Source organism: Methylocapsa sp. S129, assembly GCF_009765995.1.
In the GTDB taxonomy this organism is placed as follows: domain Bacteria; phylum Pseudomonadota; class Alphaproteobacteria; order Rhizobiales; family Beijerinckiaceae; genus Roseiarcus.
The window spans coordinates 334,863-380,618 of sequence record NZ_LMUI01000048.1 but is presented as its reverse complement, the minus strand read 5'-3'; the positions used below and the strand labels follow the sequence as shown (position 1 = coordinate 380,618).

Here is a 45,756-nt window from a genome sequence, read left to right as displayed (position 1 = left end):
TTGGGGGGGGGGGTCGCGCCGCCCTCTCAAAATCTTCGTCTACTCCCACCAATCCGTGAGGTCGGCGCGACCCCCCACCCCGGCCCTCCCCCACAAGGGGGGAGGGGGTTCGTTCCGTCGATGGCCATGAATGGATTAACCTGCCCATCGTCACGCCGCGAACACGATGCGCCGCGCCTTGCGTCTGCGCTGCAACCAGCCGATCAAAGCCCCACGCCACCGCGCGATCCGCAAGTCCCAAGCGCTCGGATTATGAATGATGTCGGCGCGATAGAAGGACGGGCAGAGAACCGCCGCCTCCGCGACCTCGCCGCAATTGCCGCAGCCGACGCAGGAATTGTCGACCGCCGCGACCGGATCGTCCTTCAAGGGATCGTCTGTATGCTTGACCGACAGCGACGGGCAGCCGGAAAGGCGAATGCAGGCATGATCGCCGGTGCAGACATCCGCATCGACGCCGAAGCGCTCTTTGATCATGCGCTTGCCGTCCTTGACGGCCTTTGCGAACAAGGGCTTCACGCGGCGCTGCTTGTTGAGCGAACATTCCGACGAGGCGACGATGATTTTGGGTCCCTCGTCGGTCGTCGTCAGCGCCTCGCGCAAGACATCGCGCATCTTGCCGACATCGTACGTTCGGTCGATCTGCCGCACCCATTTGGCGCCGACGCCCTTCACCGCATCGACAATGCTGTTGTTGGTTTCGCGCCTGCCGTTGAACGCGCGCGACGACAGAATGTCCTGGCCGCCGGTCGCGGCGGAATAATAATTGTCGACGACGAGAATGACGCCGTCCTGCTTGTTGAACACGGCGTTGCCGACGGAAGAGGCGAGGCCGTTGTGCCAGAAGCCGCCATCGCCCATGATCGAAATCGCGCGCTTGTCGGAAGCGACATTGAACGCCGAGGCCGAAGCGGGACCCAGGCCATAACCCATCGTCGTCGCGCCGATATTGAACGGCGGCAGGATCGAGAACAGGTGGCAGCCGATATCGGCCGCCACGTGATGCTGTCCGAGCTCCTTCTCCACCAATTTCATCGCCGCGAAGATCGGCCGCTCGGGGCAACCCGTGCAAAAGCCGGGCGGGCGGGCAGGCACCACTTCGTTGAGCGCCTTGACCTTGGGATCGGCGAGGATCGCGCTGGGATCGGGCAGCGGCGGCTGGTTGCCGAGCATCGGCCGCGCAAACAGGTCGATGAATTTGCGGATGCTGGAGGCCATCACCGGCGCGGTATATTCGCCGGCCTGCGGAAACACATCCTTGCCGGAAATCCTTGTTTGCAGATCGCGGCGACGCAGGATCGTATTGAGCGATTGCTCGATATATTCGGGTTGGCCTTCCTCGACCATCAGCACCGCCTTCTTGCCTTCGCAGAAAGCGACGATCTCGTCGTCAACGATGGGATAAGTGACGTTCATCACATAGAGCGGAATAGCGCTGCGGCCATAGACATCGGCGAGGCCGAGCTGCTGCAGCGCGCGCATCACGCCATTATACATCCCCCCTTGCAGGATGATTCCAACTTCGCCGCCTTCGGGTCCGAAGCGCTCGTTGAGCTTGCGCTCCTTGATGAATTTTACGGCGGCGGGCCAGCGCTTCTCGATCTTCTCCTTCTCATGCGTGAAGGAGGCGGGCGGCAGCACGATGCGGCCGGTGTCGCGCACGGGGCTCTCCAGCGCCTCGCGCAGCGTATAGGACGGGCGCTTATTGTCCTTGGCGATGAAAGAGCCATGGACATGGCAGGTGCGGATGCGCACCTCGACCATAACAGGCGTGTTTGAGACTTCCGACAGTTCAAAGGCGGTCTCGACCGCATGAACCACCGAGGGCAGATTGGGGCGCGGATCCATCAGCCAGATCTGCGACTTCATCGCATAGGCATGGCTGCGCTCCTGCATGATCGAGGAGCCTTCGCCATAATCTTCGCCGATGATAATGACGGCGCCGCCGGTGACGCCGCCGGACGCAAGGTTCGACAACGCGTCCGAGGCGACATTGGTGCCCGCCGTCGACTTCCACGCCACCGCGCCGCGGATCGGATACATCACGGAAGCCGACAGCATCGCGGCGGCGGTCGCTTCCGAAGCCGACGTTTCGAAATGAACGCCGAGCTCTTCCATCAGACCGGCCGCGTCGGACAGGACGTCCATCATATGCGAGATCGGCGCGCCCTGATAACCGCCGACATAGGAGACGCCCGATTGCAGCAGCGCCTTGGTGATGGCGAGAATGCCCTCGCCCTTGAATTCCTCGCCGGCGCCGAGACGGAGGTCTTCGACCTCGCGTGCGAAAGACCGTTCCGCCATGCTGGAAAATCCTCCGGAGGACGCTGCTTCGCGCACTAAACACGCAGCGCAACGATAGTTGCAAAATCATATTTCGATGAATCTAAACTGTCAATTGATACCGGGCCGCAACCGGCCATCCAGCGCCACGTCAAACACGGCGAACGATGCATGTGAATACTCCGTCATTGCGAGCGGAGCGAAGCAATCCAGAAATCGTGACGCTTGCTAGTTCGTGCGCGACGTTTGACTGTGCAAATCGACGAGCGCGCTGCATGAAGGTCTCTATTCCGAGAGGTTACGACCTCTGGATTGCTTCGCTCCGCTCGCAATGACAGAGAGCGTGCGCACACGCGTCACCCCGCCTCCAGCCATCCCGGATCGATCTCCGGCAACGGGATCGCGGCGAGCAATTGGCGGGTGTAGGGATGTTCGGGAGCGTCGAACAAGGCGGCTGTGTCGCGGTTCTCGACGATCTCGCCGCCTCGCATCACAATGACGCGGTTGCACAGGCGGCGGACCACCGAGAGATCGTGGCTGATGAAGGCGAGCGTTAGCTTCAACTCGTCTTTCAGCCGCGCGAGCAGATCGAGGATTTGCGCCTGGCTCGACACGTCAAGGCCGGAGACAATCTCATCGGCGAGCACGAAGCGCGGCGACAGAGCGATGGCGCGCGCGATGCCGACACGCTGGCGCTGACCGCCGGAAAGCTCGTGCGGGTAGCGCGAAGCGAAGGCGCGCGGCAGGCCGACGGCGCCGAGCGCCGCCGCAACGCGCGCGCGGCTGTCGGCGCCGCTTGTCGCAACGCGATGGAACAGCAGCGGCGCCGCGATAATGGCGCCGACGGATTTTCGCGGATTGAGCGAGGAAAAAGGATCCTGAAAGATCACCTGCAAGTCGCGACGGAGCGGTCGCAGAGCCGCATCGGAGAGATGAGTAATGTCCTGGCCGTCGAACCCGATCGCCCCGCCCGTCGGCTCATAGAGGCGCACCAAAGCGCGGCCGAGCGTCGACTTGCCCGACCCCGATTCGCCGACAATGCCGATCGTCGAACCGGCGGCGATATCGAACGTTAGGCCTTTGAGGATTTCGATGCGCGGCGCCGGCCCGAACAAAGGCTTGCGCGTCATATCGGGGAGCGACAGGCGCAGATTGTCGATCCTGAACAGAGGTTCGGTCATGCCCGGCGCCCCGCCGCCGCCAGACGCGCCTCCGCCCAGATATTGTCGGTCTGTGCGATCTCTTGGCTCAGGGCTTCGATCACTTCGGGCCGCACGGGGGCGAGCGATTCCTCGGGCCGGTCGTAGCGCGGCGTCGCCGCCATCAGCGCCCGCGTATAGGCATGCGCGGGCGCGTTGAACAAGGTCGCAACATCGGTCTGCTCAACGATCTTGCCAGCATAGAGCACGCTGACGCGCTGACAGATTTTGGCGACGACGCCGAGATTATGGGTGACGAACAACAAGGCCGTGCCGTGGCGGCGCTGCATTTCGGCGATGAGTTTCAGAATCTGCTTCTGCACGGTGACGTCGAGCGCCGTCGTCGGTTCATCGGCGACGATCAGCCTCGGCTCGGCGGCGAAGGCCGAGGCGATCAGCACGCGCTGGCGCATGCCGCCCGACAATTCATGCGGATAGCTCCGGAAGACGCGCGCCGGCTCGCGGATCTGCACTTCCTCCAGCAGGCCGAGCGCCCGCGCCTTGGCTTCCGCCGCCGACAGGCCGAGAATCCGGGTCAGCCGGTCGGTCATCTGCGCCTCGATCCGTTTGGACGGATTGAGCGCGGTCAGCGGGTCTTGCGGGATCAAAGCGGCGTTGACGCCGACCAGTCGCCGACGCTCGCGGTCCGACAGTGTGAAGAGATCCGTCCCGCCAAGCCTGACCGCGCCCTCGATCACTTCGACGGCGCGCGGCAGGATGCCGAAGATCGCGCGGCCGATCATGCTCTTGCCTGCGCCGCTCTCGCCAACCAGCCCATGCACTTCGCCCGGCGCTACCGCGATCGAGGCCTGGCGCAGCAGCCGACCCTCGCCGCCGCGCCGCAGCCTGACGCTCAGGCGATCGATCTTCAGGAACGGCGCGCTCATCGCATCACCGGATCAAAACGTTCCTTCAGGCCCTCGCCGAACTGGCTGAAGGCGAGCACGGTGAGGAACAGGCAGGTCAGCGGAAACACCAGCACCCACCAGGCCTGGTGCACGATGCCGCGCCCTTCGGCGATCATCGAGCCCCAGGTCGGATCGTCGGTCGAGATCGACAGATTGACGAAAGACAAGATCGCCTCGACGATCACCGCAATGCCCATTTCGAGCGAGAACAGCACGACGATCGCGGGCAGCACATTGGGCAGCACTTCGCGCGCCATGATGCGCAGCGTCCCATAGCCCGCGACTTTGGCGCTGTCGACATAATCCATCCGCCGCTGCTGCATCGCCTCGGCGCGCACCACCCGGCAGAACCGCGTCCAATCGATCACCGCAATCGCAATGATCACGGAAGACAAAGCCGGGCCGAGCACGGCGACGAGCAGGATCGACAGAAGGACGGGCGGAAACGCCATCCAGATATCGACGAGGCGCGAGATGATCCGATCGGCCCAGCCGCCGAAAAAGCCCGCGACGAGCCCGAGCAGCGAGCCGAACAGACAGGCCGCCGTGCTGGCGACGATCGCGACGATCAATGCCGGCCGCGTCGCATAGATGATGCGCGAGAGAATATCGCGGCCGAGACTGTCGGTGCCGAGGTAATAGCCGGGCTCGGCGCCCGGCAGCCAGGCCGGCGGCAAGGTCTGCAGCATCAGGTCCTGCGCGAGCCGGTCATGGGGCGACAGCGCGCCGGCGAAAACCGCCGCGAAAAACAACAGCGCGATCCAGGCCGCGCCGAGCCAGAGGCGGATGCTGCGACGGCGATGCAGAGGGCGTGGCTCAACCATGCCGGAGCTTCGGGTTGAGCGCGACATAACAGAGATCGACGGCCAGATTGACGCCGACGAAAATGACCGCGAACAGCAGCACGATGCCCTGGATCAACGGCAGGTCGCGATTGATGACGGCATCGATCGCCAGATTGCCGAGGCCCTCATAGGAGAACAATCGCTCGACGATCACCGTGCCGCCGATCAGGAAGGTGAATTGCACGCCGATCACGGTCAGCGACGGCGTCACCGCATTGCGCAAGGCTTCATGCAGGAGAACATAAGTCTCGGAGAAGCCCTTGGTGCGGGCGATCAAGGCGTAGTCCTGATGCATCACTTCTTTCAGCGATGTTTTCAGAATCTGCGAAATGACGGCGGCGAGCGGCAAGGCCAACGCCATCGCCGGCATCAGCATATGACCGAGAAGATCGAGCGTCAGATCGAAGCGCAGCCGCACGATGCTTTCGATCAGGAAGAAATTGGTGACGAACGGCAGTTCGAGCGTTGGCGTCACGCGGCCGGAAATATCGAAGATCGGGATCGCGACGCCAAACAGCAGGATGAAGGTCAAGCCCCAGAGAAAGTCGGGAACGGAAAGCGCGATTCCGTTGAACAGGTCGACGCCCGCCTCCGTCGCCGTGCCGCGCCAGCGCGCCGCCAGGATCGCCATGAAGCCGCCGATCACGACAGCGATGGCCAGCGCAAGAAAGGCGAGCTCGAGGGTCGCCGGCAACCGGCCGAACACGACTTCGGTGACGCTTTCACGCAGCGAGATCGACGTGCCGAAATCGCCGCGTACGACATGGCCGAGCCAGATCAGGAATTGCAGCGGGATCGATTTGTCGAGCCCGTAAAGCGCGCGCAGGTCTGCAATGTCCTGCGGGCTGGCGCCCGGGCCGATCATCATCGCGATCGGATCGCCGGGCGCCACGCGCACAAGCACGAACACCACCACCGCGACCCCGAAGAAGGTCACAACCAGGGAAATCAGGCGGATGATGAGCGCGGATAGGCGCATGGAGGGACCGGATTTTCCCTTCCCCCCTTGTGGGGGAAGGTGGCCGAAGGCCGGATGGGGGGTCGCGCCGCCCTATCAAGGTCAGCGTGAAGCTCGCCTTGATAGGGCGGCGCGACCCCCCTCCCTAACCCTCCCCCACAAGGGGGGGAGGGAATCGACGACCGGCGAGTCCGTCTTGGCGACGGTGGGGTGTTATTTCCTATGCCGGACGAACCAGTTGCGGCAACATCGCGCCTGACAGGTTCGGCGTGACCTTGACGCTGGAGGCGTAGAGGATCGGCTGCACATATTGGAACAGCGGAATCACATAGCCTTCCTCGGCGATATATTTGTCGACCGCCTTATAGCCGGCGATGCGCTTGGCCTCGTCCGCCTCGCCCCAGAGCGGGCCGATCTTGGCGATCAGATCGTCCGATTTCCACGCGCAATGCGGGCTCGGGCCGAACATCGCAAAGCCGGTCGAGGTCGAGGGATCGCCGATCGAATTGCCCCAATTATAGAAGGCCGCCGGCGCGAGCTTGTGGCCGAAGCGCAATTCGAAATGCTTGGCGATGTCATAGACCTCGATATTGGCCTCGATGCCGACCTTGCGCCACATGCCGACGATCGCCTGGATGATCTCGAAATCCTTCGGCTTGAAGCCCTTGGTCGTCTGGATCGTGAACTTGGCGGGCTTCTCTGGGCTGTAGCCGCTCGCCGCCAAATGTTTCTTGGCGAGCTCAGGATCGTAGCTGACCTTGATGCTGGGATCGAACGCCGCATATTCGGGCGCCTGCAACGTGTCGATCGGCACGCCATAGCCCTTGAGCAGCCGGTCAACCAGGAGCTTCTTGTCGATGGCGTGGATGGCGCCGAGGCGGACGTTCTTGTCGAGCATGACCGGGTCGACATTGGTCAGGAAGATCATCGCAATGTCGGAGACGGGCGTGGTGACGCCGGTCAGCCCCTTCTTGCCCTTCAGGCGATCATATTCCTCGTAGGGGATGTCGAAAGTCACCTGCGACTTGCCCGATTCGATTTCGGCGACGCGGCTGGCGGCGTCGGGCACGAATTTGATGATGACGGTTTCGAAGGCCGGCTTGCCGCCCCAATAATTCGGGTTGGCTTTCAGCCGCACGAAAGCGTTGCGCTCGTATTTCTCAACGATATAGGGGCCGGTGCCGATCGGCGCGGCCTCAAAGCCCTCGGCGCCGACCTTGGTGTAATAGGCTTTCGGCAGTACATAGCCGGTCAGGAACGCCATCCATTTGAACAAAGTCGGATCGAATTCCTTGACGTCGCCGGTGATGACGTCGTCGGCGACCTGGAGATTGCCGATCTTCGACCAGACGAAATTGATCGGGTTACCGGTCTTGGGATCGGCGGCGCGCTGCAGCGACCAGACGACGTCTTCGGGCGTGAATGGCGAGCCGTCGTGCCACGTCACGCCCTTGCGCACCTTCATTTTGATTTTCTTGTTGTCGTCGGTCCAGCCCCATTCGGTGATGAGGCCCGGCGTGAACGACAGGTCGGGCTTCTGGCCGATATATTGATCGAACACCGCCTGATAGATGCCCTGGATCGTCGGATTGACCGCCGAGGGGCCATCCGCCGGATCCCATGAGGGCAGATTGACGTTGTAGGCGATCGACAGCGTGCCCCCTTCCGCAAAAGCCGAACCATACGCAAGCCCGCCGGTAAGAGCGGCGGCGCCGAAGGCGCCGAGTTTCAGAACGTCGCGTCTTGAATGAATCATGTCAGCGCTCCCAGGGTCATGTGAACGAATGCGATTGCATAGGTTTGGCCGGAACGGCGGATCGCAGCGAGAAACCTGCCCCATTTTCCCGCAAAAGCTTTAGACCTAAAATATGTAAATGCAGGATTTTGGGTTGTCAATCGAGGGGTTTCGAGGAGCCGCGCTCAATTTTGGGGTGGATCGGCGCCGTTGATGAAGCGCCGTCTTGATCATTGACGACGGCCAGCAATGATGGCATCGATGCCAACATGAAGGCCGAGACCATTCGACGCGCCAAGACCGTCTTTCCAGATGGTTCAATCGTGGAAATGGTTATCTGAAGAGTGCCCCATCCCGTCGCCGGCAGCAATCACCGCTACAAATATCGACTGTTTTTCGGCAGGGAGGGAATACGCCAGGTCGGTTACGACAATGAGCGCGGCAAAGGGGATCATCGTCATCTGGATGGGCGGGAGTTCCCCTATACTTTCACCTCGGTGGAAGAACTGGTGCGAGATTTCCTCTCCGACGTTCGCGAAAGGATGCCAAAATGAAGCACGCCCTGATTCAGATACGCCACGATCTCGACCCCGACGCGACTCTCGACGCCATGGGCAAAGACTTTGTTGAAGCGTGGAAGACAGAGGCGCCCTCAAATCCCGTCGCCACATTCACTTTCAGCTCGCCCGCGCAATTGTTTTCCGTCATCAGTCCCAAGCGCTGGGAATTGATCGAGCATTTGCAGAAGATCGGTCCTTCGAGCGTTCGCGGACTGGCCCGAGCGCTGGGCCGCGACATCAAACGTGTGCATGACGATGTGACCGCGCTCATCGAATGGGGCATTATCGAAAAGACTGAAAAGGGTAAAATCTGCGTGCCTTACGACGTCATCCACGCAGGTTTCGATTTGCGCGCTGTGGCGTAATTCTAGGGTTGGCCCTCATCATTTCGCGCGCGGCGCTGGCCAGAAAGCCGGGCCTGGTCAACCCGCTGCATTAAGGCATCGCGTCAACTGCGTTCAGCAAGTCTTGATCCAAAGAAATTTTGGGTCTTCCATCGGACTCCTCGCGTCGATGCTGGTCCCTCAGCTTCCGCCGGCGCTGGAAGCCGCGTCCCCCGCCAGCATCTTGCCCAGCAGAAACCCCGACCCCGCCCCCACGCCCGCCCCCGGCCAGGTCGAAGCTCCCACCAGATACAACCCCTTGACCGGCGTGCGATAGCGCGACCAGCCGGGGATCGGGCGGAATAGGAAGAACTGATCGAGATGGTGGCTGCCGCTGACATTGTCGCCGCCGATCAGGTTGGGGTTTTCGCGCTCGAGATCCTTGGGCGAGAAGACGGCGCGGGCGAGGATGTGGCTTGAGACTCCCGGCGCATAGCGCTCCAGCAGCGCGATCACGCGGTCGGCGTAGAGCTCCTTGATCCCATCCCAATCGCCCGCCGCGATCGTCCCCGCAGCATCGCCTTTGACCTCGGCCGGCAGCACGCGAACCTGCACCCACAGCACATGCTTGCCTTCCGGCGCGCGGCTCGGATCGATCGTCGTGGGCTGGCCAACGACGAGGACAGGCTCGGCCGGCAGGAGTCCCGCGACGGCTTCCGCATAGGCGCGGTTCATCATCGCGAAATCGGGGGCGAGATGGACATAGGCGAAACGCTTCAACGCTTCGCCGGCCTTCCAGTCGGGCAGAGCGTCGAGGGCCAGATGCACCATCATCGTGCCGGGCGCGGGGCGGAAGGCGCGCATGCGGCGGTCGACTTCCGGCTGGCCGCTCCCCTGCGGCAAGAGCTTGCCGAAGACGAGCGCGGGCCCGACATTGGCGACGATCGCCCTGCTCGCTTTGAAAGAGCGCCCGTCGGCGAGCGTGACGCCTGTCGCGCGGCCATTGGCGACATCGATCCACGCGACTTCGGCGCTAAGCTGCACATCGGCGCCGAGTTCGGCCAGCAGGCCGAGCATCGCCTTGATCATCACATCGGCGCCGCCCTTGCCGATCACCATGCCAAAGTTCTGGTTGGCCATGGATTCGAGATAGGGAAACAAGGCGCCGCCCGCGACATCAGGCGGAAAATCGAGATGCATGCCCCAGGCGGCGATTGTCGCCTTGATTTTGTCGCTCTGAAAATTACGGTCGAGAAATTCGCGTGGGCTCGACACCGCAAGGCGCAGCGTGTCGAGCAGCCAGCCGAAGCCTTTGGCGCGCCACGCCTTGAACAGAACCTTCGCCAGTCCAAACGAGGGCATGACAGAGCCGAGCACGCCGAAAATATGCGGGGCGTCGCTGGCGAAAGCTGTCGCCATTTCGCGCCAGCGCTTGCCGTCTTCGACAGACAATCCGCTTGCGCGCAGAACCGTCGCGTCGAGATCCGCGCTGACGCCGAACCACGACTCATCGGGAAAAGCCGAGGCGAATGTGTCGCTCGCCGGCGCGAAGGCGAGGCCATGGCGGCCAAGCGCCGCGCCATAGGCGGCGACGAAAGGCGAGCCCGCGAACAGGCTGAGATTCATCGCGAAGAGATCATGCCGGAAGCCCGGAAACGTCGCCTCGCGAGTCTGCACCGCGCCGCCGGCGACCGCGTTGCGCTCGAATATTCCAACCTTCCAGCCCTTGGCGGCGAGATGGATCGCGCTCGCCAATCCATTATGCCCCGCCCCGATCACGATCGCGTCGTACGCCATAGCCCCTCCACGCGGGCGCATCGCCCACCTCGCCGTCGGCGATCGTGCTTGGCGACCCGGAAATATGCAAGGCGCAAAAAGATAAGTCGCGGCGTTGTGGACGTCCCTCGCGGGCCAGCCGCCCGATATTTGCATTCTCATAAACTTGCGCTACCGTTGACGCTGAGGGATCGGTGCGACGCGCGGCGCCGGATGTGATATCGGGGGGCGACTTTCGTGACCGAGAATGGGGCGAACGGCGAGACGATCGAGCGAGGCCGGTTCGGCGCTTCCATCCGCGCGCGCGAAGCCAATAGCGTGGGGTCCATTCCCTCGATCGGCGAGATCGGCCTCAACCAATTCGCGACTTATCTGTTGAACCGGGTCATCGCGACCTGGAATAGCGAAATGCAGGAAGCGTTGCGCGGCTATGATCTGACGACGGTCAAAATGCGCACGCTCGCCGTGCTCGCGATCACGCCAGGTCTGACCGTCAACGAGTTGGCGCTGTTCACCGTCACCGAACAATCCACGATGAGCCGGATGCTGGACGCGATGGAGGAGCAAGGGCTCATCCGTCGGCAGGCGCGTGAGGACGATCTGCGGGTGCGCGAAGTGCATCTGACGACGCAGGGGCGCGACGCCTTCTCGCGCTTCTGGCCCACCATGTACGAACGTTTCGTCAAGCTTTTCCAAGGCGTCGGCGAAGACGAATACCAGGCTTTCATCGTCACTTTGCACAAACTCATCCGCAACCAGCAGGCGTCGAACGCCTGACCGCTATCGAGGCGGCTTCCGCCGCCCGGTCCCAAAAACTCCAGGCGGGAAGTTCCGCGTCGGAGCCAAACTGAAGGAGTGAATGTCATGCTGCTCGATCAATTCGCCTCCGCGATCCTGTCGGGATCGATCAAGATCATCGACCTGACGCAGACCCTCATGCCGTCAACGCCGGTGATCCAATTGCCGCCGCCCTTCGCGCCCTCGAACCCGTTCTCGATCTCGGAAATCTCGCATTATGACGAGCGCGGCCCGGGCTGGTACTGGAACAATCTAGGCATGGGCGAGCATACCGGCACGCATTTCGACGCGCCCATCCATTGGGTCACCGGCAAGGATTATTCCGACGGCGGCGTCGACACGATCAATGTCCAGCGCTTCGTCGCGCCAGCCGTCGTCATCGACGTCTCGAAAGAGGCCGCGGCGGACGAAAAGTTCCTGATGGAGCCCTCGCATATCGAAGTCTGGGAGAGCCTGCACGGCCGCATACCGGACGGCGCCTGGGTGCTGATGCGCACCGACTGGTCCAAGCGCACCGACCCCGCTTTGTTTCTCAATATGAAGGAAGACGGCCCTCACGTTCCCGGCCCCAGCGCCGCGACCGTTCATTTCCTGGTCGAGCAGCGCAACGTCACCGGCTGGGGCGTCGAGGCGGTCGGCACCGACGCCGGCCAGGGCTTTGCCTTTGAGCCCGCGTTCCCCGCCCATCACCTGATGCATGGCGCCAATAAATTCGGCCTGGCGAGCCTCACCAATCTCGACAAGCTGCCCCCGACAGGCGCGGTGCTGATCACCGCGCCGCTGAAGATCGAGAAAGGTTCGGGCAGCCCGTTGCGGGTGCTCGCGCTGGTCGCCGGCTGATTGGCGGCAAGCCCGGTCGCGCCGGAAATATCTTAGGCGGATGACGCGTCGGACAGCGCGGCGACCAATTTATTTTTGCGCGCGCCATGAAATCGAGGCTGGGGCTCGCAAGCGACCCAATGCGTCACATGCGGGTCATTGTCGAGGAGCTGACGGATCTGATCCTCGAACAGGCGGTCCGCATGGGTCACCCGCTCATGCTGATGCATGAGTTCGAGCCAGGATTCGATCAGGAACGTCTCGACGAAGCGTCTGGTGTCGACAGCGTCTTCGAAAAGGCGCCAGGCGAACCCGCCATCGCGTTTGCGTTCATGCGCGAGCTCTTCGAGAGCCTCGATGAACACGTCGCGATCCCTGGGGTCAATGCGATATTCCACCGTCACAAGGACCGGGCCTTCATTGTTCTCGACTCGGTGGTTCGCGACAGGTTTGTGCCAATGCATCGCAGGGGTCAGGTCGATTCCGATCGCGGTCTGAAGCTTCCAACGCCACGTCAGAACGATGGCCAGCACGGCGCCGGCGGCGGCCGCGAAATGCGCGATCGGCAGGCCGGCCATGCCGGCGATTTCTCCCCATGCCGCGCTGCCGGCCGTCATCGCGCCGAAAATCGTCGTCAGCAGGATCGCGAGTCCGCGGCCGCGCACCCAATCGGGCAAGGCGACCTGCGCCGACACATAGAGGCTCGTCAGGACCAACGTCCATGATGCGCCGGCGATCAGGCACGCGCAGAGAACCGTCGCGGGATTGTGCGCGAGCCCAAACAGGACGAGCGCGAACGCCGTCGCCAATGTGCCGAACGCGACGAGCCGGTCAGCTCCGAGCCTCGCCCTCAGCCAGCCCAGCACGAATGAGCCGCCGATCGCGCCAGCGCCGATCGCACCCAGCAGAATGCCGTAGAGCTCGGGACCTTGCGTCATCTGGTTGCGCGCCACCAGCGGCAGCAGCGCCCAATAGGCGCTGGCGAAAGGGAAGAAGGCCAAGGTCCGGATCAATGTCGCGCGCAAGTGACGATTGTTGGCGGCATGACGAAGGCCGGTGCGCATCGCGCTGACCAAACGCTCCGCGGGCAGGCTCTGCGCGCTCTTTTGCGGCGCGCGCCACCACAGCAAGGCCGCGATCGCGGCGAGATTGCTGGCCGCGCAGATCCAGAAAGGCGCCGCCATTCCAAATCCGGCGATGACAAAGCCGCCAATGGCCGGCCCCACGGCGCGGGTGATGTTGAAGCCGACGCTATTGGCGGCGATCGCGCCCTCGAGCTCCCGCCTGCTCACCAGAAGCGGCGTGATCGCCATCCAGGCGGGGGCCGCCAGCGCCCCGCCCACGCCGAGGAAAAAAGTCGTCAGCAATAACGAGCTGACGGTGGCGAGGCCTGATGAAACCAGCGTCGCCAACATGACGGTCATGATCGTATTGGCGATCTCCACGACGATGAGAAGCCGTCGCGGGTTGACGATGTCGGCAAGCGCGCCCGCCGGCAAGGTGAACAAGAAGATCGGCAGGCTGACCGCCACCTGAACCAGCGAAACCGCGATCGGATCGGCGTCCAGACTTGTCATCAGCCAGCGGGAGCCCGCGTCATACATAGCGGTGCCGACATTGGCGATAATGCTGCCGATCCAGATCGCGGTGAAAGCCGCATGCGCGAATGCGCCCCATCGGGACGGCGCAAGTTCCGCTGGCGTCGCGGAGGCATTCTGATCGACGCTCAAGCCATGCTCCGATTGAAGGTGGGCGTTATCAGCGCCGTTGGCTCGCGCATAGCAACCTCTTACAGAGGACGCGCGTCCGATCAATGACGGCCGGGCAAGCCTGCCAGGGCCCCTTGCAGGACGGGGGTGGGAACGCAACCCGGGCGAATCCGTCCAGAGTCGCCCTTTCTGTCAACCGGGGAAATGTGGCGAATTTGGCGACTTGCGGGGCCGCAACCGCCGCCAGCCCGACCAGGGCGACGCCGCGCGCTTGCCCGGCGCGCCCGCTTGCGCCAAACACTAAGGCATGGCTTGGCGGCGCTTCTCATTCGGCATGCTGGCGCGCGGCGTCGCCCTGGTCGGGCTGGCGCTGTTATGCGTTTTCGTAGGGCTTGTCGTTCTCTACGCCGTCGCGCCGCCCGTCTCGACGCTCATGCTCGGGCGCAAGATCGAAGGCAAGAGCTACGAACGCGTCTACGTGCGGCTGGAGGACATCGCACCAGTGGTCGTCGCCACGGTGATCGCGTCGGAGGACGGCAGGTTCTGCCAGAACGACGGCGTCGACTGGGGCGCCCTGCACGAAGTCTTGCGCGGCGCCGGCAAGGATGGCCCCACACGCGGCGCGTCGACGATCACCATGCAGACCGCCAAGAATCTTTTTCTGTGGCCGGGCCGTTCAGCCATTCGCAAGGGCATCGAAATCAGCATGGCGCTCGTCCTTGGCAAGGTTTGGTCGAAGGCGCACACCATCGAGGTCTACCTCAACATCGCCGAATGGGGCGACGGGCTCTACGGCATTGAGGCCGCCGCGCAACACGCCTTTCACAAAAAAGCGAGCCAACTCGATGCGAATGAGGCGGCGCTGCTCGCCACCTCGCTGCCGAACCCGATCAAGCGCAACGCCGCGCATCCGCAGGCCTTTCAGCGTCGTCTCGCCGCCAACCTCGTTGCGCGCGCCCGCGACAACGCCGAATTGCTGGATTGCCTGCCGCGATAGAGCGCGCGGCGCCTGAGGTGAAATGAAACGCGCCACCGCGCCGCGGATGAGGCTTCCTTACGCCCACTCGCCTTTGCGGAACACCGGCGCGCGACTGCCGTCGGCGCGAACGCCATCGATGTCGATCTTGTCCGAGCCGATCATCCAGTCGATGTGGATGAGGCTCTTGTTGCCGCCCTGCGCCGCGATCTGCTCGGGCGTCAATTTCGCGCCGTCGACGAAGCATTTCGAATAGCATTGGCCGAGCGCGATATGGCAGGCGGCGTTCTCGTCGAACAGCGTGTTGAAGAACAGCAGCCCGCTTTTCGAGATCGGCGAGGAATGCGGCACCAGCGCCACTTCGCCAAGACGGCGCGCCCCTTCGTCCGTGTCCAGCACCTTGTTCAGCACCGCTTCGCCGCGCGTGGCGGACGCCTCGACAATGCGCCCCTCTTCGAATCGCACCGCAATGCCGTCGATCAGCGTGCCCTGGTAGGAAAGCGGCTTGGTGCTGGCGACATGGCCATCCACCCGCCGGGCGTGCGGCGTGGTGAAGACTTCTTCAGTCGGGATATTCGGGTTGCAAGTAATTCCGTTCTTGGCGGTCGAGGCGCCGCCCTGCCATTCGTGGCCGTCGGCGAGCCCGATCGTCAGGTCCGTGCCTGGCCCGGAATAATGCAGCGCACGGAATCTCTGACCGTTCAGCCATTCGGTCCGGCCGCGCAGCTTGGCGTTATGCGCCGCCCATGCCGCGACAGGATCGTCGATGTCGACGCGCGAGGCGGCGAAAATCGCATCGGCGAGCTTTGTCGCCGCGACATCTTCCTCTTCGCCGGGAAATACCTGTTTGGCCCAAGAGACGCTGGGATAGGCGATGATGTTCCAGTTGATGTCGAAGCCGGCGATCTTTTCGAGAGCCGGCTGATAGGCGATGGAATTGGCCTTGTTGGCGCGCGCGACTTTGGCCGCGTCCTCGCCCGAAAGCAGCATCGGATTGTCGCCAACGATGGCGAGGCGCGCGGTATTATCCGCAAAGGCCTTGGCGACGCCGTCATAGAGCCAGCCTGGGGCGCGGTCGAAGCTTTCTTCCCCTGCGAACCGATAGCGCGCCAGCGTCACCTCCTCGTCCGAGAGGATGGGCGTAACGAGGCCCGCGCCAGCCCTGTAGGCATGTTCCGCGATCCGCCGCACCAGCGGCAGCGCCACGACTGGCGCGGTGAGGAACAGATCCTGTCCGGCCTTAAGCCGCAGCCCGACTTTGACGGCCACCTCGGCGAGCCTGTCGAGTTTCACCGGATCAATCGCCATGGGGATATTGTGCTGAGAAGGGGTCATGAGAACTCGGTCTGAAGGAGTTTCGATCATCGATATATATCGCGTGATCGCGATTATAATGAGGAACGTCCAGATTGGTCACCTGCGCGGCTTCGCCGCATGCGATGGCGGCACGGTTTTGCCTGAACGATTTCGGCAAGCCAGACGGATTACGGTGACACGCCCGTATTTACCTATTGCCTCACCGGTGCTAGCTTTTGTCATGACCCGCATCGCCCGCATCGTCGTTCCCGGTCTGCCGCATCATGTCACTCAGCGTGGCAATCGGCGTGAGAAGATATTCTTCGAGGCCGACGATTATGCGCTCTATCGGGACTGGCTGGCCGAGTCGTGCCGCCGTTTTGGCGTCTCATGCTGCGCCTATTGCCTCATGCCCAATCACGCGCATCTGATCCTGACGCCGCAAGACGCTTCCGGTCTTGCGCTCGCGCTTTCGCGCGCGCACCGGCTCTACGCCGGCTATGTCAATGCGCGGGCGCGCCAGACCGGGCACTTGTTCCAGGGGCGCTTCGGTTCGCTGGCGATGGACGAAGACCATCTGATGGCCGCCGCGCGTTATGTCGCGCTGAACCCTGTGCGGGCGCGGCTGGCGGCGCGTGCGCAGGACTGGCCCCATTCGAGCGTGCGCGCGCATCTTCAAGGCCGCAACGACAGCCTCGTCGAAGTGGGGCCCTTGCTCGCGCGCGCGCCGCGCTTTGCCGATCTTCTCGATGGAGAAGCCGACGACGATTCCTTCATCCCGCTGCGCCGGGGCGAACTGATCGGGCGCCCTCTTGGCGCTCCCGCCTTTCTGGACGCCATCAGCCGCCAGCTTGGGCGCAGCGTGACGCCAGGCAAACGTGGGCCAAAGCCGAAGGGGCACGTTGTCGCCAAGCCGGGGAAAACACGAGCCAATAAGGGGTTGACGGGCGTGTCACCGTAACTCCGATGACAACAATACATTATTAATAGTTTGGTTAGTATTACTTGAGTCTCTATTGTACACGTCCATTGACATAATAGCGAGCATCAACACATTGTTTGAGTTCGCGGTATCTAGCACTTCATTCTCCCTTGAACCCATCAAGCGTCAAATTCACAAGTGGATGCCTCTCTTCAGCACCCATATTCACCGTAAATCCAGCCGTTTTCGCGTCGGCTAGCCATTTTGGCCAAATGGACGGGATTGGCGAAATAGGGTCTTTCGTCAATTCCAGCCTTGCACGAACAAGGCGGACTCCTTGGCCGTAAGCGTCGGTGATGTCGCTAGGGTCAATTTCCTCGATCGAATTCTGGTCATTGACGTCGCGAAAGCGCACGAACATCGGCAACTTCTCGACAGGAACCTCGATAGAGTCAGTCCTCTGTAAGAGCTGCCGAACGAAATCTGCCATTCTAGAAGGCAGCCCATCTGACGGGAATCCGTGAGCCTCCAGCGGCAAGTCTGTTAGAGATGTCGAAGCGATCCGGCGCAGTCTTGCTCGACCGTCCGGCATGGAGACGGAAGCCAACGACCGCATGTTAACCACGAATATAAGCCCGCGCTCACCAAGGTCGATGGTGATTGCGTTACCATGAAAGAAACCGCGAAAAGCGCGACCTCCTCCTGTATGAGCAAAAATGTCAGGTCCGGTTGGGTATTCAATCTCCACGACCCCGGAACTCGTCTTCATGTTTCCGTCGACCTCGACATCAAACGAAAGCTGGTAACGGACATAAAAAGTAGGATAGACAATGGAAATTGTGGCATAGCCGCTAACGGTAATTAACGCGCAAATAACGACGAATTTGGCAAAGCGCTTCATCCCGCGTTCACTGTCGTCTAAAGCGATCATCGCAAAACATGGGGGGCAAGCCGCAAGCGATCCTAACCGCCCGCGACGAATTCGGTCGGCATTGAGTCATGTCATCGTGCTCCCGGCTTCCGTACCAAGCTTCAGCATTTCGGTTAGCGTCCCAACCCTCGCCGCCCCGCCCGTGTCCCGGACGGCCAATCTCAGTGCCCTCTCCTTGAACGCCCCCTCGCTGAGCCATCGCAACGCCACTTTGACACCCGCCGGGCTCCCTGCCGCATCGATCAGCCAGCCAATCGCCCCGCTCGTCCATTCGTCGGGTCGCAAGCGCTGCCCGCGCCCCACTTGGCTTTCTAGCCGCTGATCCACCTCTTCCGACACAAACGCCCAGGTGACGACGGCAACGGGTGCGCGAAAGCCGCGTTCTTTATCCGCCGCCTCCGCCACATAAAACTGCCCAGCCGCCGCCGGCAGCACCATCCATTCGATATCGGCGAGCGAATAATGCTTATGCCCAGGCGAGCGCGACAGCACGACGACGATATCGCCGATGCTCGCCGCAAACAGCTTGGACGCGGCGGCGCCGACCAGTGCCGGGTCAAGCGATTTCAGAAATTGCGGGGTCGAGCCCGACGCCTTGCGCTTCCCCTGCACTCACGAAGCGCCGCGCCTTGGTTCTGCTCGAAACGCGCTTAATGGAGCCCCCGCCCTGGATAGTTGCAAACACATCGCCACCGAATCGTGCGCGCTTGAGCCCCAACTCGACGCCCAGTTTGCCGATTCACTATTCCCGACTATAGGCGCCTTACCCGCATATTCGAAACAATCGATTTGAACATGCGCTGTTCAATCTTGTGCATCATTTGACAACCGCCGGACGGCCAATCGCCGTTTTCGGCCATGCGCCCACAGCGAGAGGCCACGAAACTAAACCGACCTGCAAAGCCCTGATATCCCACGATTCGCGGGACTAAACTCGATGAGCTAGATCCGCCGCCGCCCCGCTCCCGGCGCAGCGCTTCGGCCGCCTCAGCCCAGCGGTTCGAACAGTCCGCGCCGCGCCGCCTCGTGTTCCGCCTCGCGCGCAGCCAGCGCCGCCCGGTCCTTGGCCAAGAGCGCGATCCGCTCGGCCGGCATCGCATCGTCCAGCGCATAGCCGCAGCTCATTTCGAATATCGTGCGGAACATCTGGCCGTTGATGCGTTGCAAGAGCGCCGACCCGCCGAGCGCTGGCTTGCGCTGCGCTTCGATCAGCCAGGGCTTGCCGTCGGCGTCAACGAGAACGTCGAGCCCGAACAATTTGGGCGGGAATGCGCGGCGCGGCGCGGCCTTGGCCTGGCGCTTGAAAAGGCCGTCGGCCGCCACCATCGCCAAAAAGCCCTTGGCCAATGCGCGCAGTTCGCTCCAGACATGGTCCACGTCGCGCCCATCCGCTTTCATCCGCTTGAGAAATGCGCGCAGGCTCCACACATTGCCGGAATTCTCCTGGGCGGGATCATTGCTCACTTCGAGCCTGGGATGCCCGCGATGCAGCGCCGTATTGGTGACATGGCCATGGACATTGGCGAGGCCTGGCTCGCTATGCTCGAGCGCCGGCGCGGCTTCGAGACTACGCAGATAGGAATTGGCGAGGAGCACCCGGGCCTCGGCCGATTTCGGCAGGCGCGCTACAAGATCGCTCAGCAGCGGGCGCGCCGATTTCTGATCGTGTTCGATGAGGTCGCGCAGATCGCCGCTGAGCGCAGACATGCGCTCAATCCTTCTGTGGCTGGAGCAAGGACGCACGCCTGCAGGCCGGTGGCTGGAACGCCAGGGTTTTGGTAGATTTCGCGCATAGCTGAATAGGCTGGCGCGCGCGCCCGATCCATAGCCGCCCGTCAGGCCGCGGATCGACCAGGAAGGCCTCGGAGCGGCCCAATTTTCTGGAGACTCTGAACGAGGAAAGGCCATTCCACATTAATATGAAGCGGGATGGTGGGGGAGGTAGGACTCGAACCTACGAAGGCTAAGCCAGCGGATTTACAGTCCGCCCCCTTTGCCACTCGGGACACTCCCCCTGATCCATCGGCGTCGCGCCGCGGACGAAAAGGCCCCGGCGAGCCGGGGCCAAGTCGAGGTGGCCTTATCTTGCGCCGCGCCCCGCCCTGTCAACCTAAAAAGCATTCTCGCCGCTTCCCACGTCGCCGCGGCGGCGGCGGTTGCGCGGCAAGGCGGCGCATGCGAACAGACAGCCTGTCGCCCGCCAAACAGGAGAGGCGCTTTTGACGCGCAAGAAAAATCGCCGGGCGGGGGAACGCGTTTCCCCGGGGCCCGCGCGTCCGGCCCGCGATTCCTCGCCCCGAGGCGCGGCCAAAGACGGAGCGCCTCGGCGCCCGGCGCAAGAGGAGCGCGCGCCCAGACGCGAGACCGACCCAGGCCGGCGCGCGCCGCGCCCGAGCGATGTGGCGCAGATCTATGGCTTTCACAGCGTCAGCGCGGCCTTGCGCGCCCCGCGCCGCAAGCTCATCCGGCTCTATGCGACGCAAGCGGCCGCCGAGCGCCTGAGCGCCGATATCGCGGCGCGCGGTCTTGAAACCCTCATCCTCAGCAATGAGGAGATTGCGCTGCGCGCGCCGCGCGAGGCGGTTCATCAGGGCGTGCTTTTGGAGGCGCGCCCGCTGGAGCCGATCGATCTGTCAGACTTGCCGGCGCATGGCCTCGTCGTCGTGCTCGATCAGGTCACCGATCCGCATAATGTCGGGGCGATCCTGCGCAGCGCCGCCGCCTTCGCGGTTGACGCGCTGGTCACCACCGAGCGCCATTCGCCCGAATTCACCGGCGCCTTGACGAAATCGGCCTCGGGCGGCCTCGAACATGTGCCGATCTGCAGCGTGACCAATCTGGCGCGCGCTTTGAGCGAAATGGGCGAGATGGGCTATCTGCGCGTCGGCCTCGATTCGGAGGGGCCGCAGACGCTGGAGGCCGCGATCCTGTCGCGGCCCATGGCGCTGGTGCTCGGCGCGGAGGGCAAGGGATTGCGCCGCCTGACGCGCGAGCATTGCGATATTCTGGCGCGCCTCGACATGCCCGGCGCCATCAAGAGCCTCAATGTCTCCAACGCCTGCGCGGTGGCGTTGGCGATCTCGACGATGAGGCTTGCCGCCGCCGACTGACGACGCAGCCAGCGCGCATCATTTGATGACGGGGACGACCTTCGGAAAATTCAGATCGTAGGTCGTATTGAGCAAGGGATCGAGGGGCGTGCCTTCGGAAGCGTCGAAGGCGCGCGGTCGTGCGCCTGGATGGGCGGACGGCGCCGGCGCGGCGGCCGCATCCGCGCTGGCCATCATCTTGGCGCCGCTGTCCGACAGAGCGCCTGGGGCGGCGCCATAACGCGCCTCGCGGCTTTGCTGATCGGCGAGCGCCGCCGCCGACATGGGATAGCTCTGGATCGGCCCCGTCGTCGCGGCGCCGTCGTCAGCGGCGGCGGTCGTCGCATCGACGGCGGATTGATCGTTCACGCCTTGTACGACAGCGCCGATATCGGCAAGGCTCCTGGTGCTGGCGCCAGCCGATAGCGGACCGCTGGGGCCGAGCAGGGCCTCGCGCGTCTGGCGATCGGCGCCGACCCTGGCGAGGCGCTTGGCTATATCGCCCGCCGGCGGCTTTGTCGCCGCGACGGGCGCCAATCCGCCAAACGCCTTTGGATCGACCGGATCGAGCGCGCCATGAACCTTGGCGGGCGGCGCGGCGGGGGCCGGCGGCGCAGCGTCCGGGGCGAGCCGGTCCTTGGCGTCTTTCTCGATCTGGCGCCAGCGGGCCACATTTTTCTGGTGCTGATCAAGCGTATCGGCGAAAGCGTGTCCGCCCGTGCCGTCGGCGACGAAAAAGAGATCCGACGTGTGCGAGGGATTGGCGACGGCCTCCATCGCGGCTTTGCCGGGATTGGCGATCGGACCAGGCGGCAGGCCCTCGATAATATAGGTGTTGTAGGGCGTCGCCTGCTGGAGTTCGCTCTTGGATATGGGGTGTCCCAGCGTCCCCTTGCCGCCCACCAGGCCATAGACGATCGTCGGATCGGATTCGAGCTTCATCCGCTTTTGCAGCCGGTTGATGAAGACGCCCGCGACATGGGGGCGCTCGTCCGCCTTGCCCGTCTCCTTCTCGACAATCGAGGCGAGCGTCACCAGTTCGCCCGGCGATTTGATCGGCAGATCGGGCGCACGCTTCTTCCAGATTTCATCGACCAACTTGGCTTGATCGTTTTCCATTTTCGCGAGAACGCTGGCGCGCGTGACGCCTCGCTGGAACTCGTAGGTCTCGGGAAGAATCGAGCCCTCGCGCGGAATTTCCTTGATGTCGCCGACAAACACATCGTTGTCGCGCAGCCGCTGCACCACCTGCTCGCTGGTCAGGCCCTCCGGGACCGTCACTTTATGAAGAAGCACCTTGCCCGAGATCAGCGCCTCCTCGGCCTCGCGCAAACTCACATGCTCCTTGAACAGATATTCTCCTCGCTTGAGTTTCCCGCGACTGCCGTCGAGCAGCAACGTGAGATTGAACCATAGAGGGCTGTCGATGACGCCGGCGCGCTCCAATTGGTCCGGAATGGAGCCACCGTCGTCGTCGCGCGTGATCACGACGACCTTGTCGGCGGCCAGCGGGCCTGGCTTGCGCGCCTGAATCATCGCGAAGCCAAATCCGCCCATGGCGAGGACCGCGACGATCAGAATGAAGGACAAAAGGCCGCTCAGCCGCGAAAGGCCTTCCCGGCGCTTTTTGCGCACCGGAGGCGGGGGTGGCGGGGGAGCCGCTTGCGGCTGCAGAGATTCCGAAGGCGAGCGCAGCTTCGGCCGCCGGCCAAAAAGACTGACGCGCGGTTGCTCGGGAACTGATCCGCCCTGATTCGGCCCATCATTCATTGACGCCCGCCTCCGCGCAGGCAAACGGCGCTCCGCCGCAGCAAGTCAGACATCAGCAGCGTCGAGGCAAAATAGGGCGCCTCGATTCTTTCCTCAAGGACTTGTCGCTCCTCAGGCGCTGGCCTTCGCTCAGGCACTTGGCGCGCGCCGGAAGATGAGCGACGCATTGGTGCCGCCAAAGCCGAAAGAATTCGACAGCGCGATGTCGATCTTGCGCGGCTTGGCGACATGCGGCGCGAGATCAATCGCCGTCTCGACGGAGGGATGATCGAGGTTGAGGGTCGGCGGCGCGATTTGATCGCGCATCGCCAGGATCGAGAAAATAGCCTCGACGGCGCCGGCGGCGCCCAGCAAATGACCGATCGACGATTTTGTCGACGACATCGTCAAAGCGCCCGCCGCATTGCCCATCAGCCGTTCGACCGCATGCAATTCTATCTCGTCGCCGAGCTGCGTCGAAGTGCCGTGCGCATTGACATAGTCAATGTCGGACGGCGACAGATCGGCGCGTTTGAGGGCCGCGCTCATCGCCCTGTAGGCGCCGTCGCCGTCGGGCGATGGCGATGTGATATGATAGGCATCGCCCGAAAGTCCGTAGCCGACGAGTTCGGCATAAATGTGGGCGCCGCGCGCCTTTGCATGCTCCAGTTCCTCAAGGACGACGCAACCGGCCCCCTCGCCCATGACAAAGCCGTCGCGATCCCGGTCATAGGGGCGCGAGGCCTTTTCGGGCTGGTCGTTAAAATTGGTGGAAAGCGCACGGCAGGCGGCGAACCCGGCCATCGCCAGCCGATTGACCGCCGATTCGGCGCCGCCCGCGACCATCACATTCGCATCCCCCAGCGCAATGAGCCGCGCCGCGTCGCCAATGGCGTGCGCGCCTGTCGAACAGGCGGTGACGACCGCGTGGTTGGGGCCTTTCAGCTTATGCGTGATCGACACATAGCCGCCCGCCAGATTGATCAACCGGCCGGGGATGAAGAAAGGCGAAATCCGGCGCGGCCCTTTTTCGCGAAGCGTAACCGAAGCCTCGTAAATGCCGCCAAGGCCGCCTATGCCGGAGCCGATAAGAACGCCCGATTCGATTTCTTCCTCATAGGTCGCCGGCGCCCATTTGGCGTCGCGCAACGCCTGCGTGGCCGCGCACATCGCAAAGACGATGAAATCGTCGACCTTGCGCTGTTCCTTGGGGTCCATCCATTCGTCAGGCCTGAACGCGTCTGGCGCGTCGCCGCGCGGAGCCTGGGCCGCGATCTGGCAGGCAATGTCCGAAACGTCGAAACCCTCGACTTTCGCCACGCCCGATTGGCCGGCGACCAGCCGCCGCCACGTCGCCTCGACGCCGCAAGCGAGCGGCGTAACCATGCCAAGCCCGGTGACCACCACACGCTTCATCAATGACCTCGCCATTCCCGCCAAAGCGCGCCTTGGCGCGACAAGGGCCGGACTAACGCCGGCCCCGCCATTCCCGCCGCATCGCTTGAGTTCACGACCCGTTCGGGCGCCCGCGAACTTCCGTCATGCGGGGATCGATCGATCCGAAGTCATTTGGCGGCGGAAGCCTTTTCGAGAAATTTCACCGCATCGCCGACCGTCACGATCGTCTCGGCCTGATCGTCGGGGATTTCGACGCCGAACTCCTCCTCAAAAGCCATGACAAGCTCAACCGTGTCGAGCGAATCGGCGCCAAGGTCGTCAATGAAATTGGCGTTATCGACCACCTTGTCGGCCTCAACGCCGAGATGTTCGACAACGATCTTCTTTACGCGCTCAGCGACATCGCTCATTTTATCCGTCCTCACACTGGCGGCGCCCGGAGGCCCGCCTTTGATTGACCCCAAACCAGACCTAAAATCGACGCATGCATCTCCTAGACGGAGCGATGCGCGCCTGATCCGGCCCGCCCCCAATGGCGAGCAACCCCGGTCATGCCAAGCCGCTTCCCGGCCAAGGCCGCGCGGTATGTCTGAAGCATGGCCGACAGCCGCCGCATCCTGGCGACCTTAAGGGTCGATAGCATATCTTTCCTGGCAAGGCGAGAGGCCGCGCAGGACCGGGAAAAAACGGCGTTGTCATCACGCAACTCATTTAAATCATTGCCATTCCACCGTTAACGTGCAGCGTTTGCCCGGTGATGTAGCCGCCCTCCGCGCTCGCCAGATAGACCGCCGCCGCGCCAATATCAGCCCCGACGCCCAGCCGCCCCATCGGCACGGCGCGGAGGATGTTCTCACGCTGCTTCTCGTTCAGCGCGTCTGTCATCGGGCTCGCGATGAAACCGGGCGCAATGCAATTGACGGTGATGTTTCGGCTGGCGACTTCCGCGGCCAAAGCTTTGGACATGCCGATCAGGCCCGCCTTGGCGGCCGCGTAATTGCCCTGGCCCGGATTGCCGGTCACGCCGACGATCGACGTGATGGCGATGATGCGCCCGTACCGGCGGCGCATCATGCCCTTGAGGCAGGCGCGGGACAGCCGAAACGCCGCCGTCAGATTGACGGCGATCACCTGCTCCCATTCCTCATCCTTCATGCGCATGAACAGATTGTCGCGCGTCACGCCGGCATTGTTGACGAGAATGTCGAGGCCGCCCATCGCCGCTTCGGCGGCCGGAACAAGCGCTTCGACCGAGGACGCGTCCGACAGGTCGCAAGGCAATACAAAGGCGCGAGCGCCGAGCTCGGCCGCCAGAGCCTCGAGGGCTTCACGGCGCGTGCCCGACAGGCCGACGCTCGCGCCTTGTTTATGCAGCGCCCGCGCGATCGCCCCGCCGAGGCCGCCCGAGGCGCCGGTGACGAGCGCGAACTTGCCTGTCAAATCAAACAATGACGAATTCCTTCTCTCTGGAGCGCGGCCGCGCCATCAGGGGACGCGGGCCGTTTTGAACGCTTCGACATCAGCCGGCGCGCCAATGCTGACGCTCGTCGCGCCCTCGGCGATGCGCCGGATCAGACCGCTCAAGACTTTGCCGGAGCCAATTTCAATAAAATGGGCGACGCCGTGATCGGCAATATAAAGCACGCTCTCACGCCAGCGGACGGCGCCGGTCACTTGCGCGACGAGGCTGGCGCGGATGGCGGCGGGATCTTGAAGCGCGGTCGCCGATACATTGGCGACCAGCGGCGCCTTGGGCGCCTTGATCTCAATTCCCTCCAGCGCCGCCGCCATCGCATCGGCGGCCGGCTGCATCAGAGCGCAATGGAACGGCGCCGAAACCGGCAGCGGCAGCGCTCGCTTGGCGCCGCCGGCCTTGGCGAGCTCCATCGCCCGCTCAACCGCCGCCTTGGTTCCCGAGATGACCACCTGGCCGCCGCCATTGTCGTTGGCGGCCTGGCAGATGGCGCCCTGCGCGCGGAGATCGCTGGCGGCCTGCGCCGCGATCGCCGACACTTGCGCAAAGTCGAGGCCGATGATCGCCGCCATCGCGCCGACGCCAACCGGCACGGCGCGCTGCATCGCGTCGCCGCGGATGCGCAGCAGACGCGCGGCGTCGTCGATGGTCAGCGCGCCGGCGGCGGCCAGAGCCGAATATTCGCCGAGCGAATGACCGGCGACGAAGCGGGCGTCGCGCGCAATATCGAGCCCGGCTTCGGCCTCAAGAACGCGGGTCGCGGCAAGACTGACCGCCATCAGCGCCGGTTGCGCATTGGCGGTCAGGGTGAGTTCCGCCTCGGGGCCCTCGAACATCAATGCGGAGAGATTCTGCCCAAGCGCGCTATCGACCTCGGCGAACACTTGCCTGGCCGCGCTGAAAGCCTCGGCGAGCGCCTTGCCCATGCCGACCGTCTGCGACCCCTGCCCCGGAAATACGAAAGCCGTTTGCATCGTCCCTCCCTTTGTGGTCGGCGCACAGACAATGCTTGGCGCACGCTGTCAAGATAGAGGCGGCAGGCGCAGCCCGCTTCGCCGAAAGACTCGACACGATCGAGGCGAGCGTCGATTTATTCCGTGTTAACGCCGACGGAGGTAGTTCTTGCCACTGTTGCTCGTGTTCGCATGCGCATCGCTGAGCGGGTCGGATGAGCGCGATTTTCGGCAAAACAGTCAGTGCGCTGCGCGACGCGGATTGGCTGTCGCGCGAGCGAGCAGTCGCCTATTGCCGGATATTGTTCTTGGTCACCCTCGGCGCGGCCTTACTGTGGATCGCGCTTTCGCATGACGGAATCGACTTGTCGGGTAAGCCGCTTGGGACCGATTTCGTCAGCTTCTGGACCGCATCGCAGATCGCTCTTGGCGGACATCCCGCCGAGGTTTACGACATCGCGGTCCATCAGAACGCGCAGAATGCGCTATTTGGGCGGGATATCGGCTATGCCGCCTTCTTCTATCCGCCGACCTTTCTGCTCATCTGCCTGCCGTTGGCGACGCTTCCCTATCTGTGGTCGCTCTTCCTGTGGCTCGCACTCACGGGCTTTGCCTGCTATCGCGTTTTGCGCGCATGGCTCGGGACGCGGTTTGGCGCGCTGCCGATCCTCGCCTTCCCGGCCATGCTCAGCAATCTCGGCCATGGCCAGAACGCCTATCTGAGCGCCGCCCTGTTCGGCGGCGGCGCGCTGATGTTGAATACAAGGCCGATCGCCGCGGGTCTGTGCCTGGGCGCCCTCGCCTATAAGCCGCATCTGGCGATCATCGTCCCAGTCGCGCTTCTGGCCGCGCGGCGCTGGCGCACCTTGCTCGCTGCGGCCGCGTCGGCGATCGGCTTTTGCCTCGCCTCGCTCTTCGTCTTCGGGGCGGATACATGGCGGGCGTTTTTGGACGCGTCGCCTAAAGCCAGGATCGCGCTGGAACAGAACATGGTCGGCGACGAGAAGATGCAGAGCGTCTTCGCCGGCGTGCGCCTGCTGCATGGCGGATTGACGCTGGCCTATGGCCTGCAAATCGTCGCGGCGCTTGGCGTTTGCGCCGCGCTTGTCCATCTCCAGCGCCGCTCGTTCCGCTCGGGCGCCGAAGGACCGGCCATGGTCGCCGCGGCCTTGCTGGCCAGCCCCTTTCTACTCGATTACGATTTGGTCCTGCTCGCCATCCCTCTCGCCTGGATTGCTCGCGACACCTCGCGTACCGGCTTTCTCCCTTTCGAGAAAACCATTCTCGCGGTCGCTTTCATCTTGCCCGCCGTTTCAAGATCGATCGCGGCCTATGCCGGGCTTCCACTGGCGCCGCTCACGATCGCCGCTGTCCTTATTCTCATTCTCAGGCGCGCCGGCGAACCTGCGCCGGCGATCGCGCCGCGAAGATCGGCGAACGAGGACGCCGCGGTCCAACAGCGCGCGGGAGCGCGCAACGCACAAGTCGCGTTCTCGCTGTCGGCGAAACAGTGATAGGCGTAGTTTAGCCGGGCGTATCGATTCGACCGGCGTCGCCCTAAGAGGTTTCTCGTGACATCGATTCCCGGCAAGGCCTGCGGCTCTTGCGTCATGTGTTGCACCGCGCTCGAAATACCCGAACTGAAAAAGCCCGCCGGGCCGCCCTGCCCCAATTGCATCCTGTCGGGCGGTTGCACGATCTATGCGAGCCGGCCGCAGGTGTGCCGCGACTTCGAATGCCTTTGGCTGACGACGCGCACCTTACCGCCCAATATGCGGCCGGACCGGATCGGCACGATCCTGATGGAGGATGACGACACCGAAGAATATCGCGCGGTCTGCGCGCCGGGCCGCCCCCTGGCCTGGCGCAACCCGAGAGTCTTCGCCCATCTCGTCGCCGTCGCCAAAACCGGCCGCACCGTGGTCGCCAAGGCCGGGCTCAGTTCATGGCGCATCTTTGCCTCCGGCGAATTCGGGCCGACGGTCTAAGCGCAGGCGTCGCGCGGCGCCTATTTCCATGCCAAACGCCTAAGTTTTGGGCGCCATCGCTCAGGCCGATATCAGCGCCTGGAGAGCGCCAAACCGGCGTTTCCGCGCTGTCCGCACAGGCTCATTTGGGCGTAGCGTGGACCTAAATGAGATGCTATTGACGCCAGATGTCGCGGCCCGGTGGCTTTTTGCGCGCCACGGGCCGCTCAGCGGCTTGTCTCACAACGCGCGAAGAGACCGGATTCATGAAAAAGATCGAGGCGATCATCAAGCCGTTCAAGCTCGACGAGGTCAAGGAAGCGCTTCAGGAAGCGGGAATTCAAGGCATCACCGTCACGGAAGCCAAGGGCTTCGGGCGTCAGAAGGGCCATACCGAGCTTTATCGCGGCGCCGAATATGTCGTCGACTTTCTGCCTAAGGTGAAAATCGAGGTTGTGGTCGCCGACGAGGCGCTGGCGGGCGCCGTCGAAGCGATCCGGAAGGCGGCGCAGACCGGGCGCATTGGCGATGGCAAGATATTTGTATCGCACATCGAAGAGGCGATCCGCATACGCACCGGCGAGACCGGCGCCGACGCGGTCTGACTTTTAGAAAAATTCCGTGCTTCCCAACGCTCCGGGCGTCGGGCGGGTAGTGAAATATCATTTTCGAGAGAGGCACACATGAAGACCGCCAAGGACGTCCTGAAGGCGATCAAGGACAATGAAGTCAAATATGTCGATTTGCGTTTCACCGACCCGCGCGGCAAATGGCAACACGTCACATTCGACCAGACGCTGATCGATGAAGACGCCTTCGCCGACGGCCTGATGTTCGACGGTTCCTCGATCGCCGGCTGGAAGGCGATCAACGAATCCGACATGACCCTGATGCCCGATCCGACATCGGCCTGCATGGACCCGTTCTTCGCCGCGTCGACGATGGTCATCAATTGCGACATTCTCGATCCCGCCAGCGGCCAGCCCTATGGCCGCGATCCGCGCGGCATCGCCAAAAAGGCGGAAATCTATCTCAAGTCGACCGGCATCGGCGACACCGTCTATGTGGGACCGGAAGCCGAATTTTTCGTGTTCGACGACGTGCGCTTCAAAGCCGATCCCTACAATACGGGCTTTACGATCGACTCGATCGAACTGCCGAGCAATTCGGACACGCCCTATGAAGGGGGCAATCACGGCCATCGCATCCGCACCAAGGGCGGCTATTTCCCGGTGCCGCCGCAGGATTCGGCGCAGGATATGCGCGGCGAAATGCTCGCGGCGATGGCCTCGATGGGCGCGATCGTCGAGAAGCATCACCATGAAGTGGCTTCCGCCCAGCACGAGCTTGGCCTGAAGTTCGGCACGCTGACGACGATGGCCGACCATATGCAGATATATAAATACTGCATCCATCAGGTCGCCCAGAGCTATGGCAAAACCGCGACCTTCATGCCCAAGCCCGTGTTCGGCGACAATGGCTCGGGCATGCATGTTCACCAGTCGATCTGGAAGGCCGGCAAGCCGATCATGGCCGGCAACAAATACGCAGACCTCAGCCAGGAATGCCTCTATTACATCGGCGGCATCATCAAGCACGCCAAGGCGCTGAACGGCTTCACCAATCCGTCGACCAATTCTTACAAGCGTCTGGTCCCCGGCTATGAAGCGCCCGTATTGCTCGCCTATTCCGCGCGCAACCGTTCAGCTTCGTGCCGCATTCCGTGGACGTCCAACCCGAAGGCCAAACGCGTCGAAGTTCGCTTCCCCGATCCGATGGCCAATCCTTATCTCGCCTTCGCGGCGATGCTGATGGCGGGCCTCGACGGCATCAAGAACAAGATCGATCCGGGCGCCGCGATGGACAAGGATCTCTACGATCTGCCGCCCAAGGAATTGAAAAAGATTCCGACCGTCTGCGGCTCGCTGCGCGAAGCCTTGACCAATCTCGACAAGGACCGCGCCTTCCTGAAGGCCGGCGACGTGTTCAACGACGACTTCATCGACAGCTATATCGAGCTGAAGATGGGCGAAGTGATGCGCTTCGAAATGGCGCCGCATCCCGTCGAGTTCGACATGTATTATTCCTACTGACCCAAGCGAAAGCTTGCGCGAAACGAGGCGGCCTCCGGGCCGCCTTTTTTTGTTGTCGACGCCTTTCCGTTGTGGCGAAAGAGTCAAGCGGACAGCCGCGTCCGGCGTCACAAAATTTTTTTTCTGCTGGGATAATGGGGACAAGCGAAGCGCCGTCCGATTAGGCCTCGCGTCCAGCGCGCGGCTGTGCAAGAAACGGCTCCCTCGTTGGCGGTTCGGGAGTAGAATGGCCGCCAAACGAGTCGCGTCAGGCGTTCGCGTTTCCTTCAACAGCAAGCAGAATCATGGCGACCGTCGAACAATTCGCGGGGCGGCTGGCAGCCGTTTCCAATGCAGCAGAGCCCGCCTATCGCTCGCCGCCTCATAATATCGAGGCGGAGCAAGCGCTGCTGGGCGCGATCCTCGTCAATAACGACGCCTTTGATCGCGTCTCCGACTTCCTGAAAAGCGATCATTTCATCGAGGAAATCCATCGCCGCATTTTCGAGATCGCCGGATCGCTGATCAGGGCGGGTAAACTCGCTTCGCCCATCACGCTCAAGACTTTCCTCGGCGACCATGACGTCGGCGGCGCCACCGTGCCGCAATATCTGGCGCGCCTCGCGGCGGAGGCGACCACCGTCATCAACGCCAATGATTACGGCCGCACGATCTACGACCTGGCGATCCGGCGCGAGCTGATCCTGATCGGCGAGGACACGGTCAATGTCGCCTATGACGCGCCGGTCGATTCGAGCCCGCGCGAACAAATCGAGGAAGCCGAGCGCCGCCTTTACCAGATCGCCGAAAGCGGACGTTACGACGGCGGCTTCCAGCGCTTTTCCGATGCGCTGAAAACCGCGGTCGACATGGCCGCCAAAGCCTATGAGCGCGACGGAAACCTCAGCGGCGTCGCCACCGGCCTCGTCGACCTCGATCGCTATATGGGCGGCTTGCAGGCGTCCGATCTGGTGATCCTGGCGGGACGCCCCGGCATGGGCAAGACCGCGCTCGCCACCAATATCGCGTTCAACATCGCCAAGGCGCATCAATCGCAATTGCGCGCCGACGGGACGAACGAAACGATCAACGGCGGCATTGTCGGCTTCTTCTCGCTCGAAATGTCGTCGGAGCAATTGGCGACCCGCATCATCGCCGAGCAATCGGGCGTGCCTTCCTACAAGATCCGGCGCGGCGATATTTCCGAACAGGATTTCCACCGCGTCGCCGAGGCGGTGCGCGACATGCAGTCGATCCCCTTCTATATCGACCAGACCGGCGGCATATCGATCGCGCAGCTCACGGCCCGCGCGCGGCGGCTGAAGCGCCAGCGCGGCCTCGACCTGCTGGTCGTCGATTATCTGCAGCTTCTGTCCGGCTCCAAGACCAAGGGCGACAATCGCGTGCAGGAATTGACCGAGATCACGATGGGCCTCAAATCGCTGGCCAAGGAACTGAACGTGCCGGTGCTCGCGCTTTCGCAGCTTTCGCGCCAGGTCGAGCAGCGCGACGACAAGCGCCCGCAACTCTCCGACCTCAGAGAATCCGGCTCGATCGAACAGGACGCCGACGTCGTGATGTTCGTGTTTCGCGAGGAATATTACCTCAAGAACAAGGAGCCGCGCGCGGGCACTCCCGAGCATATCGCGTGGATGGGCGAGATGGAGCGCACGCATGGGCGCGCCGAAGTGATTCTTGGCAAACAGCGCCACGGACCGACCGGCACAGTCGAGCTGCAATTCGAGGCCGAACTGACCCGCTTCGGCAATCTGGCCAAAGAGGATGCGCTGCCCGCGCATTATTAGCGGGGTGCAGCGGCGACGATCGCTTCAAGCGGACGCTTTGCCCAGCCGTCTCTCGACGAAGCGCATCAACCCATCGAACATGCGATCGGATAATAACCAGCGCATGAACAGGATCGGCTTGGCGCCCGCGCCTGTGGCGTAGCGCGTGCGGGGACGCGCGGCCGCCAGCGCACGCGAAACCGTCTTCGCCACCACTTCGGGCGGCGAGGGCTGTGGACCGCTTCCGCCGCCATCCGCGCTCGCCAGCATTCGCGCATGCGCCTGGGCGCCCGGCGCATAGGGGCCCTGGCCGGAGTATTTCAGCAAATTGTCGTGCGCGATCATGGTCCATTCGGTCTTGATCGCGCCGGGCTCGATGACGATCACGTCAATGCCGAACGGCGCGACCTCCATGCGCAAGCAATCGCTCATGCCTTCGACAGCGAATTTGGTGGCGTGGTACCAGGCGCCGAACGGCTCGTGCATCTTGCCGCCGATCGAGGTGACATTGACGATCTTGCCCGCTTGCTGTCGGCGCATGATCGGCAAGGCGAGCTGGGTGAGGCGCGCGAGGCCGAACACGTTCACCTCGAATTGCCGACGCCCTTCCTCCAGCGGCACTTCTTCCAGCGAACCATAGGAGCCATAGCCGGCATTGTTGATGAGGACATCTAGACTCCCCGCTTCGGCGGCGATGGCCTGGATCGCCCCCGACATCGAGGCTTCGTCCGTGACGTCGAGCGCCAGCAGCCTCGCGCCGGCCTGGGCAAGCGGCGCCATACGCTCCATGCGGCGAGCGCCCGCATAGACGGTGTAGCCGTCGGCCAGAAGCTGGCGCGCGATCGCTTCGCCTATGCCCGAGGAGGCGCCGGTCACCAGTACCGATTTAGCCATGGATTTTGCTTCCGATATTTGAGGGACGCCCTGTATAACCCTTGACTCAACTCCATGGTCAAGGCGCCGTTCCCATGCTGATCTCCCAATTTGCCCGCGAAACCGGACTGCCCCCCGACACCGTGCGCTTTTACATCCGCCGGGGGCTGCTTGATCCGGTCCGCGGCGAGAAAGGCGGCTCAGCCCGCTATCAGATATTCACGCAGCAGCATGTCGAGGCGGCGCGCCTCATCCGCCTCGCCCAATCGCTGGGCTTCACGCTTCGCGAAATCGCAGCGATCGGCGCGGAATTTCAAAACGGCGGCGGGAGCGCGGAGCGTCTCATCGCGATTTTGCAGGAACGCCTTCACGATCTCGACAAAAAAGCCGCGCAAATCGCCGCGATGGCCGCCTATCTCAGAAAGAAACTGGCGTGGCTCAAGGGGGGATGCGTCGGCCCTGAGCCGGCGCTCGCGCTGGACGCACGAGACGATGAAATCTCTACAACTCCAGCGTGTGGCGCGGATTTTCAGGAAATCCGAGAGACCGCCGCTATGAAGACATTTTAGAGTCAATCCTGATTTTCATGCACCCTAGGGTTGCATAGATAGCGTTGGTTTTGTAAGTTGCCGTCAGGCTGCGGGCCTTGCGAATGAGGACCGTAAAGTTCTTTCAACATCGCGGGGCGGCGTCGGCCTCTTCCCACGAAATTTCTGAAGCCGGAGCCCTACTCGTGCCGATAGCGACCCTCATTTTCATCCTCGACATCGCTTTGGTCGTTCACGCCGCCAAAACAGGGCGGTTTTCGCCCTGGGGCTATATCATCCTGTTCTTGCCGGGCATCGGCGCGGCGATCTACATCGTCGTCGAACTCGCGCCCGAATGGCTGGGCTCCTACAAAGGGCAGATCGCGCGCCAGAGCGTCGCACGCGCCGTCAGCCCGGGACGCCGCTATCGCGAACTCACCGACGAACTGGCGCTGGTCGACACGATCGCCAATCGCGCCGCGCTGGCCGAGGAGTGCGTGGCGCTTGGCAAATTCGAGGAGGCGCTGTTTCACTACGATGCGATCGTCGCGCAGCCCCTCGGCGAAGAGCCGCAATTCTTCCTTGGCAAGGCGCGCGCGCAATTCGGTCTGGGACAGTCCGAGGCGTCGGTCGCGACGCTCGACGAATTGAAGCGGCGCTGGCCCGACTTTCGTTCTCCCGACGGCCACCTCCTCTACGCCATCGCCCTGGAGGCGAGCGGACGCGACGACGAGGCGCTCGCCAATTTCGTCAATGTCGGTCAGTATTTTCCCGGGGTGGAGCCGCGCGTCCGGCAGGCGCAATTGCTGCAAAAGCTCGGCCGCGAGGCGGAGGCGAAAGCGGTCGCCCAAGATGTCGTGCGCGGACTCGGCCGCGCCCCGGCGCATGTGCGCAAGAACCAGCGGCAGTGGCTGGCGAGCGCGCAAAGGCTCGCGCGCGGCTGAGTTTTGGGCGCCGGAAAACGCGCAGGCCAAGCGGCATTAGCTTTTCCTTCTCCCCTTGTGGGAGAAGCAGAGGTTGATGTTACAAGGTGTCACGCGAAGCGTGACGGATGAGGGGGTGACGCAGGATAAGGCGTCGCCTGCGTCGCAGCGCCGGATCAGCGAACGTTGGGCACATGGCGCGCGCGCCCTTATCCGACCCGACTTCGTCGGGCCACCTTCCCCCACAAGGGGGGAAGGGGCGCGCTTCTCTTGAGGCCTGTCCACAATGCAAACACCACCGCTTCCTTCGCTATCCCAATCCTCCGGGGTCCTCACCATCGACCTGGGGGCGCTCGCCGACAATTGGCGCGCGCTGGCGCGCCGCGCGGCGCCGGGCGAGTGCGCGGCGGTCGTCAAGGCCGACGCCTATGGAATCGGCATAGAGGCGGCCGCGCCGGCCCTGCACGCGGCCGGCTGTCGCCATTTTTTTGTCGCGCAACTGAGCGAGGGCGCGCGGGTCCGGGCGGCGCTGGCGCCGGGACCGCAGGCGCAAATCTACGTGCTCAACGGCCTGCAGGCCGGCGCCGATCCGCAGGCCGATTATCGCGCGCATGATCTCATGCCGGTCATCGGCAGCGAGGAAGAGCTGGCGCGCTGGGCGGCTTTCGCGACGCGCCAGCCAAGCCCCCCGCCCTGCGCGATCCATATCGACACCGGCATGAACCGGCTCGGCGTTGGCTCCCTGGATGCGCTCGTCCGCATGCTGGCGCGCCACGGCCATGAGGCGCTTGGCGTCAAGCTGCTGATGAGTCATTTCGTTTCGTCCGAGGAGCCGGACAATCCTCTCAACGCCGTCCAGATCGCGCGCTTCGACGAGGCGCGCGCTTTGTTTCGCGGCATTCCCGCCGGCCTCGCCAATTCGTCAGGCATATTCCTGGCGCAGCGTCCGATTTTCGATCTGATCCGCCCCGGCTATGCGCTTTATGGCGGCAACCCGACGCCCGGCGCGCCCAATCCGATGAAGCCAGTCGTTGCGCTCGACATCGCGATCCAGCAGACGCGCTGGATCGAGGCCGGCGAAAGCGTCGGCTATAACCAGCAATGGACCGCGCCGCGGCGCACGCGCCTCGCCACGCTGCTCGCCGGCTATGCCGACGGCCTGCCGCGCGGCGCGGGGGCGGCCCAAGGCCGCGCCGGCGCCGATGTCGTCATCGCGGGGCGCCGCTGTCCGCTCGTCGGCCGCATGTCGATGGATCTGTGCATCGCCGACGTCACAGACCTTCCCGAGGACGCGGCGCATCCTGGCGCCAGCGCGCAATTGCTAGGCGCAACGATCGGCGTCGACGAATTCGCCGCGCGCTCGGGGACGATTGGCTATCACCTGCTGACAAGCCTGGGACGGCGCTATCACCGGCGCTATATCGGGTGAGGAGCGGCCTCTCATTAATAGGTCGCGCGCACCACGACGCCTTGGGTCGGCTCCATACAATTCTGGACCGCGAAGAGGCATTGGCGTCCCAGAGGCAGCGGGCCGCCATCGGCATTGTGATAGACGACCTGGGTCACCGCGCCATTGGTCATCACGACATTGACGTTGCAGGTGGGACTAGCGGCGCTCGTGGAAGGAGCCATATCGAACGCCGGCGCCAGCAAGGGGCTTTCGACATGCGCATCGCCGATCGGATAGGTCCAGATATCCGTCGAGCCGATCCGCGCGCGTTTGGCCGGGACGCCCAGGCAGGCGAGGATCCTGTGTTTGGAAAGCCCGATCATCTTGCTTTGGGCGAGTTGATCGACTTCCGGCGCCTGGCCGGCGCAACCCGCGAGCGCGAAAAAAGCGACCGTTCCCGCTACCGTCAATATCCTTTTCATCGTCCCTCCGCGCGCTCCGGCGACGCTAGCATAGTTTTTCGGCTGTGGTGCAAACATTGGGAGTTCGGCAAACAGAACCCGCGTTCGGTCATCATCTCCACGAGATCACGAAGACTAAATTTGTGGCGCAGACAATAGCGCACGCAGAGGACGGTAATCTCCCGGTCGAATGGCGACCTTTGAAAAGTTCGTCCACGCTCAACATGCAAGTCAGCCTCACCGAATGCTACGCGACCGCGAAATGCGCCCGACTCCGGATCTTTGCAGCATAACTCTTTGAGTTGGGCTTCACGCTTCGGTGCGGATCTTGCGCTGCTCGAGACGCTCGGTCAGCACGCGCCGGCGACCGTCGACGAAGGCGGCCACGAAGATTATGAGGCTGTTGACGAGCGGATATAGATAGGGGTTGGCGTTGAGCATGACGAGGCCATTCTCGGTCGTCTGCACCAGTGCGGCTCCAAAAATGCTGCCAAACACACCACCGCGGCCTCCGAATAAGCTCGTCCCCCCCAATACGGCTGCCGCTATGACAGGAAACTCCATCTGGTAGCCAAACGTCGCGGCCGCCGCTCCGACCTCAGAGGCTGAAATCAGCGCGCCGACGGCCGCGCAGGCGCCGCATATGCAGAACACCGAGAACACGATCGGCTTAACCCGGATGCCCGCCTTAGCGGCCGATTCCAGGTCGGCGCCGACGGCATAGAGTTGCCGCCCGTAGGGTGTCTGTGTGAGCGTAACCCACGCTGCCGCAGCGACGACCGCCGCGATCCAGATCGCCCAGGGAACGCCCATGAACGATGAACGCCCCAGCGTCTGCACTGCGTCGCTCTGGAACACCATCTTGGTCTCCGAGAAATAGAGTGCGAGGCCACGGCCGATAAATAATGTCGCCAGAGTGACGATGAACGCGGCAATCCGCAAACGCGTAACAAACCAAGCGTTGACGGCGCCAAAGATTGCGCCAATCATCAAGATAATCGGAATTTGAAGGACTAGCGGCAGCCCGGTCAGGTAGAGGCCCATAACCACCGCCACGAGATACATAACCGAGCCGACAGAGAGATCGACGCCACGCACAAGCAGCACGAAGGTCATGCCAATGGCCATCACCGCGACATGCGCGGACTGTGTGAGAATGTTGCGGAAATTAGCGAGCGATAGAAACCGGTCCGAAAGCAGACCGAAGGCGATGAACAGCGCTGCGAACAGGCTCAGCGGCGCAAGCCGCAACGCGAGGGCGTAAAGTGTGTGCGTGTTCAGGCGGTTCAAGGCTATATCCTTAATCCCATAAAGCCGCACTCAACAATGTCTCGCGGTCGAAATTGGCGCGCTCGCAGAAACTGCGAACTTCCCCTCGTCCCATCACCATGATCCGATCCGCCATGCCGATAAGCTCTTCGATCTCCGAGGAGATGAGGAGAATCGCCGCTCCCCCCTCGACCATTTCGTTGATGATCTTGTACACCTCGTATTTGGCGCCGACATCGATGCCCCGGGTCGGCTCATCGAGAATAAATATCGACGGCGCCCGCAATAGCCATTTGCCGATGACGACCTTCTGCTGATTGCCGCCCGACAACATCCGGACCGCGGTCCGGTCAATCGTCTTGGCGTTGACCTGAACGCGCGCCGCGACGCCGCGCGCAACCCCGCTGAGCTGAGCGGGCCTCAGAAAATGGGCAAAGCCGTGCGACTGTTCAATGAGGGAGGGCAGCACGATGTTGTCTGCGATAGAAGCCTCCATCATGAGGCCTTCACCGCGGCGATTCTCCGTGAGGAAGGCCATCCCGCGGTCCATCGCCGATCGCGGCGAAAGCGGAACAAGCCTCGTATCTCCGACACAGATCTCTCCATCGGAGTAGGGATCGAGACCGAACAGGATGCGCGCCAGTTCCGAACGGCCAGAGCCCATGAGGCCAGAGACCCCAAGCACCTCGCCGAGGTTGAGGTCGAACGAGATATCCTTCACCACTCCAGGCTGGGAGACCCCTCGTACCGTCAGCGCTGCTCGGCGCGGGCCAGAGACCGGCGCCCGCTCGGGGAATAGCTGGTCGATCGTGCGCCCCACCATTAGCGTGACGAGACGCTCGATCGTGAAGTTGACACGCGGCTCGGAGGCCACGACTTGTCCATCGCGCAGCACGACGATGTCGTCGCAAAGCCGCATCACATCGCCGAGGATGTGGCTGATATAGATGACTGAGATGCCCTGCGCGCGTAAACGGCGAATGATTTCAAACAGCCGCTCAGCCTCTCGCGCGGTGAGCGAAGTCGTCGGCTCGTCAAAAATGATGAGGCGCGCCTGTCGGCTGAGCGCCTTCGCGATCTCGACGAGTTGACGTTCGCCCGGGGGCAGTCGCAGCACTGGCGTCTGCGGAGCTACCTTAAGGTCGACAAGCTCAAGCGCCTTTCGAGCGAGTTCGCGCAGTTTGCGTCGGTCGATGAAGGGTAGCGCCGACGTCAGGCGCGGAAAATGGTCAAGAAAAAGGTTTTCTTCAACACTGAGATTTGGAAAGAGGCTCAGCTCCTGATGAATAAAGGCGATGCCGAGGGCCTGCGCATCGCGCGAATTCGTAGGTGCGATGGATCTGCCGTCGAGTTCGATGAGACCCTCGTCCTTCGCAAGGACGCCCCCGATGATGTTCATTGTGGTCGACTTACCCGAACCGTTCTCGCCGACGAGGCCGAGTACTGCGCCGCGCCGCAACTCGAACCCTACGTCGCGCAGGACCCGGACGTTGAAAAAGCTTTTGCAGAGGTTCTGAACCTTAAGCAACACTTCTGACACGTCTTAGCCCCTCGCCATCAGATTGTGGCGGACCGCGTCTGTCACCGCTGCGAACAGAATGACGCCGCCCTTGATCGCGTAGACCGATGATAGCGAGAGCCCAAGCAGTTGCAGCCCATTGTCGACGACGCTGAGGAAAAGCACGCCGAACAGCACGCCGATCACCTTGCCCTTGCCTCCGAACAGGCTAACACCGCCGATCACCGCCGCGCCAATCATGTCGAGGAGAATACGCTGACCTAAAATGGGGGTGCCCGCCTCGAGCCGCGCCGTGTAGATGATAGCCGCCAACGATGACAAAAGGCCCGAGAACATAAAGGCGCCGATCACCACCCGACGCACAGGAACGCCGGAGATGGCGGCCGCGCTCGGATTGAGACCGACAGCCTGAAGCCAGCGGCCGAACACCGTCCGCGTCAAGCCGACATGCACCGCGACAGCCAGCGCGACAGTGATGATCGCCGCATAAGGGAGCCCGCCAATCCCCCCGTATCCAAGCGCGAGGAAGGCCGATGGCAAACTGCCGATGCTTGATCCGGAATCGGTGTACCAAACGGCCGATCCGCTAAAAAACATCATTGTCGTCAAGGTAACCAGGAACGACGGCATCTCGAACACCGCTGTGCAGACGCCGTTCAACAGCCCGATCAGCAGGCCAATCGCGATGAATGCGCCGATCGCGGCGGCGGCGGCGATCGGGCTTCCCGCGAGATAGCCGCCTTCGCTCGTCATGATCGAGGCCCCGACCACACAGCCCATCGCCATGATCGATGTGGCGGACAGATCGATTTGCGCGACCATCAAAACTATCATTACGCCAAGCGCGGCGATGAACAGCGGGAGCACCTGCAGAAAGATGTCGACGAGGTTCGATAGACTGACGATCTCCGGAACGAACGGCCAAAGCGCGCCGACGTAGACAAATGTGAGCGCGAGGACAAGATAGTCAGAGAAAAATAGCCAGCGAAGCGCCTGCGCCGGACGAGAGAGCGTCTCGCCCGACGAGTTCGTTAACACATTGCCGACTTCCGTCATTGCCAGTCTCGGCGAGGATCGACGTGAGGCGTGGGCTACTTATTCTTTTCCTTCCACACGTGATAACCCCACATGTCGTCTCGCTTGGTCTCGAGCGTCGCCTGGCTGATAGCGAAGCCAGGGTCGACCAACATCTTGTCGACCTGCTTGCCCGCCCAGATGTCCTTGAAGGCGTTGTAGGTAAGGTCGACCTCATAGAAAAGGTTCTGCACTCCGTTGACGTCCATGTATTTGGCGCTGAGTAACTGGTAGCCGTTCTGGTCACCGTCAAAGCCCGCGAACAGAACGTGCCCATCCTCGCCGGTTTTATGCCACTTGCCTGCCGTCTTCAGCACCTGCTCGATGACCGCGTCCTGGGAATCGGACGGCGAAACGATCATGTTGATGTCTGGGTTCGCTTGGATCGCGTTGGTAAGCCCGGCGAAAGCCTTGTCGACGTTCCATTCTGTCGCGATGCGCGCGACGACCTCCACGAGGTCTTTATTCGCGTCGAAGACGTCAAGCGCGCCGTCGCGTCGTGCAACTGCATTGTTATCGCCCAGGTCACCCATGAGCAGACACGCCTTGTACTTTCCGCCTTGCTTCTTGGCGATGTCGACAAGCGACGACACTGTCATTTGCATGATTTTGCGGTTGTCGGCCTGGATGGCGACGTATTTGTTGTCGTTCGGCGTGGGCCGCCGATTGAAAAAAACGATCGGGATGTTCGCCGCATTGGCCGTGCGGATCGCAGGGATCGCCGCGTTGTCATCGGTCGGAATGAAGACGATTCCATCGACCTTGCGTTGGACCATCGCTTTTACTTGGTCGTTTTGTTTATTTTGATCGCGGTTCGAGATGGTTTCGAGGGTCGTCCAACCGTTGTCTTTGGCCTTCGCTTTCAAAATCGAATTGCCGGTGATCCAGAAATCCGAGTCGAAAGCGTCAAACATGAGGGCGATCTTTTTTCCCTCTTCGGCTTGGGCCGGCCGCGGAATTGCACCGACGGTTGCGACTGCTGCGAGGCTTGCCGAGAACTGACGCCTGTTAATTTGCATGATGGGCTCCCTCCTGATCGCGGGGCCATGCGCTATGCTGGACCCGTTGTTTCGTAGACTCAGCACTGCAAGAGCGATGCATCGCCCATTGGCGATCTTCGTTAAGTGCGAAACTCTTCCTTGGCCGTGTGATAACGCAGGCCACGCAGGAGCGGGCCGCTCAGCCCGGTCGGCCGACCTCGATGAATGAGCGCATCGACCGCGGCCTTCTGGGTTACTAACGCTGCGACGAGCCCCGTACGGAAGGCCTCTTTACCTCTTCGGCAAGCAAATCCAATGGCTGCCGTCTCGACCAATCGGCGAGCGCCTATCGGTTCCTTGAATTGCTCGAACGTAAGCGGCGGCGCGATCCAGTAGCCTTTGCACGTCTCATGAGCGACTGGTCCGGTGGCCGCCAGAGGCGCCAGCGCCTTGCGCATCGGAGTGGGAGCAACCCCAAGAACCTTCGAGAGCACATCGATGCGTCGCGTGGCGCCACGACGCAAGTCGCCTTGAATGAGCATTTGGAGGATGGCCCGGCGGACACGTTTGCTCAGCGCTAACGAGTGCGCCAGGGCAGGAACGTCGCGTGGAATCTCGGCTTCCGATTGCAAAAGCTCGAAAGCGCATTGGCTCTCGGAAGTTGAGTGGCCGCTCATCGAGCGCCTCTGAGAGGAGCCATTTGAGCGGCTCCTGCGGCGCTAACGATGCGCATGCCGGATCGCCTCGAATCCCGATGCTCCACAAGCCTGTTCCTCCCTAGTATCAAATATCAAATATATTCGATTTTCTGTCAAGCGCGAATTCTGCTGGTCAGCCAGACGCGCTGATCAGGTTTCTCGAAAGGCTTTGATGCGAACATCGGAAGGTCGGCCAGCCGAACCGGGTCCTTCCTGGTCCGATGCATGAATTCGACGCCGGCGATTGTCGTTGCAGCTTGATGGGCTAGCGATCCTATTCAATCGGATTATCGATGTATTTGGACGAACAGATCGCGCATCGACTTTCATCTGGATGTTCGCCGAGCGTCTCTCTGGCCGCGCGACGCCAAGCCCGATAGCCATGAAGCGTGATTTTATGCGGCAGGTTGAGTTGACTCTTGAAAACTCGCCGGGCCAGTTCCAGCGCTTTTCGAATTCCGGGACATAGCGTTGGATCCAACGCATGATCGTCGTGAGCGCCGGGCAAAGTCCACGTTCGGTGGTCATCTCCACAAGATCACGAAAGCTGAGTTTGTGGCGCAGACACCAGCGCACGCAGAGGACGATAATCTCCCGGTCGGATGGCGACCTTTGAAAAGTTCGTCCTCGCTCAACATACAAGTCAGCCTCACGGCCTCTCGTATTATCGCCTGTCGATTCATCATCCATTAAGCAGACGGTGAATTCGTGAGGCGCACCGCGAGATTATAAGCCGCGGGTTAATTGGCGACCGCCAATCATCCCTTCGGCGTTGCGCTAAGGCCGCCATGCGAAGGTGATGTCCTGTGGGTAATCCGGCTGTGAGCCTTTACGGACGAGCGCGAGGGCAGTTTCGACCGGCGCATATCCCCGCAGCGATCGCCGCTGTCGTCGCCATTCTTTTCGGCATATATGCGGACCGGCAAAATAGGCAGCTTTTCGACGAACGATTGCGTGCCGAGGTCGTCTCCCAGGTGAGCCTGATCCAGACGAAACTCGAGGGCAATATCAACGGCGATATTCAGCTCGTCCGCGGGCTCGTCAGCACGATTTCGACCGAGCCCTCCATAACGCAGGCGCGTTTTGCCGAGCTTGCCGCCAGCCTGCTTGAAGAGCGCTCGCAGATTCACGATATCGCCGGCGCTCCTGGCCTCGTCGTGTCCCTATTGTACCCGATGAAAGGGAACGCGAAGGCGATGGGGCTCGATTATCGCCAAAATGCGCAGCAATGGGAGACCGTCGTGCGGGCGCGCGATCGCCGCGAACTGGTTCTGGCGGGCCCCGTCGATCTGATCCAGGGCGGTCAGGGTTTCATCGCCCGCTTCCCGGTGTTCAATAAGGGGCTCTATGGCGACGAAACGTTCTGGGGAATGGTTTCGGCGGTGATCGATGTCGACAGGCTGTATCGCGATAGCGGCCTCATCGGCGGCGATCTTCCTATCGATGTCGCGATCACGGGCAAGGACGCGCGCGGCGCGGCGGGAGTCCGATTTTTTGGCGAGCAGCGAGTCACAACCCATAACCCTGTCGTCGCCGACGTCGCGTTGCCGTCCGGCGGCTGGCAGATCGCCGCGACGCCCAAGGGCGGCTGGGAGGCGTTCCCGCCGAATGGCTGGATCCTGCGGCTCGTCATATTGGTGGGCGGATTGCTGATCGTCATACCCACCTGGCTGATCGGACGCCTGGTCGAGGAACGCCGCGCTCATTCAGCCAAGCTGCGCGATCGCGAAGGCGAACTCGAACGCCTGTCCCACAGACTTGAACTCGCGCTCGAAACATCGAAGGTCGGCGTGTGGGAGATGAACATCAAAACGAGGGAGCTGCTCTGGGACGACCGTATGAACGAACTCTACGGTTATCCCACCGACAAAGGCCCGCGCACCTACGCGCATTGGCGGGACAGGCTCGATCCAGAAGACGCCGGGCACGCGGAGAGCGATTTCGAAATCGCGATGCAGACCAGCGGCTGCCACGAAACGCAATTCAAGATCAATCTGGGCGACGGGCGAACAAGGGTCATTCGCACAATCGGCAGAGTCCATGTCGCCTCCGACGGCTCCTCGAAAATTCTGGGCGTCAATTGGGACGTTACCGCAGACGTTGCGCTGACCGAGGATCTGACGCGCTCCAAAGCCTTGACGGAGGCGCGCAACGCGGAACTTGAATCGGCGCGCGCGCGCATCGAACACAATTCCCTTCATGATTTTCTCACAAAACTGCCTAACCGCATGTATCTCGAACGCGTGCTGGAGGAGCACGCCTTGCGCTGCGGGCAGACCGGCGACGGCGTCGTGCTGCTGCACATCGATCTCGACCGTTTCAAACAGATCAATGACACGCTGGGTCATCCCGCCGGCGATGCGATGCTGGCCCACACGGCCAAAATCATCCGGAGAAACCTGCGCGACAGCGACTTCGTCGCCCGAACGGGCGGCGACGAATTCGTCATCGTCTGCAAGGCCGATATGGACATGGACGGCTTCGCCGCCCTTGCGCGCAGACTGATCGAAGACGTGAGCAAGCCCGCTCATCACGACGGCCATGAATGCCGCTTTGGCATGAGCATCGGCATCGCTGGCGCTTTCGGCAGCGCGGTCGACAGACAGCGGCTGCTCGTCAACGCCGACATTGCGCTCTATCGCGCCAAGAGTCTGGGCCGCAACCGTGCGGAGTTCTTCACCGAAACGCTGCAAGCCGAGATCATTCACCGCAAGCAGACCGCCGACAGCATTATGGGTGGGCTGGAGCGCGGCGAATTCATGCCCTATTTTCAACCGCAGTTCGATGCGCGCACGTTCGAACTGGTGGGCGTAGAGGCGCTGGTGCGATGGCGCCATCCCACGCGCGGCATTGTCGCGCCAGCCGAATTCCTTTCGATCGCGGAAGACCTCAATGTTGTGGGGGCCATTGACCGCACGGTGCTCGAACAGGGGCTTGTCCAGTTCCGTCGCTGGCAGGATCTTGGATTTTGCGTTCCCCGATTCTCGGTGAACGTTTCGCTGCGCCGGCTGCGCGACGATCAGCTCCTGAAAAGCCTGCGCGCGCTGAATATTCAGCCACGCACGCTGTCATTCGAACTCGTCGAATCGATCTATCTTGACGAAAGCGACGATTATTTCTCGTGGACCATCGACCAGATCAAGGAGCTTGGGATCGATATCGAAATCGACGATTTCGGCACAGGCTACGCCTCGATCGTCAGTCTGACGAAGCTGAGGCCGCGCCGCCTGAAGATCGACCGGCAACTCGTCATGCCCATCGTGCATTCCGAGACGCGGCGGCGGCTCGTCCAATCGATCGTCGACATCGGCAAGTCGCTCGACATTGAAATCGTCGCCGAGGGCGTCGAGACGATGGAGCATGCGCGCATGCTGCGCGACCTCGGTTGCGACATCCTGCAAGGCTATGTTTTCGCCAAACCGATGGCGAGCGACGACCTCGAGCAGTTCATGTCCGCGCGGAGGCAGGCGGCGGCGTCCTGACGCGCCGTCAGACACGCCGGCTCAAGAAATCATGAA

The 45,756-nt window shown here is 62.5% G+C and carries 42 protein-coding genes, 1 tRNA gene and 1 pseudogene (1 of these 44 cut by a window edge); 16 read left to right on the top strand and 28 right to left on the bottom strand.

Translation table 11 applies throughout. The features are described 5' to 3' along the window. Positions 1–150: 150 nt before the first annotated feature. The 7 genes from GSQ90_RS26965 to GSQ90_RS32990 all read right to left on the bottom strand — a co-directional run bounded on the left by GSQ90_RS26965 (position 151) and on the right by GSQ90_RS32990 (position 8,389). Positions 151–2,304, bottom strand: a complete 2,154-nt coding sequence (locus tag GSQ90_RS26965) for an indolepyruvate ferredoxin oxidoreductase subunit alpha (RefSeq protein WP_158818032.1) — start codon at positions 2,302–2,304, stop codon at positions 151–153. 335 nt (positions 2,305–2,639) lie between these two features. Beyond that, entirely contained in the window at positions 2,640–3,464 is an 825-nt protein-coding gene (locus tag GSQ90_RS26960) for an ATP-binding cassette domain-containing protein (protein WP_158818031.1), read from the bottom strand. Further along, positions 3,461–4,369 (bottom strand): ABC transporter ATP-binding protein, encoded by a 909-nt coding sequence (locus GSQ90_RS26955; RefSeq protein ID WP_158818030.1) that lies wholly within the window; start codon positions 4,367–4,369, stop codon positions 3,461–3,463. The genes GSQ90_RS26960 and GSQ90_RS26955 overlap by 4 nt, the downstream gene beginning before the upstream one ends. Then, positions 4,366–5,214, bottom strand: coding sequence for an ABC transporter permease (locus GSQ90_RS26950; RefSeq protein WP_158818029.1), 849 nt, complete (start codon positions 5,212–5,214; stop codon positions 4,366–4,368). Before GSQ90_RS26950 ends, GSQ90_RS26955 begins: the two co-directional genes overlap by 4 nt. Continuing rightward, positions 5,207–6,214, bottom strand: coding sequence for an ABC transporter permease (locus GSQ90_RS26945; protein WP_158818028.1), 1,008 nt, complete (start codon positions 6,212–6,214; stop codon positions 5,207–5,209). Before GSQ90_RS26945 ends, GSQ90_RS26950 begins: the two co-directional genes overlap by 8 nt. A gap of 199 nt (positions 6,215–6,413) precedes the next feature. After that, positions 6,414–7,949: an ABC transporter substrate-binding protein gene (locus GSQ90_RS26940; RefSeq protein ID WP_158818027.1), complete on the bottom strand. Its 1,536-nt coding sequence runs from the start codon at positions 7,947–7,949 to the stop codon at positions 6,414–6,416. A gap of 296 nt (positions 7,950–8,245) precedes the next feature. After that, a complete protein-coding gene (locus GSQ90_RS32990; RefSeq protein ID WP_158818026.1) occupies positions 8,246–8,389 on the bottom strand; it encodes a hypothetical protein in 144 nt (47 codons plus the stop codon). Here GSQ90_RS32990 and GSQ90_RS32985 point away from each other — a divergent pair. After that, positions 8,339–8,482, top strand: coding sequence for a peptidylprolyl isomerase (locus tag GSQ90_RS32985; protein ID WP_371418458.1), 144 nt, complete (start codon positions 8,339–8,341; stop codon positions 8,480–8,482). The genes GSQ90_RS32990 and GSQ90_RS32985 overlap by 51 nt on opposite strands. Then, positions 8,479–8,853 (top strand): transcriptional regulator, encoded by a 375-nt coding sequence (locus tag GSQ90_RS26930; RefSeq protein WP_158818025.1) that lies wholly within the window; start codon positions 8,479–8,481, stop codon positions 8,851–8,853. Before GSQ90_RS32985 ends, GSQ90_RS26930 begins: the two co-directional genes overlap by 4 nt. Before the next feature lie 159 nt (positions 8,854–9,012). Here GSQ90_RS26930 and GSQ90_RS26925 read toward each other — a convergent pair whose 3' ends face one another. Next, positions 9,013–10,608 carry an NAD(P)/FAD-dependent oxidoreductase gene (locus GSQ90_RS26925; RefSeq protein WP_158818024.1) on the bottom strand — a complete coding sequence of 532 codons (1,596 nt, stop codon included), beginning with the start codon at positions 10,606–10,608 and terminating at the stop codon, positions 9,013–9,015. A gap of 216 nt (positions 10,609–10,824) precedes the next feature. Between GSQ90_RS26925 and GSQ90_RS26920 the strand changes: the two genes are divergently transcribed. Together GSQ90_RS26920 and GSQ90_RS26915 are read left to right on the top strand one after the other, a co-directional pair. Further along, entirely contained in the window at positions 10,825–11,364 is a 540-nt protein-coding gene (locus GSQ90_RS26920) for a MarR family winged helix-turn-helix transcriptional regulator (protein WP_246731799.1), read from the top strand. A gap of 87 nt (positions 11,365–11,451) precedes the next feature. Beyond that, positions 11,452–12,225 (top strand): cyclase family protein, encoded by a 774-nt coding sequence (locus GSQ90_RS26915; RefSeq protein WP_158818023.1) that lies wholly within the window; start codon positions 11,452–11,454, stop codon positions 12,223–12,225. Between the two features lie 32 nt (positions 12,226–12,257). On the opposite strand, the gene GSQ90_RS26910 is transcribed toward GSQ90_RS26915, so the two are convergent. After that, positions 12,258–13,934 (bottom strand): MFS transporter, encoded by a 1,677-nt coding sequence (locus tag GSQ90_RS26910; RefSeq protein WP_158818022.1) that lies wholly within the window; start codon positions 13,932–13,934, stop codon positions 12,258–12,260. A 286-nt stretch (positions 13,935–14,220) separates the two neighbouring features. Here GSQ90_RS26910 and GSQ90_RS26905 point away from each other — a divergent pair, with 286 nt between their 5' ends. Further along, positions 14,221–14,910: a transglycosylase domain-containing protein gene (locus GSQ90_RS26905; RefSeq protein ID WP_158818021.1), complete on the top strand. Its 690-nt coding sequence runs from the start codon at positions 14,221–14,223 to the stop codon at positions 14,908–14,910. A 57-nt stretch (positions 14,911–14,967) separates the two neighbouring features. Here the strand turns inward: GSQ90_RS26905 and GSQ90_RS26900 are convergent, their stop codons facing one another. Next, positions 14,968–16,224 (bottom strand): aminopeptidase, encoded by a 1,257-nt coding sequence (locus GSQ90_RS26900; RefSeq protein WP_158818020.1) that lies wholly within the window; start codon positions 16,222–16,224, stop codon positions 14,968–14,970. A 202-nt stretch (positions 16,225–16,426) separates the two neighbouring features. On the opposite strand from GSQ90_RS26900, the gene GSQ90_RS26895 reads away from it, so the two are divergent. Beyond that, entirely contained in the window at positions 16,427–17,146 is a 720-nt protein-coding gene (locus GSQ90_RS26895; RefSeq protein WP_158818019.1) for a transposase, read from the top strand. 121 nt (positions 17,147–17,267) lie between these two features. Here the strand turns inward: GSQ90_RS26895 and GSQ90_RS26890 are convergent, their stop codons facing one another. The 4 genes from GSQ90_RS26890 to GSQ90_RS26875 all read right to left on the bottom strand — a co-directional run bounded on the left by GSQ90_RS26890 (position 17,268) and on the right by GSQ90_RS26875 (position 20,053). Continuing rightward, on the bottom strand, positions 17,268–18,008 hold the full coding sequence (locus GSQ90_RS26890; protein WP_158818018.1) for a hypothetical protein: 741 nt from the start codon (positions 18,006–18,008) through the stop codon (positions 17,268–17,270). A gap of 96 nt (positions 18,009–18,104) precedes the next feature. Next, entirely contained in the window at positions 18,105–18,650 is a 546-nt protein-coding gene (locus tag GSQ90_RS26885; protein ID WP_158818017.1) for a toxin-activating lysine-acyltransferase, read from the bottom strand. Between the two features lie 375 nt (positions 18,651–19,025). After that, positions 19,026–19,745, bottom strand: coding sequence for a hypothetical protein (locus tag GSQ90_RS26880; RefSeq protein ID WP_158818016.1), 720 nt, complete (start codon positions 19,743–19,745; stop codon positions 19,026–19,028). Positions 19,746–19,968: 223 nt separating this feature from the next. After that, positions 19,969–20,053 (bottom strand) — tRNA-Tyr (locus GSQ90_RS26875). Between the two features lie 384 nt (positions 20,054–20,437). On the opposite strand from GSQ90_RS26875, the gene rlmB reads away from it, so the two are divergent. Further along, the gene (gene rlmB, locus GSQ90_RS26870; RefSeq protein ID WP_371418451.1) at positions 20,438–21,148 is read left to right on the top strand and encodes a 23S rRNA (guanosine(2251)-2'-O)-methyltransferase RlmB; all 711 of its coding nucleotides are present in this window, start codon (positions 20,438–20,440) and stop codon (positions 21,146–21,148) included. A gap of 18 nt (positions 21,149–21,166) precedes the next feature. Here the strand turns inward: rlmB and mltG are convergent, their stop codons facing one another. The 5 genes from mltG to fabD form a co-directional block, all read right to left on the bottom strand. Next, on the bottom strand, positions 21,167–22,717 hold the full coding sequence (gene mltG, locus GSQ90_RS26865; protein ID WP_246731798.1) for an endolytic transglycosylase MltG: 1,551 nt from the start codon (positions 22,715–22,717) through the stop codon (positions 21,167–21,169). A 309-nt stretch (positions 22,718–23,026) separates the two neighbouring features. After that, entirely contained in the window at positions 23,027–24,292 is a 1,266-nt protein-coding gene (gene fabF / locus GSQ90_RS26860) for a beta-ketoacyl-ACP synthase II (RefSeq protein ID WP_158818013.1), read from the bottom strand. 149 nt (positions 24,293–24,441) lie between these two features. Continuing rightward, the gene (locus GSQ90_RS26855; RefSeq protein WP_158818012.1) at positions 24,442–24,684 is read right to left on the bottom strand and encodes an acyl carrier protein; all 243 of its coding nucleotides are present in this window, start codon (positions 24,682–24,684) and stop codon (positions 24,442–24,444) included. Between the two features lie 301 nt (positions 24,685–24,985). Continuing rightward, positions 24,986–25,723, bottom strand: coding sequence for a 3-oxoacyl-[acyl-carrier-protein] reductase (fabG, locus tag GSQ90_RS26850; protein ID WP_158818011.1), 738 nt, complete (start codon positions 25,721–25,723; stop codon positions 24,986–24,988). 36 nt (positions 25,724–25,759) lie between these two features. Next, entirely contained in the window at positions 25,760–26,722 is a 963-nt protein-coding gene (fabD, locus tag GSQ90_RS26845; protein WP_158818010.1) for an ACP S-malonyltransferase, read from the bottom strand. Between the two features lie 194 nt (positions 26,723–26,916). On the opposite strand from fabD, the gene GSQ90_RS26840 reads away from it, so the two are divergent. The 5 genes from GSQ90_RS26840 (at position 26,917) to GSQ90_RS26820 (ending at position 32,545) form a co-directional block, all read left to right on the top strand. Continuing rightward, the gene (locus tag GSQ90_RS26840; RefSeq protein ID WP_158818009.1) at positions 26,917–28,215 is read left to right on the top strand and encodes a glycosyltransferase family 87 protein; all 1,299 of its coding nucleotides are present in this window, start codon (positions 26,917–26,919) and stop codon (positions 28,213–28,215) included. Between the two features lie 57 nt (positions 28,216–28,272). Continuing rightward, positions 28,273–28,689, top strand: a complete 417-nt coding sequence (locus GSQ90_RS26835) for a hypothetical protein (protein ID WP_158818008.1) — start codon at positions 28,273–28,275, stop codon at positions 28,687–28,689. Between the two features lie 245 nt (positions 28,690–28,934). Further along, on the top strand, positions 28,935–29,273 hold the full coding sequence (locus GSQ90_RS26830) for a P-II family nitrogen regulator (protein WP_158818007.1): 339 nt from the start codon (positions 28,935–28,937) through the stop codon (positions 29,271–29,273). Positions 29,274–29,351: 78 nt separating this feature from the next. Beyond that, positions 29,352–30,761 carry a type I glutamate--ammonia ligase gene (gene glnA, locus GSQ90_RS26825; protein ID WP_158818006.1) on the top strand — a complete coding sequence of 470 codons (1,410 nt, stop codon included), beginning with the start codon at positions 29,352–29,354 and terminating at the stop codon, positions 30,759–30,761. A 284-nt stretch (positions 30,762–31,045) separates the two neighbouring features. Further along, positions 31,046–32,545, top strand: a complete 1,500-nt coding sequence (locus GSQ90_RS26820; protein ID WP_158818005.1) for a replicative DNA helicase — start codon at positions 31,046–31,048, stop codon at positions 32,543–32,545. Between the two features lie 24 nt (positions 32,546–32,569). Here the strand turns inward: GSQ90_RS26820 and GSQ90_RS26815 are convergent, their stop codons facing one another. Further along, the gene (locus tag GSQ90_RS26815) at positions 32,570–33,418 is read right to left on the bottom strand and encodes an oxidoreductase (RefSeq protein WP_158818004.1); all 849 of its coding nucleotides are present in this window, start codon (positions 33,416–33,418) and stop codon (positions 32,570–32,572) included. A 74-nt stretch (positions 33,419–33,492) separates the two neighbouring features. Here GSQ90_RS26815 and GSQ90_RS26810 point away from each other — a divergent pair, with 74 nt between their 5' ends. The 3 genes from GSQ90_RS26810 (at position 33,493) to alr (ending at position 36,276) form a co-directional block, all read left to right on the top strand. Beyond that, on the top strand, positions 33,493–33,966 hold the full coding sequence (locus GSQ90_RS26810) for a MerR family transcriptional regulator (RefSeq protein ID WP_158818003.1): 474 nt from the start codon (positions 33,493–33,495) through the stop codon (positions 33,964–33,966). Positions 33,967–34,130: 164 nt separating this feature from the next. Next, complete coding sequence (locus GSQ90_RS26805) at positions 34,131–34,868, top strand: tetratricopeptide repeat protein (protein ID WP_158818002.1); 738 nt, start codon at positions 34,131–34,133, stop codon at positions 34,866–34,868. Positions 34,869–35,133: 265 nt separating this feature from the next. After that, on the top strand, positions 35,134–36,276 hold the full coding sequence (gene alr, locus GSQ90_RS26800) for an alanine racemase (RefSeq protein ID WP_158818001.1): 1,143 nt from the start codon (positions 35,134–35,136) through the stop codon (positions 36,274–36,276). A gap of 14 nt (positions 36,277–36,290) precedes the next feature. On the opposite strand, the gene GSQ90_RS26795 is transcribed toward alr, so the two are convergent. The 7 genes and pseudogenes from GSQ90_RS26795 to GSQ90_RS32580 all read right to left on the bottom strand — a co-directional run. Further along, the gene (locus GSQ90_RS26795) at positions 36,291–36,719 is read right to left on the bottom strand and encodes a hypothetical protein (RefSeq protein ID WP_158818000.1); all 429 of its coding nucleotides are present in this window, start codon (positions 36,717–36,719) and stop codon (positions 36,291–36,293) included. A gap of 288 nt (positions 36,720–37,007) precedes the next feature. Then, the gene (locus GSQ90_RS26790) at positions 37,008–37,988 is read right to left on the bottom strand and encodes an ABC transporter permease (RefSeq protein ID WP_158817999.1); all 981 of its coding nucleotides are present in this window, start codon (positions 37,986–37,988) and stop codon (positions 37,008–37,010) included. 10 nt (positions 37,989–37,998) lie between these two features. Further along, positions 37,999–39,507 (bottom strand): sugar ABC transporter ATP-binding protein, encoded by a 1,509-nt coding sequence (locus tag GSQ90_RS26785; protein ID WP_246731797.1) that lies wholly within the window; start codon positions 39,505–39,507, stop codon positions 37,999–38,001. 3 nt (positions 39,508–39,510) lie between these two features. Beyond that, positions 39,511–40,542, bottom strand: a complete 1,032-nt coding sequence (locus GSQ90_RS26780; RefSeq protein WP_158817998.1) for an ABC transporter permease — start codon at positions 40,540–40,542, stop codon at positions 39,511–39,513. 35 nt (positions 40,543–40,577) lie between these two features. After that, positions 40,578–41,579 carry a sugar ABC transporter substrate-binding protein gene (locus GSQ90_RS26775; protein WP_158817997.1) on the bottom strand — a complete coding sequence of 334 codons (1,002 nt, stop codon included), beginning with the start codon at positions 41,577–41,579 and terminating at the stop codon, positions 40,578–40,580. A gap of 101 nt (positions 41,580–41,680) precedes the next feature. Next, on the bottom strand, positions 41,681–42,217 hold the full coding sequence (locus tag GSQ90_RS26770) for a GntR family transcriptional regulator (RefSeq protein ID WP_158817996.1): 537 nt from the start codon (positions 42,215–42,217) through the stop codon (positions 41,681–41,683). A 470-nt stretch (positions 42,218–42,687) separates the two neighbouring features. After that, positions 42,688–42,829: pseudogene (locus GSQ90_RS32580) on the bottom strand (IS6 family transposase); the annotation flags it as partial. Between the two features lie 215 nt (positions 42,830–43,044). Here GSQ90_RS32580 and GSQ90_RS26765 point away from each other — a divergent pair. Then, entirely contained in the window at positions 43,045–45,720 is a 2,676-nt protein-coding gene (locus tag GSQ90_RS26765) for an EAL domain-containing protein (RefSeq protein WP_246731796.1), read from the top strand. Between the two features lie 7 nt (positions 45,721–45,727). On the opposite strand, the gene GSQ90_RS26760 is transcribed toward GSQ90_RS26765, so the two are convergent. After that, on the bottom strand, positions 45,728–45,756 hold the 3' end of the coding sequence (locus GSQ90_RS26760; protein ID WP_158817995.1) for an aspartate/glutamate racemase family protein. 730 nt of this gene lie beyond the right edge of the window; only the last 29 of its 759 coding nucleotides appear in the window; the start codon falls outside the window, past its right edge — the gene reads right to left on this strand; its stop codon occupies positions 45,728–45,730.

Bases quoted from the DNA above. Each gene is read 5' to 3' on its own strand.
- GSQ90_RS26915 (WP_158818023.1), top strand. From the start codon at position 11,452: ATGCTGCTCGATCAATTCGCCTCCGCGATCCTGTCGGGATCGATCAAG.
- GSQ90_RS26880 (WP_158818016.1), bottom strand. From the start codon at position 19,745: ATGTCTGCGCTCAGCGGCGATCTGCGCGACCTCATCGAACACGATCAG.
- GSQ90_RS26955 (WP_158818030.1), bottom strand. From the start codon at position 4,369: ATGAGCGCGCCGTTCCTGAAGATCGATCGCCTGAGCGTCAGGCTGCGG.
- GSQ90_RS26810 (WP_158818003.1), top strand. From the start codon at position 33,493: ATGCTGATCTCCCAATTTGCCCGCGAAACCGGACTGCCCCCCGACACC.
- GSQ90_RS26895 (WP_158818019.1), top strand. From the start codon at position 16,427: ATGACCCGCATCGCCCGCATCGTCGTTCCCGGTCTGCCGCATCATGTC.
- alr (WP_158818001.1), top strand. From the start codon at position 35,134: ATGCAAACACCACCGCTTCCTTCGCTATCCCAATCCTCCGGGGTCCTC.
- GSQ90_RS26780 (WP_158817998.1), bottom strand. From the start codon at position 40,542: ATGACGGAAGTCGGCAATGTGTTAACGAACTCGTCGGGCGAGACGCTC.
- GSQ90_RS26775 (WP_158817997.1), bottom strand. From the start codon at position 41,579: ATGCAAATTAACAGGCGTCAGTTCTCGGCAAGCCTCGCAGCAGTCGCA.
- GSQ90_RS26855 (WP_158818012.1), bottom strand. From the start codon at position 24,684: ATGAGCGATGTCGCTGAGCGCGTAAAGAAGATCGTTGTCGAACATCTC.
- fabD (WP_158818010.1), bottom strand. From the start codon at position 26,722: ATGCAAACGGCTTTCGTATTTCCGGGGCAGGGGTCGCAGACGGTCGGC.
- GSQ90_RS26965 (WP_158818032.1), bottom strand. From the start codon at position 2,304: ATGGCGGAACGGTCTTTCGCACGCGAGGTCGAAGACCTCCGTCTCGGC.
- GSQ90_RS26905 (WP_158818021.1), top strand. From the start codon at position 14,221: ATGGCTTGGCGGCGCTTCTCATTCGGCATGCTGGCGCGCGGCGTCGCC.
- GSQ90_RS26930 (WP_158818025.1), top strand. From the start codon at position 8,479: ATGAAGCACGCCCTGATTCAGATACGCCACGATCTCGACCCCGACGCG.
- GSQ90_RS26820 (WP_158818005.1), top strand. From the start codon at position 31,046: ATGGCGACCGTCGAACAATTCGCGGGGCGGCTGGCAGCCGTTTCCAAT.
- GSQ90_RS26840 (WP_158818009.1), top strand. From the start codon at position 26,917: ATGAGCGCGATTTTCGGCAAAACAGTCAGTGCGCTGCGCGACGCGGAT.
- GSQ90_RS26815 (WP_158818004.1), bottom strand. From the start codon at position 33,418: ATGGCTAAATCGGTACTGGTGACCGGCGCCTCCTCGGGCATAGGCGAA.
- GSQ90_RS26960 (WP_158818031.1), bottom strand. From the start codon at position 3,464: ATGACCGAACCTCTGTTCAGGATCGACAATCTGCGCCTGTCGCTCCCC.
- GSQ90_RS26950 (WP_158818029.1), bottom strand. From the start codon at position 5,214: ATGGTTGAGCCACGCCCTCTGCATCGCCGTCGCAGCATCCGCCTCTGG.
- GSQ90_RS26925 (WP_158818024.1), bottom strand. From the start codon at position 10,608: ATGGCGTACGACGCGATCGTGATCGGGGCGGGGCATAATGGATTGGCG.
- GSQ90_RS26795 (WP_158818000.1), bottom strand. From the start codon at position 36,719: ATGAAAAGGATATTGACGGTAGCGGGAACGGTCGCTTTTTTCGCGCTC.
- GSQ90_RS26940 (WP_158818027.1), bottom strand. From the start codon at position 7,949: ATGATTCATTCAAGACGCGACGTTCTGAAACTCGGCGCCTTCGGCGCC.
- GSQ90_RS26770 (WP_158817996.1), bottom strand. From the start codon at position 42,217: ATGAGCGGCCACTCAACTTCCGAGAGCCAATGCGCTTTCGAGCTTTTG.
- GSQ90_RS32990 (WP_158818026.1), bottom strand. From the start codon at position 8,389: ATGACGATGATCCCCTTTGCCGCGCTCATTGTCGTAACCGACCTGGCG.
- GSQ90_RS26890 (WP_158818018.1), bottom strand. From the start codon at position 18,008: ATGAAGCGCTTTGCCAAATTCGTCGTTATTTGCGCGTTAATTACCGTT.
- fabF (WP_158818013.1), bottom strand. From the start codon at position 24,292: ATGAAGCGTGTGGTGGTCACCGGGCTTGGCATGGTTACGCCGCTCGCT.
- glnA (WP_158818006.1), top strand. From the start codon at position 29,352: ATGAAGACCGCCAAGGACGTCCTGAAGGCGATCAAGGACAATGAAGTC.
- GSQ90_RS26830 (WP_158818007.1), top strand. From the start codon at position 28,935: ATGAAAAAGATCGAGGCGATCATCAAGCCGTTCAAGCTCGACGAGGTC.
- GSQ90_RS26945 (WP_158818028.1), bottom strand. From the start codon at position 6,214: ATGCGCCTATCCGCGCTCATCATCCGCCTGATTTCCCTGGTTGTGACC.
- GSQ90_RS26900 (WP_158818020.1), bottom strand. From the start codon at position 16,224: ATGACCCCTTCTCAGCACAATATCCCCATGGCGATTGATCCGGTGAAA.